35 protein-coding genes (1 of these 35 only partly in view) are annotated in these 43513 nt (G+C 51.7%); 10 read left to right on the top strand and 25 right to left on the bottom strand.

Annotated features, from left to right (window positions below; genetic code table 11):
* Positions 1-72 precede the first annotated feature (72 nt).
* Both FHR99_RS08410 and FHR99_RS08405 read right to left on the bottom strand, forming a co-directional pair.
* Positions 73-321 (bottom strand): hypothetical protein, encoded by a 249-nt coding sequence (locus FHR99_RS08410; protein WP_183410053.1) that lies wholly within the window; start codon positions 319-321, stop codon positions 73-75.
* On the bottom strand, positions 311-1099 hold the full coding sequence (locus tag FHR99_RS08405; RefSeq protein WP_183410052.1) for a hypothetical protein: 789 nt from the start codon (positions 1097-1099) through the stop codon (positions 311-313). The genes FHR99_RS08410 and FHR99_RS08405 overlap by 11 nt, the downstream gene beginning before the upstream one ends.
* A 231-nt stretch (positions 1100-1330) precedes the next feature.
* Between FHR99_RS08405 and FHR99_RS08400 the strand changes: the two genes are divergently transcribed.
* On the top strand, positions 1331-1912 hold the full coding sequence (locus FHR99_RS08400) for a restriction endonuclease subunit S (protein WP_183410051.1): 582 nt from the start codon (positions 1331-1333) through the stop codon (positions 1910-1912).
* A gap of 57 nt (positions 1913-1969) precedes the next feature.
* On the opposite strand, the gene FHR99_RS08395 is transcribed toward FHR99_RS08400, so the two are convergent.
* The 15 genes from FHR99_RS08395 to FHR99_RS08325 all read right to left on the bottom strand — a co-directional run bounded on the left by FHR99_RS08395 (position 1970) and on the right by FHR99_RS08325 (position 27989).
* Positions 1970-2317 (bottom strand): DndE family protein, encoded by a 348-nt coding sequence (locus FHR99_RS08395; RefSeq protein WP_183410050.1) that lies wholly within the window; start codon positions 2315-2317, stop codon positions 1970-1972.
* Positions 2317-4323, bottom strand: coding sequence for a DNA sulfur modification protein DndD (gene dndD / locus FHR99_RS08390; protein WP_183410049.1), 2007 nt, complete (start codon positions 4321-4323; stop codon positions 2317-2319). The genes FHR99_RS08395 and dndD overlap by 1 nt, the downstream gene beginning before the upstream one ends.
* Positions 4323-5861 (bottom strand): DNA phosphorothioation system sulfurtransferase DndC, encoded by a 1539-nt coding sequence (gene dndC, locus FHR99_RS08385; RefSeq protein WP_183410048.1) that lies wholly within the window; start codon positions 5859-5861, stop codon positions 4323-4325. Before dndC ends, dndD begins: the two co-directional genes overlap by 1 nt.
* Complete coding sequence (gene dndB / locus FHR99_RS08380; protein WP_183410047.1) at positions 5858-6940, bottom strand: DNA sulfur modification protein DndB; 1083 nt, start codon at positions 6938-6940, stop codon at positions 5858-5860. The genes dndC and dndB overlap by 4 nt, the downstream gene beginning before the upstream one ends.
* 111 nt (positions 6941-7051) lie before the next feature.
* Positions 7052-8233: a DGQHR domain-containing protein gene (locus tag FHR99_RS08375; RefSeq protein WP_183410046.1), complete on the bottom strand. Its 1182-nt coding sequence runs from the start codon at positions 8231-8233 to the stop codon at positions 7052-7054.
* Entirely contained in the window at positions 8230-8979 is a 750-nt protein-coding gene (locus FHR99_RS08370; RefSeq protein ID WP_183410045.1) for a hypothetical protein, read from the bottom strand. Before FHR99_RS08370 ends, FHR99_RS08375 begins: the two co-directional genes overlap by 4 nt.
* 4 nt (positions 8980-8983) lie before the next feature.
* Positions 8984-14149, bottom strand: a complete 5166-nt coding sequence (gene dptH, locus FHR99_RS08365) for a DNA phosphorothioation-dependent restriction protein DptH (protein WP_246386643.1) — start codon at positions 14147-14149, stop codon at positions 8984-8986.
* Positions 14121-15506: a DNA phosphorothioation-dependent restriction protein DptG gene (gene dptG / locus FHR99_RS08360; protein ID WP_183410044.1), complete on the bottom strand. Its 1386-nt coding sequence runs from the start codon at positions 15504-15506 to the stop codon at positions 14121-14123. The genes dptH and dptG overlap by 29 nt, the downstream gene beginning before the upstream one ends.
* A complete protein-coding gene (dptF, locus tag FHR99_RS08355) occupies positions 15503-17119 on the bottom strand; it encodes a DNA phosphorothioation-dependent restriction protein DptF (protein WP_183410043.1) in 1617 nt (538 codons plus the stop codon). The genes dptG and dptF overlap by 4 nt, the downstream gene beginning before the upstream one ends.
* 482 nt (positions 17120-17601) lie before the next feature.
* Positions 17602-18933 carry a ribonucleotide-diphosphate reductase subunit beta gene (locus tag FHR99_RS08350; RefSeq protein WP_183410042.1) on the bottom strand — a complete coding sequence of 444 codons (1332 nt, stop codon included), beginning with the start codon at positions 18931-18933 and terminating at the stop codon, positions 17602-17604.
* 147 nt (positions 18934-19080) lie between these two features.
* A complete protein-coding gene (locus FHR99_RS08345) occupies positions 19081-21945 on the bottom strand; it encodes a ribonucleoside-diphosphate reductase subunit alpha (RefSeq protein ID WP_183410041.1) in 2865 nt (954 codons plus the stop codon).
* Positions 21946-22368: 423 nt separating this feature from the next.
* On the bottom strand, positions 22369-23433 hold the full coding sequence (locus FHR99_RS08340) for an ABC transporter ATP-binding protein (RefSeq protein ID WP_183410040.1): 1065 nt from the start codon (positions 23431-23433) through the stop codon (positions 22369-22371).
* A gap of 104 nt (positions 23434-23537) precedes the next feature.
* Positions 23538-24452, bottom strand: coding sequence for an ornithine carbamoyltransferase (argF, locus tag FHR99_RS08335; protein WP_183410039.1), 915 nt, complete (start codon positions 24450-24452; stop codon positions 23538-23540).
* Positions 24453-24482: 30 nt separating this feature from the next.
* Entirely contained in the window at positions 24483-25670 is a 1188-nt protein-coding gene (locus tag FHR99_RS08330) for an aspartate aminotransferase family protein (protein WP_183410038.1), read from the bottom strand.
* Between the two features lie 189 nt (positions 25671-25859).
* Complete coding sequence (locus FHR99_RS08325) at positions 25860-27989, bottom strand: AsmA family protein (RefSeq protein ID WP_183410037.1); 2130 nt, start codon at positions 27987-27989, stop codon at positions 25860-25862.
* 184 nt (positions 27990-28173) lie between these two features.
* Between FHR99_RS08325 and FHR99_RS08320 the strand changes: the two genes are divergently transcribed.
* Entirely contained in the window at positions 28174-29670 is a 1497-nt protein-coding gene (locus FHR99_RS08320) for a flavin-containing monooxygenase (protein ID WP_183410036.1), read from the top strand.
* Between the two features lie 38 nt (positions 29671-29708).
* On the opposite strand, the gene groL is transcribed toward FHR99_RS08320, so the two are convergent.
* On the bottom strand, positions 29709-31343 hold the full coding sequence (gene groL / locus FHR99_RS08315; protein WP_183410035.1) for a chaperonin GroEL: 1635 nt from the start codon (positions 31341-31343) through the stop codon (positions 29709-29711).
* Positions 31340-31654, bottom strand: a complete 315-nt coding sequence (gene groES, locus FHR99_RS08310) for a co-chaperone GroES (protein WP_183410034.1) — start codon at positions 31652-31654, stop codon at positions 31340-31342. Before groES ends, groL begins: the two co-directional genes overlap by 4 nt.
* Before the next feature lie 303 nt (positions 31655-31957).
* On the opposite strand from groES, the gene FHR99_RS08305 reads away from it, so the two are divergent.
* Positions 31958-32551 (top strand): hypothetical protein, encoded by a 594-nt coding sequence (locus FHR99_RS08305; protein WP_183410033.1) that lies wholly within the window; start codon positions 31958-31960, stop codon positions 32549-32551.
* Here FHR99_RS08305 and FHR99_RS08300 read toward each other — a convergent pair.
* A complete protein-coding gene (locus FHR99_RS08300; protein WP_183410032.1) occupies positions 32545-33225 on the bottom strand; it encodes a fumarylacetoacetate hydrolase family protein in 681 nt (226 codons plus the stop codon). The two genes, FHR99_RS08305 and FHR99_RS08300, sit on opposite strands and share 7 nt — an antisense overlap.
* A gap of 23 nt (positions 33226-33248) precedes the next feature.
* Complete coding sequence (locus FHR99_RS08295; RefSeq protein WP_183410031.1) at positions 33249-34751, bottom strand: amidase; 1503 nt, start codon at positions 34749-34751, stop codon at positions 33249-33251.
* Between the two features lie 212 nt (positions 34752-34963).
* Here FHR99_RS08295 and FHR99_RS08290 point away from each other — a divergent pair, with 212 nt between their 5' ends.
* Both FHR99_RS08290 and FHR99_RS08285 read left to right on the top strand, forming a co-directional pair.
* Positions 34964-35332 (top strand): PH domain-containing protein, encoded by a 369-nt coding sequence (locus tag FHR99_RS08290; RefSeq protein ID WP_343067464.1) that lies wholly within the window; start codon positions 34964-34966, stop codon positions 35330-35332.
* The gene (locus FHR99_RS08285; protein ID WP_343067463.1) at positions 35329-35631 is read left to right on the top strand and encodes a hypothetical protein; all 303 of its coding nucleotides are present in this window, start codon (positions 35329-35331) and stop codon (positions 35629-35631) included. Before FHR99_RS08290 ends, FHR99_RS08285 begins: the two co-directional genes overlap by 4 nt.
* Positions 35632-35646: 15 nt before the next feature.
* Here FHR99_RS08285 and FHR99_RS08280 read toward each other — a convergent pair whose 3' ends face one another.
* The gene (locus FHR99_RS08280) at positions 35647-36363 is read right to left on the bottom strand and encodes a DUF481 domain-containing protein (RefSeq protein WP_183410030.1); all 717 of its coding nucleotides are present in this window, start codon (positions 36361-36363) and stop codon (positions 35647-35649) included.
* 96 nt (positions 36364-36459) lie between these two features.
* The gene (locus tag FHR99_RS08275; protein ID WP_183410029.1) at positions 36460-37275 is read right to left on the bottom strand and encodes a mechanosensitive ion channel family protein; all 816 of its coding nucleotides are present in this window, start codon (positions 37273-37275) and stop codon (positions 36460-36462) included.
* A gap of 189 nt (positions 37276-37464) precedes the next feature.
* Between FHR99_RS08275 and FHR99_RS08270 the strand changes: the two genes are divergently transcribed.
* The 3 genes from FHR99_RS08270 to FHR99_RS08260 all read left to right on the top strand — a co-directional run bounded on the left by FHR99_RS08270 (position 37465) and on the right by FHR99_RS08260 (position 40737).
* On the top strand, positions 37465-39294 hold the full coding sequence (locus tag FHR99_RS08270; RefSeq protein ID WP_183410028.1) for an outer membrane protein assembly factor BamB: 1830 nt from the start codon (positions 37465-37467) through the stop codon (positions 39292-39294).
* A gap of 30 nt (positions 39295-39324) precedes the next feature.
* Complete coding sequence (locus tag FHR99_RS08265; protein ID WP_183410027.1) at positions 39325-40389, top strand: helix-turn-helix transcriptional regulator; 1065 nt, start codon at positions 39325-39327, stop codon at positions 40387-40389.
* Between the two features lie 81 nt (positions 40390-40470).
* A complete protein-coding gene (locus tag FHR99_RS08260; protein WP_183410026.1) occupies positions 40471-40737 on the top strand; it encodes a DUF4404 family protein in 267 nt (88 codons plus the stop codon).
* A 40-nt stretch (positions 40738-40777) separates the two neighbouring features.
* Here FHR99_RS08260 and FHR99_RS08255 read toward each other — a convergent pair whose 3' ends face one another.
* Entirely contained in the window at positions 40778-41914 is a 1137-nt protein-coding gene (locus FHR99_RS08255) for a TonB family protein (protein ID WP_183410025.1), read from the bottom strand.
* A gap of 387 nt (positions 41915-42301) precedes the next feature.
* Positions 42302-42760, bottom strand: coding sequence for a TlpA family protein disulfide reductase (locus FHR99_RS08250; protein WP_221200394.1), 459 nt, complete (start codon positions 42758-42760; stop codon positions 42302-42304).
* Between the two features lie 125 nt (positions 42761-42885).
* On the opposite strand from FHR99_RS08250, the gene arsC reads away from it, so the two are divergent.
* Positions 42886-43236: an arsenate reductase (glutaredoxin) gene (gene arsC, locus FHR99_RS08245; RefSeq protein WP_183410024.1), complete on the top strand. Its 351-nt coding sequence runs from the start codon at positions 42886-42888 to the stop codon at positions 43234-43236.
* Positions 43233-43513, top strand: the 5' end (the start) of a protein-coding gene (gene wrbA, locus FHR99_RS08240; protein WP_183410023.1) for an NAD(P)H:quinone oxidoreductase. 325 nt of this gene lie beyond the right edge of the window; the window shows 281 of its 606 coding nt (coding positions 1-281); it begins with the start codon at positions 43233-43235; the stop codon falls past the right edge of the window. The genes arsC and wrbA overlap by 4 nt, the downstream gene beginning before the upstream one ends.

Below are 43513 nucleotides of genomic sequence, written 5' to 3'. Positions count from 1 at the left end.
CCTGCTCAAATAATCGGCAGGGAGGGTTTATACGTGGGTCAATATTCGATGCAAATCTAGGGGATTAGTGGGTCAGTTTTGGATGCAATTCAACAAGGCTGCGCGTACGTTGCGAATTACCGAAGCTCGTTCGTCTTCCCAAAGTTCCTGGAAATGCTCGCGTGAGATTTCGCCGGTGCCGCTCCCGTCGACTTCGCGTAAACGTATCTTGTGTTCGATGCCTGTAGATTGATTTGAGCAAACCCATTTTTTTCCGTCGATGCTGACTACTGTGCCGATTTCAATCTCTCTGGGTGTGTAATGAATGGTATCAGCAGCCATTGGGAGCCTCCGTTTGATTAAGCTCGATAAAAAAATCAGGGCCATAGTCGTCCTCAAAATCACTACGCAGCAACCCTGTGGCCAGTCCATGGGCGATTCCACGTCTGAGTGCGAAGTTGTCTATGCTCCGAAGCTCCCTGACTGTTGCTGCACCCTCTAGCTCTTTAAGGGCGGCCAGTACTGATCCTGTGTCTTTGTTAAGTTGGGTCGGGTTATGTGCCAAATGACTGTAAAGGTATTTGTAGGTATCGAGTCTTGGCTGCTGTCGTATGGTCGTGTCTGTTGCGACTTCAAAGGCGACTCCGTGCTCAGCAAGTCCATTGCGAATGGCGTCATGGCGCTGTCTGTGAATTTTTGCGTTCGCAATAGACTCTGGCTTACAGTCAATAATGACTGGTGGGGCGAATCGTCGGAATTTGACGATGTCAGGTATAAAGCTCGTTAAGGTAGGGTTTTGCCAGTCCACGAGCTTAAAGGCCTGAACGGCGTAGGCTTCAACTTCCGGATCAAATTCTTGGATGAGGCAATAGTCTGCCTCTAAGCGGCCTTCCAGAACCTTTACGAAGTCGCGGGTGTTGTCTTCGGCGTAGCGGACTTTGAGCGATGGGAATACTGTTTTCCAAAAGCCGCCCTGGCGGCTGCGTGGAATTCTGAACTGGGATCCAGATTTTGCGTATTCAATGGCTAGCTCGACAAGGTCGACAGGGTAGACCCCGCCAAAGAGCGCCTCAGGAGGAATATCGGGCGCAAGGGCGCCTTGCTGTGGCGATGTGGGCATCGACGGCTCTCCGTAATGTGTTCGTTGGAGGCCGCCGTTATATGGGAGGCCTTTAGTTAAGTTGCATTTAGTTCGTTGTGACTAACCCAAATTCCGGTGGTGTGTTTGGTCAGAGGACAGGAATGCTAGTCCAAAATACTTTATAAGTCAATATAAAAAGTATATATGCTCTTATATTGTCGATATAATGACTATATAAGCTATAATAAAGATATTGCACAGGAGGTGAGTGTGCCAAAACTATGTGATGTTGCGGATATCTATTCGGGGTATGCCGTGCAAGCTCGTGTCGATCATGACCCAGAGGGGAACGTGATAATTGTCCGGGGGGCTGATGTGTCTCGACGCAATGAAGTTGATTGGTCTGAAGCTGTGCGAATACGCGTTCCGGAGAAAAAAAATCGGAGGTTGCTACAGGCGGGTGACGTGCTGATAAAGGCGATTGGGATGACTAACACGGCAGTTTTGGTTAGTACCGTACCCCAAGAAATCGGCGCTGTTCCTCATCAACATTTTCTCCATATAAGGCTCAAAGATTCGGCCTGGGATCCCGCGTTTCTTACAATCTTTCTTAATTCAGAGCAGGTGCAGGTAGATCTAAGAAGTAAGGCATCCGGAGCCACTCAGGCCGTGTTGCGCCGGGGAGTTCTGGAGGAATTTGAGCTGCCGAGTCTTGCAATCGAGGAGCAGAGAAAATGGATCGAGGAGTGGGAAACCTACCTTGGGCGAGTCGAAAAATTAGAGCAGGAGCTGTCGGCAGTAAGGAGTGAGTTTTCGTCGAGTCTCGCAGACCTTGGTGTTATTTCGCGTTAGCCAATGAAGCTTTAGAAGATCGTTGGGGCGCTTAGCACCCCAGCCAACTAGAGTTTCTCAGAAGACTAAATCTTGCAATTTCTTAACATGGCCTAGTTTGAAGGCGCCAATTTCGACAAGTGCGGCGACAAGTGTTTGTGGGGATGTATCGATTTTATTGTCGTGAGCGTATTGAGTTAGCATTGCTTGATAAACGTCAGCATGCTCACCAAATAAAACGTCGCGGTTTAGTACTTGCCCGTCTGTGTCCCCTACAGATGCATTGCTAATAGACTTCCCATCTTTAACAGCAAGCATTATTGCAATCCGAGCTGTTATGTTTGGTGTTAGCCCAGTCCTTGTTCTTACAAGTCGGAGCTTGTCTGTCGCGTTTTTAGAGAGTGTAACTCTTGCAGGTAGTTTCATTAGGCTGACTCGGCTTCATTTTGGCGCCAAAAATAACCTTCCTCCGCGGAAGAGCTTCGAGTTTTTTGGTTAAATTCTAGTTTGTAGGCGTGCGATATATTAGGTGACAGGGAACTATAGAATTCTTCATCGACCTCAGTATCTGTCGAAAGAATAATCACTTGGTGGCTTGCAGTTGGAAAATAGTTGTTGATCAGTTTTGTTCTGTGCACTGAATCCAGCCTGCCAAGAGGGGTGTCAATAATGACTGGAAGCTTGCGTCCGGAGGTTCTAGCCAGCGCTTCTAGTATTGCAATAGCATAGATTTGCTTTTCCCCCGCAGAAAGATCATTTTTATTGATCGCATTTCCTAGAGAGTCGACAAGTGAAACTTTAAAAGTATCTGGGCTGATCTTCGCCGAGTAGTGGATATCCTCTTTCCTTGCGAGCTTTTGGAAAGAAATTGAAAACTCATTTTCGAGGTCTTTAACTTTTGATGTGGCTAGTGATCTTGAAAAGTCCTTAAGAAATGCGCGTGCACTATCTGCCAAGGCCTTGATATCAGCGCTTTCCATACTGGTGGAGGATTCAGTGCCTAGTTTATCTAATTCTTTCGCTACCTGGATGGCCTGTCGTATAGCGGAATTGCGCTGCTCGTCGATCCTCGCCATCTGTAGTTGATCAGCTGAAATCGCTTCTTGGAGCGCGGAAATCTTGGAAGTTATCGGCTGTAGCCGCTCTTCAGATGGCGCTCTGGAGGCATTATCCTTTACTTTCTCGATTTCCTTTTCAAGCTCATCTAGCTTTTTGGAAAGCGCCAGGGATTCGCTGCGTTCTTTCCCTGCCCGGTCTAGTGAGCTTCGGAGCGTCTCTATAGATGCGGAAGATGGGCTGTGGATAGATTCGAATTTGGTGTCCACATCAATGAGTTCTGAAAACTCCTTACTTATCGCAGCTTCCAGCTTTTTGTGGTTTTTCTCTGATGTTAGTTCCAAAACCTTCTTAGACAACCGCTCCACTCGTCCTGAAAGTTTGTTTGCTAAATCTACAGCGCGTGCACATTCGAGCTCGGATTCCATTGCCTGAAGTGTTGTATGTCCTAGCTTTCCGGCTATGGAAGCCGGGTATAACCCAGAGAGTAGGTCTCTAAGAGCGTTTGAGGCAGACAAGTGCTCAGTCTCGAGCTTTGCAAGTAAGGCTATATGCTCTTCGCGTGATTTCGCCCAGGCCCCGCCAGCTGAGGACAGTTCCCTCTCCATATGGGAAAGGTCGGACTTTTTCTCTGCTAGCGATATCCTTATTTGTTCCCAGTTTTGCTGTAGTTTTTCTGCTTCGGCCACCAATCTTCCGTATTCACTTTCTAAAGCTGCTATACGCTTTTGATCAATTTTAGTGGCGGAGCTCTTTTCCAGGTTGCGTGTTACTAGCTGGAGGTCGATGTCTAGCGTCTCTAATAAATCAAGCCCCATTAGGCGCTTAATAGCGTCGCCTAGCTGGACGCCATCTTCATCATCAGCGAGATCGGCAATTTTTTCTCCATCAAAGAAAAAAAGTTCTGATACGCCAATAGGAATCAGCTCGTTAAGAAAGCCCTGACATTGCTCATAGTTCAGGTTCGAAATTGGTTCATCATTTTGATAGAGGGAAAGGCTTTCCTTAACGCTGGTCTTCTTCGTTTCCCACTCTCTGATCACTTTGTAGCGGAGAAGTTTTCCATGTTTAGCGTAGGTAAATGTCAGGGAAACAGAAGCAGAATTAGCTTCGCTACCGGAATTACTCTTAAACTTGTGTATAGATTGTTTTAGGTATTCTTCATACTGCTTGGCCGAGACCGAATGCCCGAGCGCCCCTTTTCCGTATAGAGCAAGTCTGATAGATGATAGAATTGAAGTCTTTCCGGCGCCATTCAGGCCGCCAAATAGAACAATAGGTCTTATTTTGTTCCATTTCTTTCTTGGAGTGAGGTCGAAGTGGTGCTCTCCGGAATATGCTCGATAGTCACGCAAAACAAGTGTTTCAATTATCATTAGTTACTACCAAGGTTGAGCGATGCGGTAAGTTTTTGAATCTCTGATTTCCAGTAACCATCAGGCTTTGTCTTTTGATGCTTTTCTTTGATTTCCTCCAGGCTTCCCCAGTCTTGTTTCAAGACAGAAAGTAACCTTTGATGAACACCTTTCCTGCGGCCAAGCCCGCTGACTGAAAGTTCGACTTCCAGTAGCTTCATAATCATTTCGGGTGAAATATCATGTTTGGATGCGACAGAAGCCATTAACTCTGTGTCGTGTTCTGTGAACATGCCTGCATCGTTGTCGATCCACTCAATTTTCGAGTCTGGATATATTTCGGCAACGATCGCCGGTAGCGTGTCCTTCCAATCTGGTTCGTTGGGATCGCGTAACCAATGCTGGCGAATGGCCTGAAGTTCTTCCTCTCGTATCAGTTCAATATTGTGTCCCTGGGATCGCAGGTCTTTTTCTATTGCTAGTAGTTGGCTAACCCACTTCCTTCTGACCTCTAGCCAGTATGGCCCCGGAATGTGCTTAGATTCGCTATCACCTGAATCATCTATTCTGTCTGCACTAACATAGGTGACTCTGCCAGTACGACGTTTGTAGTTTCGATATTCGTTTTTGTTTTCGGGGCGCGTTGACTCATAAAGGTCATTTCTGAATTTTAAAAGCGGGGCCATCCATTCCTCCCCGTTTTCAATTAAGCTATGTAATGCTTTGTCTTCAGTCACAACAGTGCAAGTCCAGCATCCGAATCGAGAATTCCCGCAAGATGGAGTTGACTTATCAATGACTAGAGGACATTCACCCTGGTTGGATCCTTTGTATAGCTCTAGTAGCTGCCTATTCGTTCCGCCCCAAGGACAGGGGCCGCTCATCAAATATTCCCAGACATCATCTGCTGACCAGGAAACAATGGGCATATAGGTGTATGCATTAGGCAGTGAGGTGTGTCGGCTAAGTGCAGAGTCGGCGATGCTGTGCCGAGCGATGACTTGTGCTCTTGAGGCGCTCTCTTGGCTGCGTGAGCCGAGGGCGACGATAACTTCTCCAAACTCCTGTACTTTACTTTTTATAAATGAACTGACAGGGTCGATTTTCATTCTTTCAGTACACCAGCGAAATTGCTGCTTTGGTGCTGGATAACCTCTACCAAGAAGGTTTACCCAGAATGTTTGATCTGGATCTGGGTAAACAGCGTGCGCGGAAATTGGAAGCTTTTCTTTCTTGCTTTGTGTGTTTATTAGTTGAATTGTATGGTTGATCATGTCTACCACGACGGGGGTTTCAACCAAGGTGTCCGAGGAAACAACGTAAATATGTTTCCTTCTGCTCTTGCTTGGTAAGCGTTGCAGCGCGCTATATATAAGAGAAAGTACAGTAGTCGAGTCCTTGCCGCCGCTGAAACCTATAATCCAAGGGCGGTCATCAGATAAGTATATTTCTTGTATCTGCTCCACCAGCGCAGAAATTGGTTGGCCAGAAATAATGAGCTCGTCTATGAGCTGCTCATGCGAGGCGTATAGAAGGCCGTTTGCTTCGGTTGGGCTCATTCCATCAGTTCCTTTTCCAGTAGTGACTCCTCTTTTGTGAGGGGTAGCTTAAGCTTTTGTTTGATTAAGTTTGCTGTCAAAGCAACATTCATCGATTTCTTGCTAATGCGACCATGTTCTAAAGCTCGACCTGACCATTCGGGATTCAGCCTAGACCAGTCAATTCGGTCTAGCATTGCCAAAATTCGCCCCCATTCCTTTTCGGGTAGCTCGGTGATTTGCTTACCTACCATCCCCATTGCCTGGAGCATGACGGCATGAGCGTGGATATAGTTTTCTCGAAGTTCGGATGGGGAGACCTTCTTATCTAGTGCCAGTTGCCAATCTTTCATATGCGTACTAACAGTGTTCCAATAGCTTACGCACTTTTGACGTTCTTCGAGAGTTAAAGGCTCTCCTTTAGGTTTACTCAAAATGGCCTTGTTGGCGTTTTTTATGGCGCTAAGAGTAAATAGCTTTGTGCTGCGGTTGGAGAGGCTGGATTTCTCGAGCTCGGTTAGCCGGTAAAAAACTTCTACGTTCTTTTGGGTGAACCTTGCTAATTCTGACAGTGCATCACGCAAGTCGTATAGCGTGCTTATAGAGTCACTCGGGCGAACTGCATGTTTGTTTAAATCGGCAAACATCTGCTGGCTACGTGCTAGACCCTCATCTATAAAGAAAAGGACGGAAATGTTATCGTGACCTAGCTCAGGATTTTCCTTTATAGCTTCCTCTATAGCTTTCCTGCGATGTTGCCCATCATTAATTAAAATTTGAGCGTCCATCGGTATGGACAATGTCCCCATATTCTGGCCTGTGCCAGTATCGGTAAATGGCTCAAATTTAACTTTGCTGTTAATAGATGCAGTTAGAGATGAGAGGGTGTAATTGTCTTGATTTTCAACGAGATAGGATGTTATTTCGGGGATGCGGGCGATGTTTAAAGTTCGCTGCGCTCTCAAGTCAGCTGGGACTTCATCTTCGTCAAATTTAAACAGTTTAGGGACTATTCTCATGGGGCACATAGCTATGTAGCAAGGTTTCCCGGCTTGAATTCCACGAATAGCTGGAAAGTTGTGGTTGAATTCTTCGGCCATAGTCCCTGTGGAGTGAGCTCTTGAGTGGAAGTCAATTGTAACAAATTGGAAGTTATACTTCCATTGAAATGACTTCCATCATGCCGTTGGGGCGGCCTGCTTGAAGTAGAGCTAGGTCTTATTTTTTGAAGGCTCGGGCAAGTTTGAAAGGTCGATCATTCGTTTTAGCGCAGCAGAGAGGCCTTTTGTTGATGCAGGATATGTATTTGAGTCGTTAAAATCCTCCGTTGCTTTAATTGAGCGAAGCAGTTCTGGAAATGTTTCCTTCATTGTTTTCTGAGATGCACCATGCACCCGAAGAACTTGTCGCAAATATTTGAAAATACACGCAATGCCCACCGTCTTTGTTAGGAAATTGTCGGGCTGGCTGTCTTCCCAAAATATTTCATTTGTCGCCTCTAAGGCTAGGTTTAGCACGTCCTCTATTGCTTTGTCGTTTCCTTCAATATAAAACTTTCTTAATGGGTATTCTTTGTCGTCCTTTAGCACTGAGCGTCCTTCTATGCTTCCTCCGCTCGCGCTTTTTGTATTCATTTCATAGCGGTCTCGTTTGGGGTCGCGGCTCAAAAGAGATAAAATCGCTTCGACGATGGCAGCGGTAGACAAGCGCCACGGAGGAAGTTCCTTCCTTTGGGCGGCATCCAAATGCATTTCGTCTGCGGTTCTATATTTTACTCTCCCTAAAAGAGGCTTTCGTTGATTTAGTTTTCTGACAAAGTGCACTGCTAAGGTTTCGGGAGGCCATTCTATTGGCTCGCTGCTATCTATTTCATATCCGAAGAGTTGATAAGCAAGGCTCTTGTCCACCTTTCCTTGCGTATAATTAATTGTCGAAAAAAGAAATGCCTGATACGGCATTGCTAAATCTTCGTAAATAGAGCACGAGAGATCCATTTGTGTGGTGGCATGATCGAATCCATATAGGCGATGCTGGCCATCGATTATGGAAAGAAGCTTTGATCCTTTGGGGACTTTGATTGTATAGGCGTTGTCATCAGTTTGGACGAATTCGACCTTGTTTTCAGGGTCGGCATAGCGCCCGTTTGGCATGAAGTTGGCGCCTAGGATAATTGAATTCGGAAAAGCGGCAGAGTCGCTATCTATAAATAATCCTATTTCTTTTAATCTTTTGGGATTCAGAGTGCGCTGTACGCCTTGTACTTCGCCACGATTGTTAACAGCCTTTAATGAAAAAGAAATTTCCTTTAAGAGGTGTGATGGGATGCTGCATATATAGTAATCGGAAAAAGGCTGGTTTACTTTTATGGCTTTAAATTCATAGTGCCCCGTCATGACAATCCTTCTCCCGTTAGGTCATGGTTGACCTCGTTACCGCCAGCTTCGATGTTCTTCGGCTCCGGTGGCTTATGTTTAAACTGAGCTTTGTTGTGATTTACGCAAATCCAAAGAAAGATAGCTAAGCTGCTGCCGAAGATTACCGTGTTATTGTTTACAGTAGGCTCCTTAAGGCCATAGGAGGAAAGCAGGATTGCCATCACCCACAGAAAGAAACCTGCAAATTCTCTGGTTCTAATTAAGTTTACTTTTTCAATGGGTTGATCACCTTCTTCTTCCATTCGCTCTCTTAGAGAAACAAAAAAATCAAATGCTATTCCGCCTAATATGCCTAGAGAAAACATAAATACTGAAAACCCTTGCAATAACTTCTTCTCCATTTCGCCAGAGTAAAAGCATGCAATCTCCATCGCTTTCTCTATGTCGGGATGATCCGCTTCTTTGCTGTGAAGTTTTGAAGGCTCGTAGCTGGGGTAAACTTTTGTGGTGTTTTTAATTGCTTCTTGGTCAAAAGCGCATGCTGGGGAGAGGTTTAAATCGTACAGGTAGGGAGCCCAAACTCCAGCACTAGATATAGTCATTATGATTAAAAATGAAAAGACAAAAATTGGATTTCGTAATGCAATACGAATGACTGATAGACAGTAATTTATCAAATTAATCCAATAGAATAGGCCGCTTTTTGAAATGAAGGTTGAAATTTTCAATCGAAGGTTTTCATTGTTTCTTGTTTTCATTGGCATGATTCTATTCTGTTTGAAGAAGTTCCCAGAAGGCTTTGTCTTTGATCTTAACTATTTTTTTGTCCCCATTTACGTACAAGCTAAAATGTTTGTCGAGGCCCCTTATAGCTGCCATTAAAGATTCTTGTTCAGGCTTGTCGTCTTTGTTAAAAAGAGCTTTTATGTCCTGCCCTTTAATTTGCGATACACGATGAACTATCCAGCTGAGTATATATACCGAGTAGTCATTTTCTTTTGTCTTGAAGTGAGTGATATCTTGAGTCGAAAGGATGACGCCAACTCCATATTCCCTACCTTCTTTTAGTATCCGTCGCAAGCTAGGGAAATCCTGCGACATAAAGTTGTCGGCCTCATCTACAAGAATCATCTTAGTTATCTGTCGGAAGTCACCTATCACAGTAGGTTTTCCTTGCTTTTGCATCTGCGAATAAAAAAGGTCTAATGTTAGAGCAACAACTAAGTTCTGTATTTCTGGTGGATAGCCAGCGAGCTCAATTACTCGAATGCCATCGATAAGTTGATACAAACTAATGCACTTTGATATATCGTCTTCAAAGATCTCAAGTTCGTTAAGGCTTTCTAGTGCGGCATATAGGGAGTCTTCTTCTACTTTTTCTTGGTCGATAAAGAGTGTCCAAACATCCTTGATTGTAGGTGCTGGTTTAGACCATGTGCTCTTGTCTGACTTGCTTATACCAGCTAGGTCATAAGCATCAGCGATCAGCTTTCGTAGTCTTAGCTGTTGCTTTTGTCCAAGACCAAAAGCTTTGCCCATTGTCTCTGAGAATCCGCGAGCAGTATGCACAGGCAGCATCGGGGTGTCGCCAAACAGGCTTAGAGGGTTGTATGGTAGCTTGTGAAGATTATACTTTTTTCCATTCGTGGCGTTTTGGAATTGATCGTCCACGTAGTCGGATTTGTAGTCAAAGATCAGCATTCCTATGGGGCTGCCATCAACGTTCAAACTTTGATTTCGGTATAATTGGGTAACTAATGATTTCGTGCACTGTGTCTTTCCCGTACCCATGGTGCCAATAATGCCTGAATTGGTGTTCATGAACTTTGCGGTGTTGGTAGGTTCCCAGAATACGGGGGATTGATGATTGCATTCATGTCCGATTAATACCTTTAGCGTGTCTCCTTCTTTGTTTATTTTGTCGACTCTGAGGTTGCTTTCCGCTGAAGTATCTCTTTCTGTATCACTCTTGGCTTCATCAGTATGCGTGATTGAATTCACGTAGTTTTGATGAGCCGGCTGACTTGTGTCGCTTGGATCTTCGGTTTCGCTGACGAAGCCGTCACTAATCGATACGGTAATACTATCTGTATTGCTAGGTAAGAAATATTTTTCAGGGATATTTGCGGCAGCAGTTTTAGAGTGATCTTCCCATAGCGCTCTTAAGGGAGTTGAAATTGTAGCTTTCATAAAGCTGGAAGGTATTTCTAGCGTCAAAATTCCGTCGGTTACTTGGCAGGATGTTGAAAAACATCGATCGTTCTCAAGATTGGCAACGACAAACCCCGATGGATACTCACTCAGATGGGCGATCTTATAGTCGCCCTGTAGCCATTTCTCTTTGCTGTCGATAAGGGGATAGAGATAAGATTCTGGGTACACGTCGTACAGTATATATTTGTCCAGCTGAAGAATTACTTGGCGAACGAACAAGCTCCGGTTCAAACTGCCGGCCAGGTCAGCCGTGGACAAAATAGAAGATAGGTATTGTTTTAACTCATTGGCTTGTTGGATTGCTTTTTTAGAGTCATATGTGGAGCCTGTCTTTACTTCCAGAGGAAGTAGGTAAAGGTTGTTATCTTTAAAGCCAACGAATAATACATCGTCAGAAATGGCTCCCTTGCTGTAACCATTAAGCTTGCGAGAAAATTCGGATTCCGAAATATTCAAGCCAATATTTCCAGAGACTCTTATCAATTCGGCGACAGAAATAGGTATCCAAGTAATATCTGATTTGCTAAGAAGTATAGAAACAAGCTTGTAGGCAGCTAAAATGCCTCTGCGTTCTTTGCGTATCTTTTCATTGTCTGTTAGAAGTTTTAAGAGCCACTCGCCATTAAAGGCATTAAGCTCTGTGACTAGACCTCCGTCCTCTTGGTCTAATAGTCTGCGATAAAGATCTATTTGTTTGGTTACTGTGATCGCGTCATATCCAGCGGATGTTGTGTACTGATCCGAATAATGGATGAGGATGACATTCTGGCTGTGCTGAAAGAAATCTAAAGTTACCTTTGGATCTATTATCGTTGTCCAAATTGAGCTTTCATAGCATTTTTCGAGTTGTGATTTAAATCGTTCGTTAACCGCTAAGGCGATGGCGCTGCTGTCTCTGTATGCGGAAGTGGACTTTCGAGCAGGCTTGATAAGGCGGCCATAGGTAACAGCAAGCGACACTGCTGTGTTTTTGTCTATATCTGCTTTCGAACACCCAAAGCCAGTAATATAATTTCCGTTATCATGCTGTGCGGCTTCCCCATTGATGAGTCCTTCCGCGCTAATGCTGTTGGCTCTCTCTGTTGGATTCACTTCGATGGGTTCGACCTTCTCCCTGTTGCGGAAAAAGCACAAGTGGCTGTATTGATATTCTGATTCCTTGTCACTTCTGAATTTACTAAAGGTTAGTCGGGTTCTCATATCATCTACAATCGCGTCGGCGTACTCTCTAACCTTGCCTTTGTTAAGGCCGTATGCGTTTTTGATCGCTTCGTAGCTCCCCATTTCGGAAAACTGGTCAAATTCAGTTTCAATATTATCATCGTCGTAAATGTTTACGTGGATATTAAACGGCTGTTTTATACTCGAGCTGAAATGGCCAACGATTCCTAGAAAAAGGCTCCTGTTATCGCGGTTGTTAACCGAATTTATAAGGAGAGTTGGTCTACTGTCCCCGTGCGTAACTGGAAATAGACAGGAAAAAGCTTCAGAAAACTCTCTTATTTTTTCCTTAACAAGTTTTGTTATATAGCTATAGTCGCTATCTTGCTGGGGAACGCATCGTAGCCAGAAGCAGTTGTCTTTGCTTGATTGAACGTATGAAAACTCATGTTTCGGATCATAGATATATGGCAATAAGCCCTGCGGATTTAACCTTTCCAAGGTGATTGGTGGAAGTCGTTTAAAGCTAAAGCTATTGTCGCTTTGTGCTCTCTCAACGAGTTCTAGATAGTAATTCAGTACTAATGGATGAAATGGAGAAATCCACTCCTGATTTTCTGCATTATCATTGCTAAATCCTATAGAGATAAGTAACTTTTCGGTGTCGAGCAAGAATTCATTTAGATTAATTTTCTCAACGCAGTTTCTGAACTCGGTAACCAAGTTCTTGACTATCTTTCTATAATCCTCACCCCAGCTAACTAGCGAAGGGATTGAGTTCTGAGAAGACAGATACTCAAAAAGCTTATCGTAAGCATTGGATAGTGCTGGATAATGTAGGCCAAGCTGGACTGTGTCTATACTGCCATCAGAGCTTCGAGAGAGAGTCCGGTTCTTGACCCAGTTGTGTTCGACTTCACAAAACTCAATCTGAGTGCTCGATAACTTTACTTCCTTGTTGTCGATATAAACTTTCTTTTTATGATTATTAAACTGAGCGTTATGGTCTTTGATAAACGAAGCTAGGCACGGGCTGGTGTTATATATTATAGGAAGATCTATATATTCAGTAGCTGCCGCGCCTTCCACTTCGAAGCTCAACGTAGCGTCGCCATGAAATAACGAAAAGGTGATTAGCTCAACTTCATTAGAAATTTCCTCGAAGTCGAGACTGTAGTGCTGGGTGACGTCGTACGAGTCTCCGACCTTACTGATAGTCGTTGTGGCAATCTGATTTTCGTCAGATAGCCCTACTATTAGATTTGGTTCTTGAGTTTGAAGGATCACAAGGTCTTTAGAAGGGTTCAGAAGAAACTTGCTAGCTATTGCATCAATGTTGAACCAATTTTTTCTGACAACGAGGCATCGAAACTTATAACACTCTGATGCCTTTTTTCTTTTCAGGAGCGCGTTGAAGAATATTGGTCTGTCGCCAATTTTCCCGGTTATTAAAACTTTCGAATTTTTTGACCCACCTGTTACGACTGGTTTCTCGTGAAAGCAGCTGCTGCTTTTTGTCGAGATGGCCAATTCGTCTTTGGTGATTCTAGAACCTCTGAAATCAAGCTCCAGGTCAAATTCCTCTATACCATGGTCTACTTCCAGTATGATGTGCGTTTCGCGTTGTGCTGAGGCTGTTGTTCCTCTTTGGCGCTTGGTAATTTTGGATGATGCAGATGTGATATCTGACAATTCCAATTCTTGATTTCTGTTGTTTTCTTTCTCCGTGAGAAAAACGTCAAATGGTACAAGCTTCCAGCCCTCTGGATTCTCATCCAAGTTAATATGTTTGCTGATAAAATCACTGCTAAAATCAGTTAAATAATCTTCTATCTGATCTGGGTAGTGTTGCACCACCTTTGCAATTTGTTCATGTAATGCTTTGTTTTCATCAAGGCGTTTTCTGATTTGATTCGGCCGATCACCCATGCTTAATATGGCTGGGTCGTTGAATAAATCGATTTCCTGGAAGCGTATGTCGCCATCTGTTATTGCATCATGCAGAGCCTCAAAACCAAACATGCTCCCTTGATCTTCGATAATCTGTTGGAACTGATATTCCAGCAGGATCTTAGATACTTCTTGGCCTTCATAGCTATCTTTATCGTCGATAAGGGCGCGTAATGAAACTAGAATATTTTCTGGTGAAAATATTCCGCCTTTCGAAGAGAGGTCTTCGGAGCTATTGATTAATGTGTCAAGAAGACTGTTATGAATTATTAGAAGTGCTGTTCCTTCAAATGCCCCGTTTTGGTCAGAAACCTGGTCGCGAAGATATGAGATAAAATTTTCTGTATATCCGAACTTGGAACCGTCATTGTGTACGACGGGGATTAGTTTTACGTGGTTGCACGATATGTAAGTCAGTTTGTTTCCGCGAGTGTCAATGAATCCGGGGTTCAGGTTTGGTCTGGTGAAAGCTCTGAATAATTTTTTGCTGTTGTCTGGGTTTGGCGATTTGAACTGATACTTGTACCCGGCTTTAATTCTTTTTTCGGAATGGCGAAGAAAGTGATCTACAACAAAATTTTCAAATTGTTTTGAATACATAAACAGCATCCCCACTATCGCTCATTCGTTCTACATTCCCTATGCGCTCAAAAAACTTGAGTAGTTCCTTTTGGCTTTGCTTGTCGAAAAATATTCCTCGGTTTTTCCATTCTTCTAGAAGCTCTCCAAACCGTAGTTTTTTCTTAGACCCAATGCTGATGTTCGTAATCAGTGATATGTAGTCCTGGTTCAGTACCAAAACGTTACCAATCTGTCCTCGCGACTTTACGAAATCTCTACAAAGCTCATTCTCAGTGGTCTTAATAAACTTTTCTCTAGCGGCGTGCCTCTTTCTTCTTCGTCCAAATTGTGAGACGGATTCGTGTAGTAGTGACTCTAGCCAATAGTGAGGGTCTTTATTTGATTTATCATATTTAAACTTAAAATCCGTGCCTTCATATCGGTCTCGTGAAAAATTCTCGGCGTATTCGATTAGTGATTCGGTGTCCTTTTCAGATAGGTTTCTAGCTAATATCCATAATGGAACTCTCTCCACATTATTTTCTTTACTGGGTTCTTGCAGGCTTTCGGACATAGATAGATACGGGAATATATACTGCAAATTGTCCTGAACTGCTCGATGACCGTAAGTAACAAGGTCTGTCCTTTCTTTGCTTGCAGTTTCATGGTCTAGAATAAAGTACAGAGGCCGTGCTCTAGGTTCTTCTCTGAAGTTTTTTATGTTTAAAGCTAACTGGGCTGTATATATGTATGCGTAGAATTTTAGGAAAGGTTCAAGCTGTGCTAAAAAATATTTTGGGTGGGATGCTAAGAAGCTGACATCCTGTGTGAAATATTTTGTAATGTAAGGCAGGTAGGGTTTTTCGTTTATTCCTCTGGAAAGCGTTTTCGATCCGTCCTGGATGTTCTCCATTATTTCATCAGATCGTAAACTGTTTAGGACTTTTTCTTCTATAAAGTTGTTTGATTCTGAAGGTATGTCTTTTAGACAGAAGCCGCGCATAATTCCGGAGAACATGTCCGCTAAGCGGTTCTGCGGGGAGCTTTGGCTTAGTGCTGTGAGTTTGAATAACAAGGCTTCTGGCGCCAAACCTTCGTAGTTTTTTTTCGTAAAAAACATGGCATCGATGTGGCTCCAAAGGCCGTCATCATCCAGCGCTTCAATAAAGTCTTCTCTACATATTTTTCGAAAAGCTTGTATAGCGTATTCTTCCTTTTCCTCCATAGACCCTGTAAAAGACTTGAATAGTTTGTCTGATATTTTTTTTCTATACAGGTTTTTAACAATGGATGCTTTTGCAATATCCCAGTCAAAGTCGCCGTCTTTGGGTAAGGAAGTTCGTGCCGGGAAGTATCCAGTGATTCTATTGTCACCTACAGTCAGATTTTTCTTCAAATAGTTCACAGGCCGCTTACCTTTAATTCGTCGTCAGACTCTTTGATTTTTGCGAGACGGTTCCCGTTCAAGAAGAGCAAAAGTGATCTCGAGCGATTAGCAACTTCAGTGATATGGCTTACTATTTCGTCAAGTAGGACTATGCTGTTTTTGTCGAAACGGTTTGGTCGGTAACCAGAGACTATGGCAATGAAGACTTGTATCAAGTTCATGTTGACTGGAATTGGGTGTATTGGTGTGTCATTGATTGTGAGGTGCAAGTTGAAGTGAGAGATTTCTTTCAATTTTTCGCGTGCTATTTTTTGGTATGAGACGCCTATGTCAACCTCTGATGCAAAGTCATATATTCCTTTGCTGCTCAAATAGAATTCGTCTTTTGATAAATAGGCAGCTTTTCGATTGGCGTAGCCGCTAATGGCTGGAAGAATGGTGTTGTCGTAGAATGCTTTGAGCTTTTTTCTCACGTCTTGAGAGCCATCGTAGTCGTTGTGCAGATGCCAAGCTTCTCTATATATCGATTCTTCGGCGCTTTCGAAATCTTTTATAAAGTTATTTGCATATTTATTTTCAAAAGTGGTGTATCTGAAAAGGTAGAGCTGCCGGACTATAGAGGTAGGGTTTGCTTTTCCTCTGCTGTCGATTAGAAATTTTTGGTGGGCTTCTTCTCGATACGTTGTGAACTTGTCGTCTGGAAGTCCTAGTGTTCTATTTAAGACAAATTGATCCAATGAGCGTGTGCGTTTTGTAATGGGGTCGAATTCGGCTATTGCCTGCAGGATCTCGTTTTCTCCCCCTTCGAAGATGTTGTCATAGATGTGTTTTTCACCAGTAAGAATTCTGTAGATGAAATCAAGCATCATTCGCGCGGTAATAAACTGATCTCGTTTTAGACGTGCGTTTAAAACAAGCTCGATGATTGCTTTTTGGACTCCGGTGTCTCTTAGAATCAAGTAATTGCTAATTAATTTTTTCTTTTCCGAGTTGCTGGTGGGGCGCTCGTCGTATTCCCTGTTAAAGTACTCTCTAAATTTATTTTTTTTATCATCAGCTACAACTTGACGTACTAGCGAGCTAAGGAATGGCGCGCTAATACTTTCTCCTGAAAAAGTGAATTTGGGAAATCTTTCAAAGTCGATGAAATGGTATTTTCCTTCAACTTTCTCAATACCGTCGTTAAGAAATGATCTCATCGCCATTCTGATTTCGCGATGTATCTCGTTGCCTTCTCTCTCATAGTTGGCAAGCATGCCAATGTTTATGCCGACGACTAAAGGGTGAGAGTGTGACTTCCATTCAGAGAAAACGTTGTCGAGTGTCACTATCGCGTTTTCATCTGGATGGAAGCTATGTGTGGCATCTAAATGAAAACTTACTTTGTTTCTGTAGTTTTTTTCGTTTCTTGTAAGTATTTCTGACTTGCCATCACCGCTGCTTCCGCACAGGAATAAGATCTCTCCCGGGTTTAGTTCATCTAGCTTTTTTTTGAATGCAATTTCGACGTCAGTCTCTACGTATAAATAGTCTTTTATTGCTTTCAGTTCTGGGTCTTTGATTTCGCCAGAGGTTGTAACGGCGTATGGCGATGATTTAGATAAAACAGCTAAGGCGTCTCTTAAATTCATGAATTCACCTTGTATTTTCTTTATATTTTGTTGGTTCTAGCCATTAAAAATGGTGCGTGTGTGAAAGGCTTTATTTTTAGTGTTGCTTATATTTCCGAATTTATAGCTTAACTAGTGGAGTCGTGTGTAGAAAGTCGATGCCTTAGTCTTTTAATCATAAAACATGTTTATTCGCAATAAGTTGAGACAAGCTGGGGAGGCGGACGAATCTGTCGCGTTCTCAATGCGCGCCGCAGCGAGCCGCGGTGGAGTAGGTCTGACGCAACTGGTTATCTGGCGCTGTTAGAGTAAATGACCGCGCTTGAGATTTCTCTTCAATGATCAGTGTTTAATTAAGCGTTCGCTGCTAGATTCGTGCGGCTATCCCGCCGTGGTGCATTTCACCTGGCGCATATTGGCTAACTCTTTGATTTATATGGGTAGGAGGCGCTTTTGAAGTGTCAAAAGCGCGCTCTCTAATGTCACCCTACACTGGGTGCCGCTTATTCCCAGCTAAGCGCACCACCCGTCTGATACTCAATTACGCGCGTTTCAAAGAAGTTCTTCTCTTTACGCAAATCCATAATCTCGCTCATCCACGGGAAGGGGTTTTGCGCGCCGGGGAATTGTTCTTTCAGGCCGATCTGTACCAGGCGGCGGTTGGCGATGAAGTGGAGGTATTGCTCCATCATACCGGCGTTCATGCCGAGTACACCGCGCGGCATGGAGTCGCGGGCGTATTCGATTTCAAGCTGGGTGCCTTCCACGATCATCTGGGCCACTTCCTGCTGGAACTGGGGAGTCCAGAGGTGGGGGTTTTCCAGTTTGATCTGGTTGATCAGGTCGATACCGAAGTTCAGGTGCATGGATTCGTCGCGCAGAATGTATTGGAACTGTTCTGCTACGCCGGTCATTTTGTTGCGGCGGCCCATGCTGAGGATCTGGGTGAAGCCGCAGTAGAAGAAGATGCCTTCAGTCACACAGTAGAAGCCGATCAGGTTGCGCAGCAGCTCCTGATCCGTTTCGTGGGTGCCGGTCTGGAAGGTGGGGTCACTCAGGGCGCTGGTGTGTTTGAGGCTCCAGGCCGCTTTTTTGGCGATGGAGGGCAGCTCGCGGTACATGTTGAAGACTTCGCCTTCGTCCATGCCCAGTGACTCTACGCAGTATTGGTAGGCGTGGGTGTGGATGGCTTCTTCAAAGGACTGGCGCAACAGGTACTGGCGGCACTCGGGGTTTGTGATGTGGCGGTACACGGCCAGCACCAGGTTGTTGGCAACCAGTGAGTCGGCGGTAGAAAAGTAACCCAGTGAGCGCATGACGATGCGGCGTTCGTCTTCGGTCAGGCCTTCGGGGTTTTTCCACATGGAGATGTCGGCCGACATGTTTACTTCTTGCGGCATCCAGTGGTTGGCGCAGCCGTCGAGGTACTTCTGCCAGGCCCAGTCGTATTTGAAAGGCACGAGCTGGTTTACGTCGGCGCGGCAGTTGATTACGCGCTTGTCGTCTACCTGAATACGGGCGGCGCCCATGTCGAGGTCTTCGAGGCCGGCGGCTACGTCGAGCTGCTCAAGGGCGCGCTCGGCTCTGGCTTGGAGGCTTTCGTCGGCGATGGTTTCTTCGCCGTCAGTGGTGCTTGCTGCTGCGGGGGCGGTTGGTTCCGCCGCCGGCATTGCGGGCTTTTCCGCGTAGGCAGCCGGAGCAGGTTCCTGAACGGAAGGCTGCGGGGCGGCCGATGCCGGCCCAGCCTCAGCAGCAGGCGGCGGAGGCGGTGTGTTCGGCTTGGCTTTGATGGCGTCGAGTGCTTCGTCGGTGTTGTATTCGTCCCAGCTTAACATCGATGTTCCTTGGCTCTTTGCTGTGTTGGTTTGCTGCATGGATACCCACCTTTGTTGTTATCGGTTTGAACGGGTACTGCGCGTTCGGTTGTGTTTGTACGTTGCCGCAAGCGCTGTAGTTTTAGACAGCGCCTGCGGCATCTTTGCTTACTGACAAGCCTCGCAATCTGGATCATCCAGTGAGCAGGCTGCGGGTACCGGGGCGGCGGTTGGAGCCGCTTCCGGTGCCTGTGCCGACACCTTGTTCATGGTGCCGCGATCAACCGTGGATTTCTCAGTAGTCGACGCTGCCAGTGCACGGAGGTAGTAGGTGGTTTTGAGGCCACGGAACCAAGCCATGCGATAGGTGATGTCGAGTTTCTTGCCCGAGGCGCCGGCGATGTAGAGGTTCAGGGACTGGGCCTGATCGATCCACTTTTGACGGCGCGAGGCGGCGTCTACCAGCCAGCGGGGTTCTACTTCGAAGGCGGTGGCGTACATGTCTTTCAGATCTTGCGGAATGCGGTCGATCTTCTGTACCGAGCCTTCGTAGTATTTCAGGTCGTTGACCATCACGCTGTCCCACAGGCCGCGCGCTTTCAGGTCGCGTACCAGGTAGGGGTTCACCACGGTGAATTCGCCAGACAGGTTCGATTTCACATACAGGTTTTGATACGTGGGCTCGATCGACTGGGAGACGCCGGTGATGTTGGCGATGGTTGCGGTCGGGGCAATGGCCATTACGTTGGAGTTGCGCATACCGTCTTGCAGTACTTTGCTGCGCAGACCTTGCCAATCCAGCGTCTGGGTGCGATCTACTTCAATAAACTGCTCGCCGCGCTGGGCAATCAGGTTGTCGAGGGAGTCGATAGGCAGAATGCCCTGGCTCCACAGTGAACCGTCGTAGCTCGCGTAGCGGCCACGCTCGGCGGCGAGATCGCTGGAGGCTTTGATGGCGAAGTAGCTGACGGCTTCCATGGAGCGGTCGGCAAACTCAACGGCGTTATCAGACGCGTAAGCAATGTGTTGCTTATACAGCGCGTCCTGGAAGCCCATGATGCCAAGGCCAACCGGGCGGTGCTTGAAGTTGGAGTTCTGCGCCTGCGGCACGGAGTAGTAGTTAATGTCGATCACGTTGTCGAGCATGCGCACGGCGGTGTTGATCGTTTTCTCCAGCTTGGCGTGGTCCAGACCGTTTTCAGTGACGTGCTGAGCTAAGTTTACGGAGCCCAGGTTGCAGACCGCGATTTCCTCTTTGTTGGTGTTGAGGGTGATCTCGGTACACAGGTTGGACGAGTGAACCACACCGGCGTGCTGCTGCGGGCTGCGCAGGTTGCAGGGATCTTTAAAAGTGATCCACGGGTGGCCGGTTTCAAACAGCATGCTCAGCATTTTGCGCCACAGGTCGGCAGCTTTCACTTTCTTGTGGTGTTTCAGCTGACCGCTGGCCGCCATCGCTTCGTATTCTTCGTAGCGTTTTTCAAAGGCGGTGCCGTACAGATCGTGCAGATCGGGTACGTCGCTGGGCGAGAACAGGGTCCACTGGCCGTCGGTGAAGACGCGCTTCATAAACAGATCAGGCACCCAGTTGGCGCTGTTCATGTCGTGGGTACGGCGACGGTCGTCACCGGTGTTTTTGCGCAGCTCGAGGAATTCCTCGATATCCATGTGCCAAGTTTCCAGATAGGCACACACGGCGCCCTTGCGCTTGCCGCCCTGGTTAACCGCTACAGCCGTGTCGTTCACCACTTTCAGGAAGGGCACAACACCTTGGGATTTGCCGTTGGTGCCTTTGATGTAGGAGCCCAGCGCGCGCACCGGCGTCCAGTCGTTGCCCAGACCGCCAGCAAACTTGCTCAGCATGGCGTTGTCCTGAATCGCGCCGTAGATGCCGTGCAGGTCGTCGGGCACGGTGGTCAGGTAGCAGCTGGAAAGCTGCGGACGCAGGGTGCCGGAGTTGAACAGCGTCGGGGTAGAGCTCATGTAATCGAAGGAGCTCAGCAGTTCATAGAACTCGATGGCGCGAGCGTTCTTGTCGTCTTCGCGGGTCGCCAGACCCATCGCGACGCGCATGAAGAACACCTGCGGCAGCTCGATGCGCACATCGTTGCTGTGAATAAAATAGCGGTCGTACAGGGTCTGCAGGCCGAGGTAATTGAACTGGTTGTCGTTCTCGGGCTTGATCGCCTGACCGAGACGGGCCAGATCGAATTCTTTCAGCTCGGGAGAAATCAGTTCCAGTTCAACGCCTTTTTCAATGTAAGCGGCCAGCGCTTTGGGGTAGTACTCGATCATGTCGTGCTGGGTGGCGCTCTCGGCTACGCCTAGGAAAGTCAGGGCTTCGGCGCGCAGTTTGTCCAGCAGCAGGCGGGCGGTCACGTAGCTGTAGTTGTGTTCTTTCTCAACCAGCGAGCGGGCAGCAATCACCAGTGAGGTGTTGACCTCGTGGGCGGCCACGCCGTCGTACAAACCTTTCAGTACTTCATCCAGTACCGCTTTGGGGCTGACATCGGCCAGACCTTCGCAGGCCTCGTTCACGATGAATTCCAGGCGGCCCAGATCCAGCGGGGTCAGGGAGCCGTCTTCCTGAGTGACGCGGATAGAGGGGTGGGCCTTTTCTTCGGGCTGGGCCTTTTTGCGCTCTTCGGCGCGGGCGGCGCGGTACAGCACGTAGTCGCGAGCCACTTTGTGTTCGCCGCTGCGCATCAGGGCCAGCTCAACCTGATCCTGAATGTCTTCAATATGGATGGTGCCGCCGGAGGGCATGCGACGTTTGAAGGTCGCGGTGACCTGAGCCGTCAGCTTGGCCACGGTTTCATGGATGCGGGTGGAGCCTGCTGCATTACCACCTTCTACTGCCAGGAAGGCTTTGGTAATGGCCACGGAGATTTTGTCGTCCGTGTAGGGCACCACGGTGCCGTTGCGCTTGATGACGCGCAGTTGGCCAGGGGCGGTGGCCTGGATTTCAGTTTTTGAGGGCGAGCTCGGGGGCTGGGTGGCGCTGCTTTGCTGGCTTTCTACGTGGGTCTGCATGGTCTCTCCGGACATTATGCTGTCTATATGTGGTGTCTGGGCGTGTAGCGACTACAACATCTGGAATGTTCAATACACGGTACCGCTTGCCGCTGTATCCGATTGCATGCCTGCTTCGAACCTCGAAGAAATATAAAGCATCGTGCCCAGTTTCGTTGCGAAATGACGCGATCTTGTTTTTTTGACTTCGAGACCGAGGGTGCGCCCTTGGGCGTCACAGCAGTCAAGAGCACAAGATAGTGTTGTTTTGGGTCTCACGCAAGCACTAAATATTGGGGATTGCGTGTTAACAAGGTGTGGATAAGTTGGGTCATGGGTGGGCACTAACCTGAAGGTGCCCGGAATAGCCGCTTTTCAGCGATGCGGCGTCAACATGACAGGGATTTTAGTTTTAAGACGATGTTCTTATAACGAGTATAACTGTTATGACTTGTGAGAATTTACCAGTTCTTCGTCCCGGTGAAAGGCGATCAGGTGTTCCACATCGGCCTCAATGGCGATGGTCTCGCCAAGGGGGAAATCCCGGTGGCTGGGAAGCAGGGCTTCCACCTTGCTGCCGGTAGGCAGAGCCAGTGTGTAGAGGGTGGCGCCGCCGTTGAAGACCTTTTTCTCTACGGTGGCTTCGACGCCCTCAAAATCACTGAGCACGATATCGTCCGGGCGCAGCAAAACGTCTACCCGGGAATTTTCCGGCCAGGGGTAGGCGCGGTTGCCGAGCAGGTCGCCCAGCTCGGTTTGAATGCTGTGGTGGTCTGTGACGGTGCCGGGTACAAAGCTGCCGCGACCAATAAATTCGGCCACCAGCCGGTTGGCGGGTTCGTGGTAGAGATTAAAGGGCGTGTCCCACTGCTGCAGGGCACCGTGGTAAAGCAGGCCGATCTGGTCACTGAAGGCGAAGGCCTCTTCCTGATCGTGAGTCACCAGAATGGCGCTGATGCCGTAGTCCTTGAGAATGTCGCGCACTTCAAGGCTGAGGCTTTTGCGCAGCTCGGCGTCGAGGTTGGAAAAGGGTTCGTCCAGCAACAGCAGTTTCGGTGCCGGCGCCAGCGCGCGCGCAAGCGCTACTCGCTGCTGCTGACCGCCGGAAAGTTCGTGGGGGTAGCGATCTTCCACGCCGTTCAGGCGCACCAGCTCCAATAGCTGACTGACGATGCGGTTCTGCTCGGTGCGCGAGGTTTTGCGAAAGCCGAAGCAGATGTTTTGTTTAACGGTGAGGTGGGGAAAGAGGGCGTAGTCCTGAAAGACCATGCCCACTTCGCGCAGCTCAGGGTCAAGTGAGAAACCGGGTTTGGAGAGGGTAGTCTCGCCGAGCAGGATTTCGCCCTGATCGATCGGCTGAAAGCCGGCGATGGCGCGCAGGGCGGTGGTTTTGCCGCAGCCACTGGGGCCGAGCAGGGTGCAGATATCGCCTTCGTTTACGTGGAAGGAGATATCGTCGATAACGGGTTCACCGTCGTATTGGCACTGGATGTTTTTGACTTGGAGCATGGGCTTCCGTTCTGGTCCCCTCACCCCAGCCCTCTCCCGTGGGGAGAGGGGGTTAAAAGAGTGCTCCCTCTCCCTCTGGGAGAGGGTCGGGGTGAGGGTATGTCTTAGTTCGCCGCTTCCAGCAGCAAAAATTCCATCAGCGCCTTTTGCGCGTGCAGGCGGTTTTCCGCTTCATCCCAGATCACGGTGTCGGGGCTGTCCATCAGGCCAGCGGAAATTTCCTCGCCGCGATGGGCTGGCAGGCAGTGCATGTACAGCGCATCGCTCTTGGCCTGGGCCATCAGCTCTTCGTTTACCTGAAAACCGGCGAACTGGCGGCGGCGCTGGGCTTTTTCCTTTTCCTGACCCATGGAGGCCCATACGTCGGTAACCAGTAGGTCAGCGTCGCGAGCCGCCTTGCTTGGGATGGTGGTGATCTTGACGCGATCCTTGGCCTGTTCGACCAGATCCTTGCGCGGTTCGAAGCCGCGCGGACAGGCAATTGCCAGTTCAAAATCAAACTGGATGGCGGCGTTGATATAGCTCTGGCACATGTTATTGCCGTCGCCGATCCAGGCCACCTTCTTGCCCTGAATACTGCCACGATGCTCCACGTAGGTCTGGATATCGGCCAGTAACTGGCAGGGGTGAAAGTCGTCGGTCAGGGCGTTGATCACCGGCACTGACGAGTACTCCGCAAAGCGTTCGATGATGTCGTGACCGTAGGTGCGCATCATGATGATGTCGACCATGGAGGACATCACTCGGGCGCTGTCTTCAATCGGTTCGCCGCGACCGAGCTGTGTGTGCTCCGGGGCGAGGAACATGGCGTGGCCGCCCATCTGGGCCATGCCGGCCTCAAAGGAAATGCGGGTGCGGGTGGAGGCTTTCTCAAACAGCATGCCCAGCACGTAGTTGTTAAAGCGCGCTTCTGCGGTGCGCGCTTTGTGCTGGGCTTTCATTTCGATTGCACGCTGAATAATCTGCTGCAATTCGCTGGGTGAGCAATCCATTAAGCTCAAAAAATGCCGAACGGCCATCGTAGTGACTTCTATTAACTTGGGAGTTGATCAGGCAGCGTCGCGCTGTGCGGCCCAGTTTTCAATCAGGGGGCACAGGGTGTCGATCAGCTGCTGAACTTCATCTTGGTTGATAACAAGCGGCGGCAACAGGCGCACCACTTTTTCGGAGGTGACGTTAATCAGCAGCCCGGCATCCAGTGCCTGCTGTACCAGTTCGCCACAGGCTGCGGCCAGTTCAATGCCGACCATCAAACCTTTGCCGCGAACGGTGATTACGCCTTTGACATTGCCCAGTCGCTGGTTGAGGCCGTCGACCAGTTGTTGGCCGCGCTGTTGGGCGTTTTCTATCAGTTTGTCGTTTTGCAGGGCATCCACTACCGCAAGGCCGGCCGCGCAGGCCAGCGGGTTGCCGCCAAAGGTGGTGCCGTGATTGCCGGGCTTGAACAGCTCGGCCGCTTCGCCGCGTGCCAGACAGGCGCCAATGGGCATGCCGCCGCCAAGACCTTTGGCGGTCACGACCACGTCGGGCATAACCGTGCTGTGCTGGTAGGCAAAGAACTTGCCGGTACGGCCGTTGCCGGTCTGAACTTCGTCGAGCATCAGTAGCCACTGATGCTTGTCGCAGAGTGCGCGCAGTTGTTCGAGAAAGCCGTCGGGCAGCACATTGATACCGCCTTCACCCTGAATGGGTTCGAGCAGAATGGCGCAGACGTCGCTGTTGTTCTTGGCAATGTTTTCCAGTGCGCTGATATCGCCGAAGGGCGCGCGGGTAAAGCCATTGACCAGCGGTTCAAAACCGGCCTGAACCTTGCGGCTGCCGGAGGCGGTCAGGGTGGCTAGGGTTCTGCCGTGAAAGGCACCTTCCATAACCACCACGGTCGGTCGGTCGATATCGCGTTTGTGGCCGTACAGGCGTGCCAATTTGATGGCGGCCTCGTTACCTTCGGCACCGGAATTACAGAAGAAGGCGTTGTCCATGCCGGACAGGGCGCAGAGTTGATCTGCCAACGCCTGTTGGTTTTTTACGCCGTACAGGTTGGAGGTGTGCAGCAGTTGTCCGGCCTGATCCTGAATGCGGCGTGTCAGTTCGGGGTGGGCGTGGCCCAGTGCGTTTACACCGATGCCGCTGATGGCATCCAGATAGCGCTTGTCCTGCTCGTCTACGAGCCAGACTCCCTTGCCGTGAGAAAAGCTCACGGGCAACCGATTGTAGGTCGACATCACCGTATTGGTCATGACTATCCCCAGTTCCTTGGTAATTCCAGATCAGAGGTCGATCAGAATGTTGCAGATAAAACGTAAAAGGGCAGCTACCGCTGCCCACCGAACGAATCATCATATAACCATTAATGGGGGCTGGCAATGCCCCCGGTAAAGGCGGCAATTATTCCGCTGCAGGGCCCGGCTGGCGGGCCCTTTGCCAAATCAGCGGCCGAACAGTTTCTGGAACTTTTCCGCGGCCTTTTCCTTGAGTTTTTCCTTGCCGCGATCGATCTCTTCATTGGCCTTTTGTTTGGCTTCGGCCTTGGCCATGTCTTTTACCGTTTCGCGGAAGCGCACGGTGTCGAATTTGCAGGGCAGGCCTTCCTCACCGGCCAATGCGCCCTCGCATTTGACTGGGATGATCAGGTTCTTGAGCTTCTCGTTGACCCGGCAGGCCGGATCTCCGTGCACGTTGCCGAGAATGCGCAGGCCAGCGCGGTAGTCGAGCTCCATGCTGTCGATATTGACGTCACCTTCGCCTTCCAGCGCCATGCCTTTGAGCTGGGCTGTTAAAGCCTGATTCTTGATCGAGTTGCCGTTGATGGTGATCGCGCCGCTGAGGTTTTCAAAGTCGGTAACCTTGGGCCAGGCGCTGGTGTCGATTGTTTCTTTATTCATCAGGGCGATGCCCTGACAGGCATAGGCGCTCATGCTGGTGCCCTCAAGGCGACCTTCGGCGATCGCAAAGTCCGCCTTACCTTTGGCATTGTTGCGCAGCACGCTCACGCGATTACCGCGGGTGTTCAGGTCAAGATTGATATTGGCGCGACCTGAAAATTGCTGCATCTCGGCGAGCTGGGTTAACAGCGGCAGGGTTTTTACGTCACTGACGTTTGCCTGCACCTGCCAGCGCGGATTATCGCTGCTGCCATCAATGGTGGCATTGGCGTTAAACGCGCCTTCATACAGCTGGCCACTGAGGGGGCTTATCTTGATCATGCCTTTGGCGGCGGTGGCCTGCAGCTTCAGTTGTTTGATCGCAATCTGATTGGCGATCAGCTCACCGGCGGTCAGCCCGATATCCAGGTTCAGTCCGCGCAGGGTTTCCAGTGGCAGCAGGTCGGTTTCCGCTGCTGTGGGCGCTTCAGGAGTGCTTTCTGCTTCAGCGGTGGTTTCTGTCTGCGGTGGCAGGTAGCGGTCTGCGTTCAGGGCATTGAGATTCAGGCGGCTAAACAGGGCGCCGCTGTCGAGGGTGTAACGCACTTCGCCGCTGAGTTTGCTGCTATCCAATTGCAGCGTGAGCGGCTTGATGGTGATCTGTCCGGGCTTGCCGCCGAGGGTGGCATCCAGCGCGACTTTCTCCAGCGTGGTGCTGTCCTGCATGGGGGGCAGACTGATGCCGAGCTGGGTGAGCAGCTTGCGCGCAGAGAACTCGGCAATGTTCAGGTTGCCGGAGAGTTGCGGGGTGGTATCAAACTGCTTTACATCCAGTTGGGTGCTGAGCTGCATCTGGTTGACGCTGACATTCAATGGGGCGAGCTGAATTCGACTGTCGGCAAGGCTGGCATCAACCTTGCCGCTCAGGGCCAGTTCTACCGGCTGGTTATTGGTGGGTTCGCCTTGCAGCTTTATCGTACCGTTCAGTTCCTGCAGCAAAAATTGTTGAAAGGCCTCGCCTAGCGTCAGGCGGGTGCTGAGCTGGGTGTTGATATCCAGAGTCGGCTCGGTGGTGGCCAGATGAAACTGCAAATCGAGGGGGAAGGCTGCACCGGGTTTAATGTTGCTGGCATTCAGCGCGAAATCATCCAGTGTCACTTTCTGGCCAGTGACTTTATCGTGGTAATGCAGGCGCATATCACTGATGGCCACTTCGCTGACATTGAACTGGAGTTCGCCCGAATCGGAGCTTTCTGTTGGTGCTTTCTCTTCAGCTGCTTTTTCGGTAGCAGCTTGCCCGCTGCCCTCGGGCATTACTCTTTCCCAGTTGCCGCTGCCGTCTTCGGCTTTGACGAGATTGAGTTCCAGCCCGGCCAGTTCAAAGCGGTGCACGGCAGGCTGCATGGCAATGAGAGAGCGCAGACTGACGCGGGCGACCAGTTTGTCGAGCTCGACAAAGGGGGCGTCGTCTAATGAGGCGCTGACCTTGTTCAGTTCGAGGCCGAGGGGAATAAACGACCAACCGATATCGCCATCCAGTTGCAGGTCGAGGCGGGTGTGGGTTTCGGCGGCTTTTTCAATATGGGGTTTGTAATCATTCGGGTCGAGCAGCAACAGAATGCCGCCGATGGCGACAGCGCCCAACACCAGCAGGCCGGCAAGTGCAAACAACAGGTAGCGCAGCGCAGCGGGCATGAAAACTCTCCGTTTTAGAATGTGCTGCTAATATAGCAAAACGATTGCAGGGTCCCGAGGTTCTATCGTGGCAAAATCTGCAATTTTGGCTGCTGCCGCAAAAAATACTCCATGTGGACGTATTGCTGCTGGCGTCTCACCCCTAGCATGGGTATCCATCAAGCTTTGTCAGTGAGGAAGGGTAATGAGTGCAACGGAGAGTCAGCGAGAGCTTCGCTTTGTCGTGATGGGTGCGGGAATGGCGGGCATTCTGGCTGCGATCAAGCTGCGAGAGGCGGGGCACGGCGAGGTGGCGGTTTATGAAAAGGCCGATCGCATCGGCGGCACCTGGCGCGAGAACACCTACCCGGGCCTGACCTGCGATGTGCCCTCGCATTCCTATACCTATTCCTTCGAGCCGAACCCGGACTGGAGTCGCTACCTGCCGCCAGGCGCCGAGATTCAGGACTACTTTGAGCGCACCACCCGCAAATATGGCATCGACAAGCTGATTCGTTTCAATGAAGAAATCATCAGTTGCGAATACCGAAATGGTCGCTGGCAGATCGAAACGAAAAGCGGGCTGCGCGATGAGGCGGATGTGGTGATTGCCGCCACGGGCGTCTTGCACGTGCCGCGCTACCCGGACATCGACGGGATTGAGGATTTTGAGGGCGCGATCTTTCATACCTCGCGCTGGGACCACAGCGTGCCGCTTGATGATCGTCGCATTGGCGTGATCGGTACCGGGTCGACCGGGGTGCAGATTGTGTCGGCCCTGTCCAAGCGGGTGAAAAAGCTGGTGCATTTTCAGCGCACCCCGCAGTGGATTATGCCGGTGGAAAATCCGGAGTTCAGCGAGGAGCAGAAAGCGGCGTTTCGCAATGATCCGGAACTGCTCAAGTACATGCAAAACGAGCCCGAGTATCTGGCCAACGTCGAGCGTTTTACCAATGCCATCGTGGAGCCGGAGTCACCGGCAATGGAAGAAATCGAAACCATTGTTCGCGATTACCTGGAAAACAGTATTCGTGATCCGGAGCTGCGGGAAAAATTGCGGCCGTCTTATCGTGCGGCCTGTAAGCGGCTGATCTACTCCCCGGACTTTTACGAGGCCGTACAGCGCCCCAGCGTTGAGGTTGAGCTCGGTGCCATTGAGCGCATCGAGGCAAAAGGTGTCCGCTTGAAGGATGGCACCCTGCATGAACTGGATGTGATTGCGCTGGCGACCGGCTTTAAGGCAGATCAGTTTATGCGGCCGATGAATGTAGTGGGGCGAAACGGTGTTGAGCTGAACGAGGTATGGGCCGATACCCCCCGCGCCTATCTGTCGATTTCGATTCCGGAGTTCCCCAATCTGTTTATGCTCAACGGGCCGAATGGGCCGGTGGGTAATTTCTCATTGATTGATATTGCCGAGCACCAATGGCATTACATCGAGCAACTGATTGCGAAACTGGAGTCGGGCGAGTGCGCCGAAGTCTGCGCCACGCAGAGCGCGTTAGATGCCTTTGATAAGGCGCGTTTGGAAGCGGCGAAAAAGACAATCTTCGGATCCGGCTGTCAGAGCTGGTATCTGGATGCGAACGGGGTACCTGCCACCTGGCCGTGGACTCAGAAAAAGTTTTATGAAGCGATGGCGGAACCGGATTTTTCGGCTTTCGAGTTGGTGAGTCTTGAGGAAGAAAACGCAGGGGCCTGAAGCGACCCCTGCGGGATAGTATGAAGAGACCTAATGGATCAGAACTCAGGCATATCCGGCATGCCGGCACCGGCTTTCGGCTTGTCCTCAGTTCGTTCGGCCACCATGGCCTCGGTGGTGAGAATCAGGCCGGCAATGGAGCCTGCGTTCTGCAGTGCTGAGCGGGTGACCTTGGTGGGGTCGATAATGCCCTGCTCAATCATGTCGACGTATTCGCCGGTCTGGGCGTTGTAGCCCCAGCTAACGCTGTCCTTGCTGCGAACCTTGTCGAGTACCACGCTGCCTTCTACGCCGGCGTTGGCCACGATCTGACGGAAGGGTTCTTCCATCGCGCGCAGCGCAATCTTGATACCGGTATCCTGATCGGCATTGGCGCCCTTCAGGCCGTCTTTGCGCAGCTCGTCGGCTACCCGAATCAGGCTGATGCCGCCGCCGGGAACAATGCCTTCTTCAACCGCCGCGCGGGTGGCGTGGAAGGCGTCGTCGACCAGATCCTTCTTCTCTTTCATTTCCACTTCGGTGGCCGCGCCGACTTTGATAACTGCAACACCGCCGGCCAGTTTGGCAACGCGCTCTTGCAGTTTTTCCTTGTCGTAGTCAGAGGTGGATTTTTCGATTTCCGCGCGAATTTGAGCAACGCGGGCTTCGATGTCCTGCTTCTGACCAGCACCGTCAACGATGGTGGTGTTTTCCTTGTCGATCACGACGCGTTTGGCAGTGCCAAGTTGCTCGAGTTCGACATTTTCCAGGCTCAGGCCTACCTCTTCCGCAATGACCGTGCCGCCTGTCAGGATGGCGATATCCTGCAGCATGGCTTTACGGCGGTCGCCGAAACCGGGCGCTTTAACGGCGGCGGCTTTCAGGATGCCGCGCAGGTTGTTCACCACCAGCGTGGCCAGAGCCTCACCTTCGATGTCTTCGGCAATCAGCAGCAGCGGACGGCTGGCCTTGGCAACGGATTCCAGGGTCGGCAGCAGATCGCGGATATTGCTGATCTTCTTGTCGAACAGAAGGATGTAGGGGTTGTCCAGCTCAACCTGCATCTTCTCCTGATTGTTGATGAAGTAGGGCGACAGGTAGCCGCGGTCAAACTGCATACCTTCAACGACTTCCAGTTCGTTCTGCAGTGACTTGCCTTCTTCAACGGTGACCACACCATCGCGGCCAACTTTTTCCATGGCCTCGGCCAGAATCTGACCGATGTCGGTGTTCCAGTTGGCGGACACGGTGGCGACCTGACCGATGGCCTTGTTGTCGTCACAGGGCTTGGACAGCTTGCCCAGTTTTTCGGTGGCGGCCTGAACGGCTGAGTCGATACCCCGCTTGAGGTCCATCGGGTTCATGCCGGCGGCAATGGCCTTGTGACCTTCACGCACCAGCGCTTGCGCCAGAACGGTTGCCGTGGTGGTGCCGTCACCAGCCACGTCGGCGGTTTTGGAGGCCACTTCCTTCACCATCTGGGCGCCCATGTTTTCGAACTTGTCCTTCAGTTCGATTTCCTTGGCTACCGAGACGCCGTCCTTGGTCACGCGGGGCGCGCCGAAGCTCTTGTCGAGGACAACATTGCGGCCTTTCGGGCCCAGGGTTACTTTCACGGCATCTGCCAGAATATTTACCCCTGCCAACATACGCTCACGGGCGTCGTTGGAAAATTTTACGGTCTTGGCACTCATGCTGCTTTCTCCTGAATTTCAGTCTGTTCAACCACGGCAAAAATTTCAGATTCCTTGATGATCAGGTAGTCTTCGCCATCGATTTTGACTTCGGAGCCAGCGTACTGACCAAACAACACCCGGTCGCCGGCTTTCACCGACAGGGCGCGCAACTCTCCGTTGTTCAGCAGCGCACCATCGCCTACCGCGACCACTTCACCCTGAGTGGACTTCTCCGCGGCCTTGTCCGGGATCACGATGCCACCTTTGGTTGTGGTTTCCGCCGCGAGGCGTTTGACAACCACCCGATCGTAGAGCGGTTTGATACTCATTGGGTTTTCCTCCAATTCACGTCTCAATACTATTGTTAGGTTTGAAGGAGCTGGGCGACAGGGGATGAGTCGCACAGCTTTCAAGCGCCAAAATGGGAGCGTTTGGAGCAATTTCAAGGGGCAGTTTTTAGATTATTTTTCTCTATTGCTGTGACTTTTTATAAGTGGAAAGTTTTTTTCTTCCTGCTTATATTTTTAGGGAAGTGCCTGATGCTTGTTTCGGTAACCCGCAATCGTTATTTGGCCTAGGAGACGCTAGATTCAAAACAGGTGCTGCCACAACAGGTTAGAAGGAGGGCGCCGATGCCTGGATCACAGCCGACCTTTGAACGGACACTGGCCGACTATTTTCGCGAACGCCTGCACGACGAGGGGGCGGAGCTGAACCCCATCCCGCAGGAAGATACGCTTTGGTATATGGGCAATATGCTGGCCCGTTTTGGCGATAGCGATCAACTGTTCTGCTATGACGAGGGTGAGCTCGGTATTCGCCCGCTGGCTATGCTCTACAAGGATGCCCATGAAGCCAATGACCACCGCGAGCGCTGCCTGATCTTGCGGCAACTCGGTGACGTGGCTTTATTCGTGGGAGCGCTGTTTCCTGAGAGCTATGCCCGGCGCGGCATTCTCAAGGATTACTTTGTGGGTATGGGAGGGGGCGCCTATGGCTACCTTTCGGAAAATGCTCACCAGAACCGCCATGTCTTTTCAGAACTGGCGTCCACCTTTACCCGCATGCTGGAACTGGTGGCGCGGGTCTGTTCCAAGGAAACCCAGTTTGACGCAGGGGATATTCTGAGCCTGTACCAGCGCTGGCGTCGCAACCAGGATCCACGGTTGGAAGAGCAGCTGCGGGCACTGGGCATTGTGGTTGCGGGAGACGACCGGATTCACTGAGCCGGTGTGGGCGCAACCCGAGTGTTTACCCTTAGTGATGGGCCGAGGTTGAGAGTCAGTTCGTCGCTGGGGTGCAGTGGTCCGACGCCTTCGGGTGTGCCAGTGAGAACAATATCCCCCGGTTCCAGCGTGAAGAACTCGCTAATCGCACACAGCAGACTGGGAATGGGGAACAGCATGTCGCGGCTGTTGCCTCGCTGCCGAGTCTTACCATTTACCTCAAGCGAAAGGTCGATATTATCCAGCGGCGGGCACTGACTGATGGGCACAAAGTGCGAGATCGGGCAGGCGCCATCGAAGCCCTTGGCTTTTTCCCAAGGGCGGCCCGCCTTTTTAAACTCGTTCTGTAGATCGCGCAGGGTGAGATCCAGTGCCAGGCCCACGCCACTGATGGCGCTGACCGCCTCGGATGCGGAGCAGTTTTTCAGGCGCTTGCCAATCAGCAGGGCAATCTCCACTTCGTGATGCACCGCGCCGCGATCCATGGGGATCGTCAGTGCTTGGTGAAGACTTTGTAAGGCAGTAGCGGGTTTGATAAACAGCACCGGTTCGGTGTCCGGCGCCTTGCTGTTCATTTCTTTGACGTGAAGAGCGTAATTCAGCCCGGCACACACCACTTTCTTGGTGGTCAGTTCTATGGGTTCGCCATCAAGCCAGTGGTGTTGAAAACTCATACGCTATGTCCTGCAGTTGAATATCACTCGTCGGCAAAGACCGGCGCGCGCTGTTGCCACCAGGGTTTGGCTTGTTCCAGTTGGCCGGCGAGCGAAAACAGTGTGTCGTCCTCGCCGAAGCGTCCGGTAAACATCATGCCGACCGGCAGTCTATCACTGCTCCAGTGAAGGGGAAGTGACACCGAGGGGTTGCCGGTAATATTAAAGACCATCGTACTGCTGACCCACTCGAATGCCTGATTGGCAAGGCGTTGCAGGGTGCTGCTGTTGGCGCTGAGTTTGCCGAGTGCAAAGCGACTGGCGATGGGTGACAGCAGTTTTTCGATGCCTTTTGATTTGAAATAACCGTGTTCAACCGCCGGCCCGCTGAGGGTGGGCGTGAGGAAGACATCATAGTTCTGCATAAAGCGTTCAAACAGTCGGCTCTGGGTGTAGAGCCGGCGGTGGGCGACATCAAAGTCGGCGGCTGAAAAGCTGCGCCCGAGCTGAGCCAGCATCCAGGTTTCCGGTTCCAGTTCCGCGTGTTTAATTTTCCGTCCCAGCGTTGCTTCAGACAGGGTGATTTCGCCGCCGACGGAGGTGGCAATGCGCATCAGATAGCCTTCCACCAAGTGGTTGGTGTTAAAGACAGGCGCATCTTCAACAAGCTCGTGGCCCAGTTCTTCCAGCAGTTTGACGCTGTCGCGCAGCCCCTTGATCGCTTCCGGGTGCAGGCTGCCGCCGCGCATCAACGGCGCTTCGGAGAAGGCGATACGCAGCTTTTTCGGGGCTTGTCTGCAGGCACTTAACAGGGATTGTTGCAGTGGGGGTTCGGCGTAGGGTGCGCCGAGATCGACACCGCGCAAGGCATCGAGCATGGCGGCACTATCGCGCACACTGCGGCTGACAACACCATCCTGCACCTGACCATACCAGGGGTCGCCGTGATCCGGGCCGTGAGGAATCCGGCCGCGGGTGGTTTTGAAACCGACCAGTCCGCCACAGGCGGCGGGAATGCGCAGTGAACCGCCGCCATCGCCGCCGCTCGCCATCGGCACGATGCCGGCCGCTACCGCAGCACCCGAGCCGCCGCTGGAACCACCGGCGGTTCGCTCCAGATTCCAGGGGTTGCAGGTTTTACCGTGCAGGGACGGCTCAGTGGCGCCGACAATGGCAAACTCCGGGGTATTGGTTTTGCCGAAGGTCACCAGTCCGGCGGCCTTGAATCGCTTGACCAGCTCACAATCGTAATCGGGTATGTAGTCTTTGAAGGCACGGCTGCCATTGGTCAGCGGCACGCCTTTATAGGCGGCGCAAAAATCCTTCAGCAGAAAGGGGACGCCGTAAAACGGGCCGCCCTTGGGCAGGTGATCAAGGTTGGCAAAGGCCTGCTCATCCATGTTGCGGATTACGGCATTGATCTTCGGGTTTACACGGTCGCGGCGCTTGATCGCTTCTGCGAGCAGTTCCTTGGGGGTAACTTCGCCCTTGTTAATCAGTTCGGCGAGGCCCAGTGCGTCGTAGTCGGCGTATTCCTTGAAAGACATTTTAGATCCTATTCTTGTTATATACGGGTATTGGCTGGGTGCGAGTCCCGGCGCAATATTGTCAGTGACAACTTTGCAGCGCTCTATAGTGGCAGGAGCTGAGGAAACATCAAGGCCCCGGTCATTCTTCGCAAGTTGCGGCGTAGTATTAGCGCCATTAAGCGACTGCTTGTACACTCTTACTCAACCTAATAAGACTCAGGAGCTTTCGCGTGTCCCAAAGTTATAGCGAACACCCCGCGATGTTTCGCGCCCGTCCCTTCGCCTTTATTCTTTCGCTCATTCTGGTGCCGGTCGGCATTGGCATCATTATTCTGCTGGTCTGGTTTATGAAGTGTAAGGCCACCAAGTTGGAGATCGGCAACGGCGAGATCATTCTTGAGCAGGGCTTGTTGAGCAAAGACCGAACCGAGCTGGACATGAAGACCGTGCGCACGGTCAAGGTCTATCAGTCCTTTATGAACCGTCTGTTCGGAGTGGGCGATGTGTCGGTATTTACCGCCGGCGATGCGCCGGAAGTTTATGCCAAAGGCATGCCGCGACCGCAGGAGTTTCGCGAAATCATCAAAGGTGAGCAGTGAGCGATCTCGAACAGAAAAACGCCCTTAAAATGCTCAGCCTGATGGCGGTGCTGCTTCTGCTTTTGGGAGTGGCCGGGGTGATGGTGTGGCCATTGGCGGCTGAGTTTGCCAACACCCAGCTCGCGCCGGGGCTGGGCATGCGCGATGCGGCGGTGGTGTCGTTTTTTCTGACGGTGCTGACGCTGGTGGTGTTTGCCTTTGCGGCCGGTGACGGCTTGTTAGGCGAACTGCAGTTTATGCTGGCGGGCTTTTTCAGCTTTTTTATTGTGATGTGGCTGTTGATCGCCTGGATTTTTTAGCCCGCCAGGCCTGAGTTAGAAGCTGTATACCAGTGTGACGGTGGTCTGCTTGTCCGCGTGGACTTTGTCGGCCGGTACATCACTGGTGTACTGAACAATGTAAGCGACTTTCAGACCAATGCCGCCTTTCACGGTGGTCTTGATCGAGGTGGTGGATTTCGACACGGTGTTTTCTTCGCCGTGATCCACCGCCAGTTTCTGCTCAAAGGTTGCGGTCGGCGACAGCTCCCAGCGGAAGTTGGAGGCCATGCGCAGAATCGCGTCTTCCTCGACATCATCCCCGGAATTGTCCAGCAGCTCGGCGCGGCGATAACCGGGGCCGATCTCGGCGTCCCACAGCATGGTTTCGTTATCAATCAAACGGCGACCGTAACCGAAGGCTATGGTGGCGCGGTACTTGTAACCGCTAAAGCGATCATCTTCCCACGACACATAGTTAAACAGGTAGTTGTGGGGGCTGAAGGTGTAGGCCAGTCGGTTCGACACGAAGTAGCGTTCGGCTGAACGCACGCCGGCACTTTCGGTGTTCAACGTCTGGAATTCGGAGTTGTTCTTCCATGCATCCTGTTGCCAGGTCAGTGAGGCATTGGCGGAAACGCTTTTCGCGTCAGTGTTGCCTTCACTGGCGACAAAGCCGAGTTCGGCGTCGCCGCTCCAGGGGGATGAGCCTTCCTGGGCAAAAGTAACCGCGCTAAAAAAAGAAAGCAGCGCCAACAGTGTCAAGCGGATCATGGTGTCTCCATTGATGGTTCAGAATCGTGTTCAGAGGGTCTGGCTGCCCCCGCAGAGCGCGAAGGCTACCAGAAAATGCCCTTGACCGCAGCGGGCTCAGGCCTCTTTGTGGAAGTGCACATCCATTTGCGGGAAGGGGATACTCATATCCGCTTCGTCGAGTGCAATTTTGATGGCTTCGAGCAGAGCGTCGTGGGTTCCCCAATAATCCGAGCTGTTAACCCAGGGGCGAACCACCAGATTGACCGACGAATCTGCCAGCTGGCGCACGGCGATCAGTGGCGCGGGTTCGGGCAGAATGCGGCTTTCTTTTTCCAGTATTTCCTTGATCAGTGCCTTGGCTTTGGGAATGTCGGCGGTGTAAGGGATACCGATGGTGAGATCCACGCGGCGAGTGGGCATGGCGTTGTAGTTGGTGATGGGGTTGGACATGACGCGCGAGTTGGGAATCATAATGCGCTTGTTGTCCGGGGTGATCAGCATGGTCGAAAACAGACTGATCGATTCTACGGTGCCGCCAGTGCCGCCGGCTTCAATATAGTCACCGACCCGGCAGGGGCGAAAGGCGATCAGCAGTACGCCTGCCGCGAAGTTTGACAGAGAGCCTTGCAAGGCGAGGCCGACCGCGAGGCCGGCGGCGCCGAGGGCAGCCAAGATGGAGGTGGTCTGAATGCCGGCGTGACCCAAGGCCGGAATCAGCGAAACGGCCAACAGGGTACCGAACAGCAGTTTGCCGACAAAGTTGCTGACGGTGGCGTCTATTTTGCGAGCGTTCAGGGTTCGCACCAGCAGGCTGCTAACAATCTTGGCAATCCAGTAGCCGACGATCAGAATGCCGATTGCGGTGAGCAGGCGCGGGCCGTAGTCCATCAAAAAATCCATGGCCTGTTGAATGAGTGCGTTGGTGTCCATGCAGTCCCCTTGAAAATCGAATATGCTTTTTGGCCCGGGCTGTTTTAGGCGAAGCCCTTTGTGTAAGTAGTATTCCGGCTTCAGGTTTTACCTTACTGCCTGACGCGCCCGAAACGCGTATAGAGTGCCGAGTTTGGTCTCGGGTCACAAGAACCTGTTACGGTACTCATTTGCATCTGGATGACATTCATGTGGATGCTTGCATTTGTGGATCACAACAACTCGAAAAAGGTAATCCTGATCATGCGCCTGTTCGCATTGCTGCTCCTGTGCACAAGTCCTCTACTTAGTCATGCTTCCCCTTCCCATCAGTCGGAAGGTTATGCGACTAGCAGTTGGGCAACGCTGCACGGGGATGGACGCAATTCCAGTCACGTTCCCCTGCTGGTTACCACGCAGTTACAACCCCAATGGCTGGCCTTGAAAGGAGCGTCTTCCTGGAGCGCGCCGGTGATCGCCGAGGATGGCACGCTCTATGTGACGACGGGGCGCGGCAAGGGCTTTGCCCATTTGCACGCAATTAGTCGAACCGGACGTGTGTTGTGGGAATCGCCCGTCGCCCAGTCGCAGGATGATCTCGATGCGGAGGCGGTATTCAGTGCACCGCTGCTTGATCGCGATGGCCATGTCTATGTGGGAGACAGCAACCAGTTTTGGTCTTTCACCGTGGATGGAAAGGTTCGTTGGGTTGCCAATTTGCGTGATCTGGGTATTCGCCAGCCGCTGATGGGCAGTGTCATTGTCGGCTCGCATGTGGGCGGTGTGTCGGCCGATGGCGTTGTTGTGCTGTTTGATCGCAACACCGGCAGGCCGGCCGTGCCACCGCTGCGATTGCCCGTGCCCGCCGGGGAACCCGGGCGTATTCTGCCCGAGGGTTTGTGGGCCAAAGGTCTGCTGGATGACAAGGTTCGCCAGAAAGGCTGGGATCTGCTGACCGGGCAGGGCTACGCGGTTAGCCATGTGCCGGCCGTGCATCCGCACCAGCCGCGTTTGTTTGTGACTGCGGGCGGTGGTGACGGTGACGTCGGCCAGCTATTTGCGATTGATGTGGGCGCGGATGGCTTGAGTATCCGATATGCCAGTGAAGTGCCCGCTCGAACTAGCAGCAGTCCGGTGCTGTCTGCGGATGCGAGCCGGATTTATGCCGTGGGGCATGGTGGCACGCTATACGCGCTGGATAGCGAGACCGGCAAACTGTTGTGGCAGCGCGCCACTGAGGGAGAAAATGCTTCGCCTTCGGTCGGTCCTGGCGACATGGTTTACGTGCTGGGAGGGGATCGGCTGATAGCGGTAGAGGGAGAGACCGGTCAGGTTCTGTGGCGCAACAATTATCGGGAATGGGCGCGTGACCGGCATCCCCAGCTGTGGTCCCGTTTTGGTTTGATTGGCAGTCGCGGCAAGCCTGACGCGTATATCGATTCCGTGGTCACCATCAGCAATGGTCTGTTGTGGGCGACGTTGCTGGTTGGTTACGACGTGAATTTTCTGGTGCGCGATTTTGTGCATCCGGTGCAGGCCTACCTGGTGGCGCTCGATCCGTCCGATGGCACGGTGCTGGAGGAGTGGCGAGTGCCCGATTCCAGTGAGGGGGTGATCAGTATCAGTCCGACTGGGGATGTCTATCTCAACCTGATGTCCATGCAGGCCTCACTTGCCCACCACGGCGGCTACCAGTGGCTCTTGCCTAAATCCATCCGCCGGCCAAAGCCCCGGGGTGGTATTTACGCACTGGCGCCGGTCAGTCTTGCAGAGCAACTGACGGCGTCGATTCAGTGGCTCGATACCCTGGCAAGTAACCGTAATCCGCTGTTTCTGGAAGGTATCGACAGTCAGCTGTGGTCGAGTCGCAAAGTGCTGGCTCTGGCGGTCAAGCGCGGTGAGCTCGAGGCTGGGCTGGGACGGCACGTGGAATCCTTGCTGCAACAATCCGAGGCGGCATTGAGCCGTTGCAAGACAAACACCGATGATTGCGAAGCCCTGTTTGATGCCCTTGAGTCCATGGCGAAGGCGCTGCTGTAGCGGCCGCCCTGTGCGCGTATAATGCGCCGCATGTCTGAGGAAACTGCTGCCGAAATGTCTGATCGCGAACTCGCCGGTGAGCGTGTTGCCGCCTCGTTTGTCAAAGCGGTGCTGGTGCAGGCGCGTCACTACGGTTGTGATGTCGGTGAGCTGATAGCCGCTGCTGGTCTGGATGAGAATCCGCTGGGTGTGGAGCAGCCTCAGTCTGTCACCGTTGAGCAATACAGCCGTTTGTGCGTGGCCTTGTTTCGTTCCATTGGCGATGAGAGCGGTGGCTTTTTGCCGGGGGTGAATACGCCGCTGGGTGGTACCCGCATGCTGGCCTACAGCATGATCGGCTGCCGCAATCTGGAACAGGCGCTGCGCCGGGCGATGGATTTCAACGCCACCTGTCGCGAGCGCGGTGACGGTCGAGCGGAGCACGAACTGCAGCACGACCCTGCCGCCAAAACCGTGCGTTTGAGTTATCTGTCCGGTGCCGACGTGCAGCCGGGCATGCAGGTCAGTGTGCTTTACAGTCTTGCGATCTGGGTGCGTTTTTGCAGCTGGTTGATCGACCAACCTATCGAGCTTTTGCAAGCGGGTTGTGCCGACGGTGAGCCCAGCCGCAGGCGCGGGCTGGATCATTTCTTTCATTGCCCGGTGCATTTCGGTGAAAGCAGCAACTGGGTGGAGTTTGCCGACTCCGTACTGCGCAAGCCGATTGCCCGCAGCGAATCCGATCTTGAGCGCTTTCTGAAACTGGCGCCCTACCATGTGGTGATCAAGCCCATGGTATCTGATGGCGGGATCGCCGCGCGCATCCGCGAGCTGCTGGGCGATGACTTCCGTCGCGAGCTACCGGCCTTTGATGAGCTCGCCCGGCAATTGAATATGTCGGAGCGCACCCTGCGGCGACGGCTGGATCGCGAGGGCACCTCCTATCAGCGGATCAAAGATCAACTGCGACGGGAGGAGGCTATTGCCTTTCTGCGCAACCCTGAACTTACCGTGAGCGATGTGGCTGAACTGTTGGGTTTTTCCGACCCCAGTGCCTTTCACCGCTCCTTCAAGCGCTGGACCGGGCGCTCCCCTGGCGATTATCGCCTGTCGTGATTTACGCAGCCGGAGTTGCTATGCTGCCGGGATTACGCGCCCGGACGCGGTGTGTCGGCGGCGTACCTGTGGAGTAGAATGATGGACAAACGCAATATACACGAGCAGCTGGAAGATCTGCATCAGCAGATTGACGAGCTGGAGGTTGGCCACAGCCAGAAGGCGAACCTGATGGGGCTGTTGGAAGATATCGAGCTGGAGTTGAGCACCGGTTCCAGTGTGGACGCAGAGCAGGCCGGCTTGCTGGGGCGTCTTGAAGATATGGTTTCACAGTTTGAAACCGAACACCCGACCATGGCCGGTATCCTCAACGACATTATGATTAAGCTCGCCAGTATTGGTGTGTGATGTGAATCGGGCGCCGTTTCTGGCGCCCGCTTGCGACTTCTCAGCTTGAGATCTGGAAGGTAAAGGGCAGCGTAAATTCGATTTGATTGCCCAGGATTTCTTTCGGAATGGACGGGAAGGGCGCAGTTTTCTCTACCGCTGTCACCGCGGCTTCATCCAGCGACGAATAGCCTGAACTCTGGATTACCTTGGAGGACAGCAGCGAACCGCCGCGATCGATAATAACCTCCAGCAATACCGTTCCCTGCTGATTCAGCTTCAGTGCCCGTTTGGGGTAGCGAACGTGCTGGTAACTGGCGCGAACCATGGTCGAGCTGTATTCGTTGATCAATTCCTTGGAGCGGGCAGCCGCTTTAGCTTTGGCTTCCGCTTCGGCCAGCGCTTTGGCGATTGCCTCTTTGCGGGCGCGCTCGGCCGCTAATTTAGCTTGTCTGGCCGCTTCTGCCTCGGCCTCTGCGGCTTCGCGGCGGGCTTTTTCAGCGGCTAGTCGGTCGGCTTCAGATGGGCCGGTGTCGGCTGGTTTGCTCTGGGGTTTGGGTTTGGCGGGCGCGGCGCTCTTGCCGCTGCCCCAGGCTTTGGTTTCTGCAATACGGCTTTGGGTCGGCCCGGCCATTTCAAAGCTGGTCATCAGGCCAGCACCGCGTTCCCCTCCGGGAATGGACAGGATGTCCTGTTTGAATCCGCTTGAGGGCGGGCGAGCACCAATCCAGCACGACAACAGCAAGTTGAAGAACTCGGCGTCTGCGGTCTTCATCAGGGTGGTGCCGTTCAGTTTAACTACGGTGCCCTGTTCGGGCAGCAGGTCGATGGTGATATGGTCACCGGCCCGCAGATCGTCCTTCAGCATGGTCGCGAAGGCGATGATGTTGTCCTGTTGGGCCTGCTGAATATCCTGAGAGTTGTTGATCAGGATCAGCTGGTTCCACTGTTGGGAAAATCGGCGGTCACTCCACGACTCCGTCACAACTCGCAAATCCATGCGTTTCGGTCCGGGCATGAAAAAGGCATCATCGGGTGTCGATGCCGGTTGCGGTAGATAGAGGCCACCGATGTAGTAATCGGTACGGAGTTGCTGATAAACCGCCAGGCCGCGCAATGACATGCCGTCGAGTTCGGTTTGAGCGAAGGAAACCTGCGACGCAAGCGTCAGCAGAAAAGCTGCAATAAAACGGTTCATAAGCCTCTACATCCAGTGTCCGGCGCAGAAATTATTAGAATTCTCTGAAACCAAGTCTTTTAACGGCACGAACGGCCAACGGTTGCGCGAGGCTTTCTTGATCGCGCTTGTTGTCGTGCTGATACCACCTGACACGTAACTTTATTATTGTTACCACTGTCCTTAATTTAACGAAATGGACTGAAAAGTCCAGTCATCTAAGGTTATGGGAGTGTAACAGTGGTCTGTGAGATTGTGTAGATCGTTGGTGCCCAGCGACAGTGTATAAACTGAAAAATCTTTCCAAGCGCTTAATATTTATACTTTTTTGCTATTTTTTGTGCAGCTCGCACGTCGCCGCCAAGCATCGTGTGCCAGAAACAACAGTAACCTTTTGGCAACAACAGCTTACAGCTCGGGCATGTGCTTCAGCAGGGTGTCTGCAGTCTGTGGTCCGAGCAGTATCTGCTGAAGGCTGCCGTCGGGTGCAATCAGTAAAGTCGACGGCAGTGCGGTCGGTCGCTCAATACCGAGCGCCGGGTGCGGATCGGCGAGTAGAACCGGGAAGGCGATGCCGAGTGCCCTGATATCTGCCGTCAGCGCTTCACCCTGCAAGCGATCGTAATTTACCCCCAGTACCAGAACCTGATCCGAGTACGCTTCGGCAAAGTGATTGAGTTCAGGAATCTCGTCGCGGCAGGGCGCGCACCATTTGGCCCAGTAATTGATCACGATCCAGCGATCAGTTGCAGCGCCGGGGCTGAAGTAAACGCCGCTGTCAGTGCTGGCAATTCGATTGGCCTTGGAGTCAGCGCCGCAGGCTGCAAGTAACAGGCTGGCCAGAAAAAGTCCGATGAGTGTGCGCATGTCGCGGTAATGACCTCTGCGGGGTTTTAAGCGCTGTGTATAATGCCTGCTTGCCTTTCGCAGTCCAAGTGTTGCTGCGTAATCCAGCATCACATTGGCTTTCGATCTTGAATTAGAGGTTTTCAATGACGGTTACCATCTACCACAACCCGCGCTGTTCCAAATCTCGCCAGACGCTGCAACTGTTGCAGGAGAATGGCATTGAACCGGAGCAGGTGCTGTATTTGGAACAGACGCCTTCCGCGGAAGAAATCAGTGCCCTGTTGAAAAAGCTGGGTATGAGCGCGCGCGAGCTGCTGAGAACCGGTGAAGACGCCTACAAGGCATTGTCACTGTCAGATAAGAGTCTGTCTGACGAGGTTTTGATAGAGGCTATGAGCGAGCACCCGAAACTGATCCAGCGACCGATTGTGGTGAAGGGTGATCGTGCTGTGCTCGGTCGCCCGCCGGAGAATGCGCTGGATCTGATTGCATGACAACAGCGGTAAAGCCCTACGTTTTAGTGCTCTATTACAGTCGCTACGGCGCTTGTCGTACCATGGCGACCCATATTGCCCGCGGTATCGAACAGGCGGGTCTTGAAGCGCGAGTGCGAACGGTGCCGCCGGTGTCGGCGGAGTGCGAAGCCACCGCGCCGGCTATCCCTGATGAAGGCCATCTTTATGCCAGTCAGGACGACCTGCGTGACTGCGCTGGCCTCGTTCTCGGCAGTCCGACGCGCTTCGGCAATATGGCGGCGCCGATGAAGTATTT

The organism is Litorivivens lipolytica, from assembly GCF_014191715.1.
In the GTDB taxonomy this organism is placed as follows: domain Bacteria; phylum Pseudomonadota; class Gammaproteobacteria; order Pseudomonadales; family Spongiibacteraceae; genus Litorivivens; species Litorivivens lipolytica.
The sequence above is the reverse complement of the archived record's forward strand: the minus strand, read 5'-3'. Positions and strand labels throughout refer to the sequence as shown.

Bases quoted from the DNA above. Each gene is read 5' to 3' on its own strand.
- FHR99_RS08345 (WP_183410041.1), bottom strand. From the start codon at position 21,945: ATGCAGACCCACGTAGAAAGCCAGCAAAGCAGCGCCACCCAGCCCCCG.
- FHR99_RS08260 (WP_183410026.1), top strand. From the start codon at position 40,471: ATGGACAAACGCAATATACACGAGCAGCTGGAAGATCTGCATCAGCAG.
- FHR99_RS08305 (WP_183410033.1), top strand. From the start codon at position 31,958: ATGCCTGGATCACAGCCGACCTTTGAACGGACACTGGCCGACTATTTT.
- dptF (WP_183410043.1), bottom strand. From the start codon at position 17,119: ATGAATTTAAGAGACGCCTTAGCTGTTTTATCTAAATCATCGCCATAC.
- FHR99_RS08295 (WP_183410031.1), bottom strand. From the start codon at position 34,751: ATGTCTTTCAAGGAATACGCCGACTACGACGCACTGGGCCTCGCCGAA.
- argF (WP_183410039.1), bottom strand. From the start codon at position 24,452: ATGGCCGTTCGGCATTTTTTGAGCTTAATGGATTGCTCACCCAGCGAA.
- FHR99_RS08375 (WP_183410046.1), bottom strand. From the start codon at position 8,233: ATGACGGGGCACTATGAATTTAAAGCCATAAAAGTAAACCAGCCTTTT.
- FHR99_RS08250 (WP_221200394.1), bottom strand. From the start codon at position 42,760: ATGCGCACACTCATCGGACTTTTTCTGGCCAGCCTGTTACTTGCAGCC.
- FHR99_RS08270 (WP_183410028.1), top strand. From the start codon at position 37,465: ATGTGGATGCTTGCATTTGTGGATCACAACAACTCGAAAAAGGTAATC.
- FHR99_RS08320 (WP_183410036.1), top strand. From the start codon at position 28,174: ATGAGTGCAACGGAGAGTCAGCGAGAGCTTCGCTTTGTCGTGATGGGT.
- FHR99_RS08410 (WP_183410053.1), bottom strand. From the start codon at position 321: ATGGCTGCTGATACCATTCATTACACACCCAGAGAGATTGAAATCGGC.
- FHR99_RS08330 (WP_183410038.1), bottom strand. From the start codon at position 25,670: ATGACCAATACGGTGATGTCGACCTACAATCGGTTGCCCGTGAGCTTT.
- dptH (WP_246386643.1), bottom strand. From the start codon at position 14,149: ATGCTGTTTATGTATTCAAAACAATTTGAAAATTTTGTTGTAGATCAC.
- FHR99_RS08395 (WP_183410050.1), bottom strand. From the start codon at position 2,317: ATGAAACTACCTGCAAGAGTTACACTCTCTAAAAACGCGACAGACAAG.
- dndC (WP_183410048.1), bottom strand. From the start codon at position 5,861: ATGAGCCCAACCGAAGCAAACGGCCTTCTATACGCCTCGCATGAGCAG.
- FHR99_RS08275 (WP_183410029.1), bottom strand. From the start codon at position 37,275: ATGGACACCAACGCACTCATTCAACAGGCCATGGATTTTTTGATGGAC.
- FHR99_RS08255 (WP_183410025.1), bottom strand. From the start codon at position 41,914: ATGAACCGTTTTATTGCAGCTTTTCTGCTGACGCTTGCGTCGCAGGTT.
- groL (WP_183410035.1), bottom strand. From the start codon at position 31,343: ATGAGTGCCAAGACCGTAAAATTTTCCAACGACGCCCGTGAGCGTATG.
- FHR99_RS08370 (WP_183410045.1), bottom strand. From the start codon at position 8,979: ATGCCAATGAAAACAAGAAACAATGAAAACCTTCGATTGAAAATTTCA.
- FHR99_RS08405 (WP_183410052.1), bottom strand. From the start codon at position 1,099: ATGCCCACATCGCCACAGCAAGGCGCCCTTGCGCCCGATATTCCTCCT.
- dndB (WP_183410047.1), bottom strand. From the start codon at position 6,940: ATGGCCGAAGAATTCAACCACAACTTTCCAGCTATTCGTGGAATTCAA.
- FHR99_RS08350 (WP_183410042.1), bottom strand. From the start codon at position 18,933: ATGTTAAGCTGGGACGAATACAACACCGACGAAGCACTCGACGCCATC.
- groES (WP_183410034.1), bottom strand. From the start codon at position 31,654: ATGAGTATCAAACCGCTCTACGATCGGGTGGTTGTCAAACGCCTCGCG.
- FHR99_RS08340 (WP_183410040.1), bottom strand. From the start codon at position 23,433: ATGCTCCAAGTCAAAAACATCCAGTGCCAATACGACGGTGAACCCGTT.
- FHR99_RS08265 (WP_183410027.1), top strand. From the start codon at position 39,325: ATGTCTGAGGAAACTGCTGCCGAAATGTCTGATCGCGAACTCGCCGGT.
- FHR99_RS08280 (WP_183410030.1), bottom strand. From the start codon at position 36,363: ATGATCCGCTTGACACTGTTGGCGCTGCTTTCTTTTTTTAGCGCGGTT.
- FHR99_RS08300 (WP_183410032.1), bottom strand. From the start codon at position 33,225: ATGAGTTTTCAACACCACTGGCTTGATGGCGAACCCATAGAACTGACC.
- FHR99_RS08325 (WP_183410037.1), bottom strand. From the start codon at position 27,989: ATGCCCGCTGCGCTGCGCTACCTGTTGTTTGCACTTGCCGGCCTGCTG.
- arsC (WP_183410024.1), top strand. From the start codon at position 42,886: ATGACGGTTACCATCTACCACAACCCGCGCTGTTCCAAATCTCGCCAG.
- dndD (WP_183410049.1), bottom strand. From the start codon at position 4,323: ATGATAATTGAAACACTTGTTTTGCGTGACTATCGAGCATATTCCGGA.